45 protein-coding genes and 1 pseudogene (2 of these 46 cut by a window edge) are annotated in these 57,671 nt (G+C 53.0%); 19 read left to right on the top strand and 27 right to left on the bottom strand.

Annotated features, from left to right (window positions below):
- On the bottom strand, positions 1-24 hold the 5' end (the start) of the coding sequence (locus EC840_RS03005; RefSeq protein ID WP_112289251.1) for a phenolic acid decarboxylase. 483 nt of this gene lie to the left of the window's left edge; only the first 24 of its 507 coding nucleotides appear in the window; it begins with the start codon at positions 22-24; its stop codon lies beyond the left edge, outside the window.
- 146 nt (positions 25-170) lie between these two features.
- Between EC840_RS03005 and EC840_RS03010 the strand changes: the two genes are divergently transcribed.
- The gene (locus EC840_RS03010) at positions 171-1,067 is read left to right on the top strand and encodes a LysR family transcriptional regulator (protein WP_132963952.1); all 897 of its coding nucleotides are present in this window, start codon (positions 171-173) and stop codon (positions 1,065-1,067) included.
- Positions 1,068-1,103: 36 nt separating this feature from the next.
- Here EC840_RS03010 and EC840_RS03015 read toward each other — a convergent pair whose 3' ends face one another.
- Positions 1,104-2,735 carry a phosphoethanolamine--lipid A transferase gene (locus EC840_RS03015; RefSeq protein WP_132963953.1) on the bottom strand — a complete coding sequence of 544 codons (1,632 nt, stop codon included), beginning with the start codon at positions 2,733-2,735 and terminating at the stop codon, positions 1,104-1,106.
- A 356-nt stretch (positions 2,736-3,091) separates the two neighbouring features.
- Here EC840_RS03015 and lpxA point away from each other — a divergent pair, with 356 nt between their 5' ends.
- The gene (lpxA, locus tag EC840_RS03020; protein WP_240783345.1) at positions 3,092-3,880 is read left to right on the top strand and encodes an acyl-ACP--UDP-N-acetylglucosamine O-acyltransferase; all 789 of its coding nucleotides are present in this window, start codon (positions 3,092-3,094) and stop codon (positions 3,878-3,880) included.
- A 16-nt stretch (positions 3,881-3,896) separates the two neighbouring features.
- Here the strand turns inward: lpxA and EC840_RS03025 are convergent, their stop codons facing one another.
- The 4 genes from EC840_RS03025 to EC840_RS03040 all read right to left on the bottom strand — a co-directional run bounded on the left by EC840_RS03025 (position 3,897) and on the right by EC840_RS03040 (position 7,566).
- On the bottom strand, positions 3,897-4,919 hold the full coding sequence (locus EC840_RS03025) for a DUF2891 domain-containing protein (RefSeq protein WP_132963954.1): 1,023 nt from the start codon (positions 4,917-4,919) through the stop codon (positions 3,897-3,899).
- A gap of 11 nt (positions 4,920-4,930) precedes the next feature.
- On the bottom strand, positions 4,931-5,881 hold the full coding sequence (locus EC840_RS03030; RefSeq protein ID WP_129638746.1) for a DUF979 domain-containing protein: 951 nt from the start codon (positions 5,879-5,881) through the stop codon (positions 4,931-4,933).
- Complete coding sequence (locus EC840_RS03035; protein ID WP_132963955.1) at positions 5,878-6,567, bottom strand: DUF969 domain-containing protein; 690 nt, start codon at positions 6,565-6,567, stop codon at positions 5,878-5,880. Before EC840_RS03035 ends, EC840_RS03030 begins: the two co-directional genes overlap by 4 nt.
- 339 nt (positions 6,568-6,906) lie before the next feature.
- Entirely contained in the window at positions 6,907-7,566 is a 660-nt protein-coding gene (locus tag EC840_RS03040) for an epoxyqueuosine reductase QueH (protein ID WP_120163425.1), read from the bottom strand.
- Between the two features lie 187 nt (positions 7,567-7,753).
- Between EC840_RS03040 and EC840_RS03045 the strand changes: the two genes are divergently transcribed.
- The 6 genes from EC840_RS03045 to dsrB all read left to right on the top strand — a co-directional run bounded on the left by EC840_RS03045 (position 7,754) and on the right by dsrB (position 12,783).
- The gene (locus tag EC840_RS03045) at positions 7,754-8,764 is read left to right on the top strand and encodes an AI-2E family transporter (protein WP_112289259.1); all 1,011 of its coding nucleotides are present in this window, start codon (positions 7,754-7,756) and stop codon (positions 8,762-8,764) included.
- Positions 8,765-8,970: 206 nt separating this feature from the next.
- Positions 8,971-10,032: an NAD(P)-dependent alcohol dehydrogenase gene (locus tag EC840_RS03050; protein WP_129638747.1), complete on the top strand. Its 1,062-nt coding sequence runs from the start codon at positions 8,971-8,973 to the stop codon at positions 10,030-10,032.
- Positions 10,033-10,279: 247 nt separating this feature from the next.
- The gene (locus tag EC840_RS03055; RefSeq protein ID WP_112289261.1) at positions 10,280-10,618 is read left to right on the top strand and encodes a hypothetical protein; all 339 of its coding nucleotides are present in this window, start codon (positions 10,280-10,282) and stop codon (positions 10,616-10,618) included.
- A gap of 149 nt (positions 10,619-10,767) precedes the next feature.
- Positions 10,768-11,643, top strand: coding sequence for an ion transporter (locus tag EC840_RS03060; RefSeq protein WP_132963956.1), 876 nt, complete (start codon positions 10,768-10,770; stop codon positions 11,641-11,643).
- A 298-nt stretch (positions 11,644-11,941) separates the two neighbouring features.
- Positions 11,942-12,151 carry a transcription antiterminator/RNA stability regulator CspE gene (gene cspE, locus EC840_RS03065; RefSeq protein WP_013575246.1) on the top strand — a complete coding sequence of 70 codons (210 nt, stop codon included), beginning with the start codon at positions 11,942-11,944 and terminating at the stop codon, positions 12,149-12,151.
- A gap of 434 nt (positions 12,152-12,585) precedes the next feature.
- Entirely contained in the window at positions 12,586-12,783 is a 198-nt protein-coding gene (dsrB, locus tag EC840_RS03070) for a protein DsrB (protein WP_112289263.1), read from the top strand.
- 100 nt (positions 12,784-12,883) lie between these two features.
- Here the strand turns inward: dsrB and EC840_RS03075 are convergent, their stop codons facing one another.
- From EC840_RS03075 to EC840_RS03095, 5 genes are all read right to left on the bottom strand, one after another.
- On the bottom strand, positions 12,884-14,584 hold the full coding sequence (locus EC840_RS03075; protein WP_132963957.1) for a methyl-accepting chemotaxis protein: 1,701 nt from the start codon (positions 14,582-14,584) through the stop codon (positions 12,884-12,886).
- A gap of 241 nt (positions 14,585-14,825) precedes the next feature.
- Entirely contained in the window at positions 14,826-15,440 is a 615-nt protein-coding gene (rcsA, locus tag EC840_RS03080) for a transcriptional regulator RcsA (RefSeq protein WP_112289265.1), read from the bottom strand.
- 390 nt (positions 15,441-15,830) lie between these two features.
- Positions 15,831-17,021 (bottom strand): glycoside hydrolase family 88 protein, encoded by a 1,191-nt coding sequence (locus EC840_RS03085; RefSeq protein WP_132963958.1) that lies wholly within the window; start codon positions 17,019-17,021, stop codon positions 15,831-15,833.
- 59 nt (positions 17,022-17,080) lie between these two features.
- A complete protein-coding gene (locus tag EC840_RS03090) occupies positions 17,081-18,364 on the bottom strand; it encodes an oligosaccharide MFS transporter (protein WP_132963959.1) in 1,284 nt (427 codons plus the stop codon).
- Between the two features lie 27 nt (positions 18,365-18,391).
- Positions 18,392-20,230, bottom strand: coding sequence for a DUF2264 domain-containing protein (locus tag EC840_RS03095; RefSeq protein WP_132963960.1), 1,839 nt, complete (start codon positions 20,228-20,230; stop codon positions 18,392-18,394).
- A gap of 265 nt (positions 20,231-20,495) precedes the next feature.
- Between EC840_RS03095 and EC840_RS03100 the strand changes: the two genes are divergently transcribed.
- Positions 20,496-21,347: an AraC family transcriptional regulator gene (locus EC840_RS03100; RefSeq protein WP_132963961.1), complete on the top strand. Its 852-nt coding sequence runs from the start codon at positions 20,496-20,498 to the stop codon at positions 21,345-21,347.
- Positions 21,348-21,352: 5 nt separating this feature from the next.
- On the opposite strand, the gene EC840_RS03105 is transcribed toward EC840_RS03100, so the two are convergent.
- Positions 21,353-22,741 carry a CoA transferase gene (locus tag EC840_RS03105; protein WP_132963962.1) on the bottom strand — a complete coding sequence of 463 codons (1,389 nt, stop codon included), beginning with the start codon at positions 22,739-22,741 and terminating at the stop codon, positions 21,353-21,355.
- A 396-nt stretch (positions 22,742-23,137) separates the two neighbouring features.
- On the opposite strand from EC840_RS03105, the gene EC840_RS03110 reads away from it, so the two are divergent.
- The gene (locus EC840_RS03110; protein ID WP_132963963.1) at positions 23,138-24,796 is read left to right on the top strand and encodes a glucan biosynthesis protein; all 1,659 of its coding nucleotides are present in this window, start codon (positions 23,138-23,140) and stop codon (positions 24,794-24,796) included.
- 286 nt (positions 24,797-25,082) lie between these two features.
- Here the strand turns inward: EC840_RS03110 and EC840_RS03115 are convergent, their stop codons facing one another.
- Positions 25,083-25,265, bottom strand: a complete 183-nt coding sequence (locus EC840_RS03115; RefSeq protein ID WP_112289272.1) for a hypothetical protein — start codon at positions 25,263-25,265, stop codon at positions 25,083-25,085.
- A 392-nt stretch (positions 25,266-25,657) separates the two neighbouring features.
- Between EC840_RS03115 and EC840_RS03120 the strand changes: the two genes are divergently transcribed.
- Positions 25,658-26,755, top strand: a complete 1,098-nt coding sequence (locus EC840_RS03120) for a glycerol dehydrogenase (RefSeq protein ID WP_132963964.1) — start codon at positions 25,658-25,660, stop codon at positions 26,753-26,755.
- Between the two features lie 38 nt (positions 26,756-26,793).
- On the opposite strand, the gene EC840_RS03125 is transcribed toward EC840_RS03120, so the two are convergent.
- From EC840_RS03125 to EC840_RS03135, 3 genes are all read right to left on the bottom strand, one after another.
- A complete protein-coding gene (locus tag EC840_RS03125; RefSeq protein WP_129638756.1) occupies positions 26,794-27,588 on the bottom strand; it encodes a YaeF family permuted papain-like enzyme in 795 nt (264 codons plus the stop codon).
- Positions 27,589-27,824: 236 nt separating this feature from the next.
- A complete protein-coding gene (locus tag EC840_RS03130; protein WP_132963965.1) occupies positions 27,825-29,111 on the bottom strand; it encodes a DUF445 family protein in 1,287 nt (428 codons plus the stop codon).
- Positions 29,111-30,055: a LysR substrate-binding domain-containing protein gene (locus EC840_RS03135; RefSeq protein ID WP_129638758.1), complete on the bottom strand. Its 945-nt coding sequence runs from the start codon at positions 30,053-30,055 to the stop codon at positions 29,111-29,113. Before EC840_RS03135 ends, EC840_RS03130 begins: the two co-directional genes overlap by 1 nt.
- Positions 30,056-30,226: 171 nt before the next feature.
- Here EC840_RS03135 and EC840_RS03140 point away from each other — a divergent pair, with 171 nt between their 5' ends.
- From EC840_RS03140 to EC840_RS03155, 4 genes are all read left to right on the top strand, one after another.
- Positions 30,227-31,627, top strand: coding sequence for an MFS transporter (locus EC840_RS03140; RefSeq protein ID WP_129638759.1), 1,401 nt, complete (start codon positions 30,227-30,229; stop codon positions 31,625-31,627).
- A 66-nt stretch (positions 31,628-31,693) separates the two neighbouring features.
- A complete protein-coding gene (locus tag EC840_RS03145; RefSeq protein WP_120164033.1) occupies positions 31,694-33,355 on the top strand; it encodes a multidrug ABC transporter permease/ATP-binding protein in 1,662 nt (553 codons plus the stop codon).
- A 22-nt stretch (positions 33,356-33,377) separates the two neighbouring features.
- Positions 33,378-34,196 carry a hypothetical protein gene (locus tag EC840_RS03150; RefSeq protein WP_132963966.1) on the top strand — a complete coding sequence of 273 codons (819 nt, stop codon included), beginning with the start codon at positions 33,378-33,380 and terminating at the stop codon, positions 34,194-34,196.
- Between the two features lie 149 nt (positions 34,197-34,345).
- On the top strand, positions 34,346-36,772 hold the full coding sequence (locus tag EC840_RS03155; RefSeq protein WP_112290232.1) for a DUF3772 domain-containing protein: 2,427 nt from the start codon (positions 34,346-34,348) through the stop codon (positions 36,770-36,772).
- A gap of 580 nt (positions 36,773-37,352) precedes the next feature.
- Here EC840_RS03155 and corA read toward each other — a convergent pair.
- The 4 genes from corA to EC840_RS03175 form a co-directional block, all read right to left on the bottom strand.
- Positions 37,353-38,360 (bottom strand): magnesium/cobalt transporter CorA, encoded by a 1,008-nt coding sequence (corA, locus tag EC840_RS03160; RefSeq protein WP_129638761.1) that lies wholly within the window; start codon positions 38,358-38,360, stop codon positions 37,353-37,355.
- A gap of 217 nt (positions 38,361-38,577) precedes the next feature.
- Positions 38,578-40,260 (bottom strand): efflux transporter outer membrane subunit, encoded by a 1,683-nt coding sequence (locus EC840_RS03165; protein ID WP_132963967.1) that lies wholly within the window; start codon positions 40,258-40,260, stop codon positions 38,578-38,580.
- Positions 40,244-41,812, bottom strand: a complete 1,569-nt coding sequence (locus EC840_RS03170; protein ID WP_129638763.1) for a DHA2 family efflux MFS transporter permease subunit — start codon at positions 41,810-41,812, stop codon at positions 40,244-40,246. Before EC840_RS03170 ends, EC840_RS03165 begins: the two co-directional genes overlap by 17 nt.
- Positions 41,809-43,011, bottom strand: coding sequence for an HlyD family secretion protein (locus EC840_RS03175; RefSeq protein WP_129638764.1), 1,203 nt, complete (start codon positions 43,009-43,011; stop codon positions 41,809-41,811). The genes EC840_RS03170 and EC840_RS03175 overlap by 4 nt, the downstream gene beginning before the upstream one ends.
- 264 nt (positions 43,012-43,275) lie before the next feature.
- Between EC840_RS03175 and EC840_RS03180 the strand changes: the two genes are divergently transcribed.
- The gene (locus tag EC840_RS03180) at positions 43,276-44,187 is read left to right on the top strand and encodes a cation diffusion facilitator family transporter (RefSeq protein ID WP_120164026.1); all 912 of its coding nucleotides are present in this window, start codon (positions 43,276-43,278) and stop codon (positions 44,185-44,187) included.
- 801 nt (positions 44,188-44,988) lie between these two features.
- On the opposite strand, the gene phoA is transcribed toward EC840_RS03180, so the two are convergent.
- The 3 genes from phoA to EC840_RS03195 form a co-directional block, all read right to left on the bottom strand.
- Positions 44,989-46,413 carry an alkaline phosphatase gene (phoA, locus tag EC840_RS03185; RefSeq protein ID WP_129638765.1) on the bottom strand — a complete coding sequence of 475 codons (1,425 nt, stop codon included), beginning with the start codon at positions 46,411-46,413 and terminating at the stop codon, positions 44,989-44,991.
- An 848-nt stretch (positions 46,414-47,261) separates the two neighbouring features.
- A complete protein-coding gene (locus tag EC840_RS03190) occupies positions 47,262-48,182 on the bottom strand; it encodes a L,D-transpeptidase family protein (RefSeq protein ID WP_112289982.1) in 921 nt (306 codons plus the stop codon).
- A gap of 263 nt (positions 48,183-48,445) precedes the next feature.
- Positions 48,446-49,999, bottom strand: coding sequence for a DHA2 family efflux MFS transporter permease subunit (locus tag EC840_RS03195; protein ID WP_132963968.1), 1,554 nt, complete (start codon positions 49,997-49,999; stop codon positions 48,446-48,448).
- A gap of 80 nt (positions 50,000-50,079) precedes the next feature.
- Here EC840_RS03195 and EC840_RS03200 point away from each other — a divergent pair, with 80 nt between their 5' ends.
- Both EC840_RS03200 and EC840_RS03205 read left to right on the top strand, forming a co-directional pair.
- On the top strand, positions 50,080-51,204 hold the full coding sequence (locus EC840_RS03200; RefSeq protein ID WP_132963969.1) for an HlyD family secretion protein: 1,125 nt from the start codon (positions 50,080-50,082) through the stop codon (positions 51,202-51,204).
- A gap of 37 nt (positions 51,205-51,241) precedes the next feature.
- Positions 51,242-51,832: a TetR/AcrR family transcriptional regulator gene (locus EC840_RS03205; RefSeq protein ID WP_132963970.1), complete on the top strand. Its 591-nt coding sequence runs from the start codon at positions 51,242-51,244 to the stop codon at positions 51,830-51,832.
- Between the two features lie 153 nt (positions 51,833-51,985).
- Here EC840_RS03205 and EC840_RS03210 read toward each other — a convergent pair whose 3' ends face one another.
- A complete protein-coding gene (locus EC840_RS03210; RefSeq protein WP_112289984.1) occupies positions 51,986-54,103 on the bottom strand; it encodes a TonB-dependent siderophore receptor in 2,118 nt (705 codons plus the stop codon).
- 394 nt (positions 54,104-54,497) lie between these two features.
- Here EC840_RS03210 and EC840_RS03215 point away from each other — a divergent pair.
- Positions 54,498-54,692, top strand: a pseudogene (locus EC840_RS03215) (methyltransferase); the annotation flags it as partial.
- Between the two features lie 9 nt (positions 54,693-54,701).
- Here EC840_RS03215 and EC840_RS03220 read toward each other — a convergent pair.
- From EC840_RS03220 to EC840_RS03230, 3 genes are all read right to left on the bottom strand, one after another.
- Positions 54,702-56,663: a glycoside hydrolase family 3 N-terminal domain-containing protein gene (locus EC840_RS03220; protein WP_132963971.1), complete on the bottom strand. Its 1,962-nt coding sequence runs from the start codon at positions 56,661-56,663 to the stop codon at positions 54,702-54,704.
- Between the two features lie 111 nt (positions 56,664-56,774).
- Complete coding sequence (locus EC840_RS03225) at positions 56,775-57,296, bottom strand: chromate transporter (protein ID WP_181955552.1); 522 nt, start codon at positions 57,294-57,296, stop codon at positions 56,775-56,777.
- Positions 57,293-57,671, bottom strand: the 3' portion of a protein-coding gene (locus EC840_RS03230; RefSeq protein WP_198659732.1) for a chromate transporter. 179 nt of this gene lie beyond the right edge of the window; only the last 379 of its 558 coding nucleotides appear in the window; its start codon lies beyond the right edge, outside the window; it ends in the stop codon at positions 57,293-57,295. Before EC840_RS03230 ends, EC840_RS03225 begins: the two co-directional genes overlap by 4 nt.

Consider the following 57,671-nt stretch of genomic DNA (forward strand, 5'->3'; position numbering starts at 1 on the left):
GTCATGTTTATCAAATGTGCTCATGGTAATTCTCCTTAACTCAGTATTGGAATGAAACATTTCGTTTCGTTGAGAAGAATATTACATCTTAAAAAACTGATAAAAAAACGCTGATTTCAGATGTAAATCATCTAAAATATAGATGTGTTTTATTCTGACAGGATGACGATATGGCGTTGCCAAGAACCACTCTGGAGCAATGGGTGGTGTTACAAACGGTGATTGAACAGGGCAGTTACGCGCAGGCGGCAACGGTGCTCAACCGCAGTCAGTCCTCGGTCAGTTATGCCCTGAGCGGGTTACAGGAACGCATCGGTTTACCCTTGCTGGAAATTAACGGCAGAAAGGCGACGCTGACCGAACAGGGGGGCGCTTTACTGGCGCAGGCAACACCGCTGATATCGGCATTTTTACAGCTTGAACATCGGGCTGCCGGGCTGAAAGACGGTGTGCGCACCGAACTGAGTCTGGTGGTCGACAGCGTGTTTCCCAAAAACAGACTGTTCCGCGCACTTAAACACTTTCAGTCGCAATTCCCGGATACACGGGTGCATCTGACTGAGATTTTACGCGGGGAAAGCCTTGCACAACTCAGTGAACAATCGGCCGATTTGTACATCACCACGCTCGCGCCTGAAAACGCAATCCATGGACGTTTTCTGCTGGATGTGGACTTTGTTCCGGTGGCGAAAAGCGATCATCCGCTGTTGTCTTTGCCTGCTCCGCTGACCGCTCAGGATCTGGCGCGTTTCCCGCTGATCAGCGTCGCTGACCGTCACGCGCCGCCGAAAGATAAACATCCGGCAGGCACGGTGGCACAGTGGACATTCACCACGGTCGGTGCGGCGCTTGAAGCAATTACGGTGGGCGTTGGTTACGGCTGGCTGCCGCTGGAAAGCGTGGATAACGCGCTGAAAAACGGATTGCTCAGCCGCCTGATGTTGTCAGCCAGAACCGTCAGGCAAACGTCGCTGTATATGGTGCTGGATGATGAAACGCAGCGCTATGATCAAACGGTCAGTGCGCTGGCGAAAAGTATTCTGCAGGAGTGCAGTTTGCTGCCGTGAAATCCGGCAGCAAACCGTTTCATAACGCTGTCCCGGTCAGCGGGAGGCTTTACAGGCGGCAAGAATATCGAGCTGAGGGTCACGTTCTGACGTCTGTACATTCATCGCGCTGAGCACGGTGTGGAACAGATTGTCCTGTGAGACCTCTTTGTCCGCCGCATTGTCTTTCAGGCATTGCATGTCGATTCCCTGCGCTTTCGCATAATTATCGGAAAGCCAGAACAGCATCGGAACATGTGTCTGCTGCGCAGGTGCCACGCTGTATGGCGTGCCGTGCAGATACAGACCGTTTTCGCCCAGCGATTCACCGTGATCAGAAAGATAAATCACCGCCACATTGTATTTGTCCTGATACTGCTTCGCTTTTTCAATGACCTGTGACACCAGATAATCGGTGTAGAGCAGGGTGTTATCGTAGGTATTCACCAGCTGTTCCTGCGTACAGTTTTCAATGTCGCTGCGCGGACAGTCAGGTGTGAACTTGCGGAATTCCGGGGGATAACGTCTGGAATACGTCGGCCCGTGACTGCCAATCAGGTGCAGGGCAATCAGGGTGTTTTTTCCGTCGTTTTTAATATCCTCATCGATATTTTGCATCAGCGCCATGTCGTAGCAGGTGTCGCCGTCGCAATATTTGCCGTCATTTTTAGTCGGGATAATGACGTTTGGCACGCGGTCACAGACACCTTTACAGCCTTCGTCGTTATCTTTCCAGAAAACGGAAACGCCAGCTTTATGCAAGATATCCAGCAAGCCTTCGCTGTTTCGGGCGCGGTTAGCGTCGTAGCTGGTGCGTTTCATATTCGAGAACATACACGGCACGGAAATCGCCGTCGCCGTGCCGCATGACGTCATTTTGCTGAAACTCACCACATCCGCAATGGCCTGCGTGTACTGGTTAGTCGGTTTGCCATAACCATTCCACGACTGATTTTGCGCCCGCGCGGTTTCACCCACGACCAGGAAGACCAGATTCGGTTTCTGGCCTGTTTGCTGCACCAGTTTTGCATCGTTGCCAATCGTCTGGAACGGCATTTTCGGCGTGAAATAACGGTGATTCATGTACTGGAAAGCGCTGTACAGATAGTTAGTCGGGACGATTTCCAGATTGAGCGTGCGGTTGTTACGCCCCACAGACGCATAATCTTTATAGAAAACACCGGCGATCGACGCCACTACCAGCAGTGAAATCACCATCGACAGCAGACGCACACCGAGGCGGCGCAGGCGGGTTTTTTCATAGCTTACCGGCGTTAGGAATAACAAAATCGCAGGCAGTATGCCGGTAAACACAAACCACAGCACCACCTTCAGGTTGAGGTACGACGTCGCCTCAGCCGATTGCGTCTCGATAATGTTTTCAATCATGCTTCGGTCAAATACGACCTGAAAGGTCATCATCGCAAAACTGGCGAGGGCGCTGACCGGCAGCACAATGATGAAGAAGGGCTTAAGCAACGGCCGGACGCTAAAAGGGGTGAACACAAAGTTCAGCGCAGCAAACAGTGCGACAGGAATGCTCAGGGCAAAAGCCAGGTTATAAGCGGGCAACGCATGGAGAATGCGATAAAAATGCAGCAGAATCGGCAAGTTAACCACAAAAGTGAAGTACAGCGTTAAGAGCAAGGTCAGCTTGAAATAGCTGATTTTTGGCAATAAGTAGCGCAATGCAAACTCCCAAAAGGGGTGAAAAAGCCAACGTAATGCGAGGCAAACATAACGTGCAGGAATGGATGGCAGGAATCATATTAATTCAAGCTTAAGAAAGCCTTAACGGGAGTGTCATAAATGTTTTACGTGATGGGTTTTTAGAAAAGGTTCAGAAAATAAATAAAATATAGTTCACCTGTTTTCCCCTCCGAAACCCTTATCCTGTGCGGTATAGCGGAGCGTTGTTTAATCTAAACCGTTTCGTTTAAGCCTTTCTGAGTGCGTTCCTTCCGCTCATTTTGACCTTCCCTGATTACTCCTGACACGTTTAATTCACCACTGGCGGCTTACCGGCTGTCAGAAGGACGTTTGTGTTGATTTCATCTTCGGCCACCATCGCGGCCAGCAGTATCATTGAATCTGGTGTCATTATCGGCCCGCGGGTGGTTATCGGGCCTTTTTGTATTATTTCCGCCGGTGTGCAAATTGGTGAAGGAACAATTATTTCTTCGCATACGGTCATCAACGGCAATACGAAAATCGGGTCAGATAACCAGATCGGCATGGGCTCTTCGATTGGCGAAATCAGTCAGGATCTGAAATATGCCGGAGAAGCTGCCGGGCTTGAAATCGGCAACCGCAACAGGATCGGCCGCCACGCAACATTGCATCGGGGAACCGCACAGGGCGGGGGATTGACCCGTATCGGTGATGACAATACTTTCGAGCGCGGTGTGCATATCGGCCATGACTGTCTGGTAGGGAATGCCACGTTTATGGGCGAGAACAGCGGACTGGCCGGACACGTTGTGCTGGGAGATGACACCTGCATTGAAGCTATGTGCGCGGTGCATCAGTTTTGCATTATTGGTACGGGAGTCCGCTTGCTGGCCGGATCCTGCGTTGTGCAGGATGTGCCGCCTTATGTTCAGGCGGGCGGAAACCGCGCGTCGCCGCAGGGGATTAATGAACAGGCCGGAGCATTCAGGCAGGCAGAACCCGCTGTGCGCGAGGTGATCCATTATCTGTATGACCTGCTTTATCACCAGCAGGCGGCGGTCGAAAAAGTGAGACTGGAGATCGGGCGTCTGAGTGTTGAATATCCGTTGCTGTGCCACTTCAATGAATTTTTCCTCCGTTCAGCTCGCGGTATTGTGCGCTGAACGGAGGAAAGGACAGTCAGGCTTCGAGGGCTAACAGCGCGAAAGTCGCCAGCCAGTGTTCGCCCATATAGGTGCTGTCGAGGTGATCCAGCGCGCTGTGCAAATGGGCTTCGGCGGTCTGGCGCAACAGTGCAGCACGCGGATCACCGGCAGGTAATGCCGACGCCAGCGAACGCTGACACCAGGCGCGGCTGAGATTGAGTCCGTCGAGATGGCCGATTTTGCCATCATTGCGGTCAGTCACAGTCGCCGGTGTGAACAGCGTCGCCGGCTGGCTGTGTGCCAGTTCCGGCAGGAAACGCCCGAACCAGGTGACAAAGGCGTCGCGAGGTAACACGCGGCGCATCAGTTCGGCTTCCATCAGGGAAGGGGAAAGGAATTCATCACCACCCGGTTCCCACGCCTGACAATGTACATCTTCCAGATGCCAGCGCAGTGCCGTTTCTTCGATGGTTGATGCCAGCGAAGTATGTTTAACGCTGCGCGCATAATCGAGCGTCAATGCCAGAGCAAAGGCGGTATTAAAGTGACTGCCGACGCGCAGCGGATACGTGGCTTTAGGCAGGAAGTCAGTGAAGCTTTTCTCAAAGAAGCGACTCATCGGTGCCAGCGTTTTGGCCCATCCTGCAGCCTGCGGCAATGTCATTTCATGCAACTGCTGAGTCAGCGCCAGAAACCACGCCCAGCCATAAGGCCGCTCAAATCCGTTATGTTGCGGCTGTTGCAGATACGCCATCTCACCCGAGACGTTTTCGGCGGTAAAATGCTCCGTCACCACGCTGATGATTTTTCCGGCTTCCGGCAGGTCAGGAAAGCGATCCAGCAAACGTAATAACAGCCAGTAACCATGAACGCAGGAATGCCAGTCGTAGCTGCCGTAAAAAATCGGATGCAGCTGGCGCGGGGTCTGCGCATCCGCGGCGCTGCTCATGGCGTGCATGATTTTATTAGGATACTCGCGCGTTAAATGATTCAGCGCCAGCGAGGCAAAACGGGACGCCATTTCTGGCGTCAGAGTAGTTGTCGGTTGCGTTGTCATCTTTTCCCTTATCAGAAACGGAACACAAAGAGATACATAAAGGCGGTGTTGACCAGCAACAGCAATACGCCGGTTTTCCACTGTGCTTTGATCACGCCATTTTTATCCTGCAATTCAAGTAACGCCGCCGGAACGATGTTGAAATTCGCAGCCATTGGCGTCATCAGTGTTCCGCAAAAACCGGACAACATCCCGATAGCGCCCATAATCGCGGGGTTTCCGCCCAGCTGATTCACGATGAGCGGCAAGCCGATACCCGCTGTCATCACCGGGAAAGCGGCGAAACCGTTGCCCATAATCATGGTGAACAGCGCCATGCCGAAGGTATAAGCGATAACAATCGCCAGCGGAGATCCCAGTGGAATAATGTTTTTCACCAGTTCAGACACCACGCCGCCGACGCCCGCCAGCGCAAACAGCGCGCCGAGTGCGGCCAGCATTTGCGGCAAAATGGCCGCCCAGCCCACGGTATCCATCGTCTGACCGCCCGCTTTTATCGCCTTAACCGGCGAATCGCGCAGCATCACCAGCGCGGCAATAAATGCCACCAGCGTGCCGATCACCAGTGAAATCAGCGTAACGTTTTTGGCTTCCACCAGCGGGGTGTATTTCAGTGTCAGGGTGCCAATCAGGGTCACAATCGGGATCAGCAGGGCAGGAATGAACAGTTTATTGCCAAAACGCTTCGCACCCGCTTCACGTTTTTCCACCATTTCCGGCTGATCATTGTCTGTTTTGCCTTTCCCGAGTTTTCCGGTACCGGCAATAATGGCCAGTAATATCGCCATGCAACCGGTGACGAAATGCGGTAACTCGCCGCCAAACAGGAAGGTAATGCCGTAAATGCCCCAGAACAGCGCGTTTACATAACGGCGCGCGTTGCTTTTATCGCGCAGGTTAAAGAAGGCGTAAGCGCAAAACATCAGTCCTGCGAGGATATAAACGGTTTGTAAGCTGATCATTTCGCTGAACTCCCGTGATGAACGTCAAAACGTTTTGCCAGCGAGCGGTCAAGCAGCCACAAACGAATAAAGTGGATAATCAGCGCAGCGATAGCCGTCGGGATTGCCCAGACCGAAAGATGCAGCGGCTCGACGTTAATGCCGTATTGCTCGAGAAAACCTTTGATCAGCAGGATGGATTGCACGGCGATAAAGATATCCTCACCGAAAAATACCGCAACGTTATCCGCCGCCGCGGCGTGAGCACGGATTTTCTGGCGCACATCATTGGGTAAATCACCGTATTTGGTGGTTGCCGCCGCTTCTGCCATCGGTGCAATCAGCGGGCGAACCATCTGCGCGTGGCCGCCCAGAGAATTGAGCCCCAGCGCAGCGGTCATCTGGCGCAGGAAGAAATACAACATCAGCACACGGCCGGTGGTGGCAGCGTGGAATTTCGAAATCAGATGCCGCGCCTGTTCCTTGAGGCCGCTGCGCTCAAGAATGGCAATCACCGGAAGCGTCAGCCAGATCAGACCCATATAACGGTTATCGGTAAAGGCTTTGCCGAAAGCGCTGATGATCTCAACGGTGTGCATACCGCCCGCCAGCCCGGTTGAAATACCGGCGACGGTGACCACTAATAATGGATTAAACCGCAGTGCGAATCCCAGCACGACGATCGGAATACCAATTAAAACCCACATGGTGTGTCCCTCAATGTTGTTGTGTTTGTTTTATATTTTTGATGGTTCTCTGCCTGGTGAATACACCGGTAATAACCCTGTGTAATTACATAGATCTAATTCGCATAAAAAATGCGTGAAGCGGAAAGTAACAAGCGTGATGACTGAACGCAAGATGGAAAAAATAGCGAAAAATCTCACAGGGGAATGGTTAAATAATGCAGTGAATTAATCCTGCAATATAAATAACTGACCGCAGATTTTTATCTGGTGTATCTGACAGGTGAGGGGGGAAATAGCAGAATAATAAACCCGGCGCTCAGGCCGGGTTTGCAGGGCAGAGAGGAAAGAGAAAAGCGGTTATTCGTCGTCCTCGTCGCCGTAATATTTCACGCCGAGTTTGATCAGTCCGCGCCCCTGCGATTTGCGATGTAAGTTGCTGTCACGTAAGGAATAAACGCATCCGCAGTATTCCTGCTGATAAAAACGCTCGCGCTTGCTGATTTCAATCATTCGCGCTGAACCGCCTTTTTTACGCCAGTTATAATCCCAGTACACCATGCCCGGATAAGGGGCGGCTGCACGTTCGCCGCAGCCGGTAATTTGTTTCATATCTTTCCAGCGCGAAATACCCAGACAACTGGTAATGGCACTGAAACCATTTTCCCAGGCATAAAGTGCCGTGCGTTCAAAGCGCATATCAAAACACATGGTGCAGCGCTCGCCGCGCTCAGGCGCATTTTCCATTCCTTTAGCGCGCTCAAACCAATTATCGGTGTCGTAATCTGCATCAATAAAGGGAATGCCATGCTGCTCAGCGAAACGCATATTTTCTTCTTTGCGCAGCATATATTCTTTCTGCGGGTGAATATTCGGGTTGTAGAAATAGATTGTATAATCGATCCCCGACGCCTGAATGGCCTCCATCACTTCACCTGAACAGGGCGCACAGCAGGAGTGCAGCAGCAATTTATCGTGACCTTCAGGGAGTGTGAGCTTTTCGCGGATGAGTTCAGACATTGTTATTCACCAGAATGTAGGATTTTCTTTATCTATTAATACCCTCCGATCATAGAGAACCCAGCGTGACTGTCAAAATTTTCTTGCGGGTTTACGCTTGCGTAGAAGGGCGGTGTATTGTTCAGTGCTATGATAAGGATGATTGCAGGGCGCAGCCCGCTACACAGAGATTTTAAGGAAACAGGTAATGCAGATTATGAGATCGAATCAAATTCGCTGGCTCAGTGTGTTGATTGTGATGGGCGGGCTGTTACTGATTCTTCCTCTTCATTTACTGGCATGTTTTATTGCCGGTTTTTTAGTGTTTGAACTCATCAACGCCCTGACGCCGTACTTTCAGAAAATCATCAGCGGAGAACGTGCCCGCTGGGTTGTGGTCGCGGTTATCGGTACGCTGGTCGTCAGTTTCCTGACGGTGGCGATTGCCGGTATTGCCGATTTTCTGATGGAAGATATGAAAAATCCGGTGGCCTTTAATGCCATGGTGTCGCGTTTGCTTTCCGACGCACAGAGCCGTCTTTCGCCGGTATTGCTGCATTATCTGCCCGCCAATATTGAAGAGTTACAGCGCAGTTTCCTGCAATGGTTACGCGAGCATATTGTGATGATTCAGGCTTTCGGCAAGAACGCGGCACATGTGTTTCTGACGATGATTATCGGCATGATCCTCGGCGCGATTATTTCGCTTCAGCAACCGAATCACGGTGAACATCACGCGCCGCTGAAAAAGGAACTGTTGCAGCGGATGCGTTTGCTGGGTGAAGCCTTCCGCAATATTGTGTTTGCTCAGTTCCAGATTTCGCTGATCAACACCGTTTTGTCCGGTATTTTCCTGTTCGGGATTTTACCATTGTTCGGCATTCACCTGCCGCTGGCAAAAACGCTGGTGGTGGTAACGTTCGTGTGCGGATTGCTACCGGTGATCGGTAATCTTATTTCTAACACGCTGATTTTCATCGTCGGTCTTTCCCTTTCATTGTGGGTCGGCGCGCTGGTACTGGCGTATCTGATCATCATTCACAAGGTGGAATACTTCCTGAATGCGCGTATTGTCGGCAGCCGTATTAAGGCGAAGTCCTGGGAAGTTCTGCTGGCGATGCTGGTCTTTGAAGCCGCGTTTGGTATCCCCGGCGTCGTGGCCGCACCTATCTATTACGCGTATATGAAAAGCGAACTGAAAGAAGCGGGTCTGATTTAATCCTTTCTTAAAACATGGCGCCTTGCCCGCAGGGCGCCACTGTTTAGTCACTGTACAATCCTTTCAAAAAATCCTGAAAAAAACAGATTCAGGCAAGCAATAGCGAGAATCGTTATATCTGTTTGTCATCTAAAACCCGCATAATTTCCTGGTGCCTGCAGTTCGTGCGGGCATGAAGTATTCCGTTTGCCTACCAGGAGAAAAAAATGACGCTTAACGTTCGTGGTTTCGCTGCACATTCAGCGGATGCGCCTCTCGCGCCTCATAACTTTGTTCGCCGTGACCCGCGTGATACCGACGTTGTGATCGACATTCTTTACTGTGGCGTGTGTCACTCAGACATCCACCAGGCTCGTAACGAATGGCATCAGAGCATTTATCCGATGGTTCCGGGCCATGAAATTATCGGTCGCGTTAAACACGTTGGCGCGAAAGTAACAGGCTTCAACGTCGGCGATACCGTCGGTGTCGGTTGTATGGTCGATTCTTGTCAGCACTGTGAGTCCTGCGCAGAAAGCCTGGAACAGTACTGTGAAGAAGGCGCTACCATGACCTATAACAGCCTTGATCGTCATGACAACATGATGACTTATGGCGGTTATTCTGAAGAAATCGTTGTTTCAGAAAAATTCGTACTGCGCGTTTCTGAAAAGCTGGATATCAAATCTGCCGCCCCGCTGCTGTGTGCCGGTATCACCACTTACTCTCCGCTTAAGCACTGGAAAGTGGGTAAAGGCCATAAAGTCGCGGTGGTTGGTTTAGGGGGTTTAGGTCACATGGGCCTGAAATTCGCTAAAGCGCTGGGTGCGGATGTGACGTTATTCACCCGTTCTAAAGGCAAAGAGCAGGAAGCTTACCGTCTGGGCGCTGACCACGTAGTGTTGTCTACCGACGCAGAACAAATGGCCGCAGTGAAAAATCACTTCGACTTTATTCTGGACACGGTACCGAACCCGCACGACCTGAATCCGTACCTGGAAACCCTCAAGCGTGATGGTACGCATATTCTGGTTGGCCTGATCGAGCCAATCGAACCTGCGCTGCACAGCGGTAAACTGGTCATGGGCCGCAAAACCGTTGCCGGCTCCCTGATCGGCGGTATCGCGGAAACCCAGGAAATGCTGGATTTCTGCGCTGAGCATGACATTTCCTGTGATGTGGAAATGATCGACATGCAGGATATCAACGGCGCTTACGAACGTATGCTGAAAAGCGACGTGAAATACCGCTTTGTTGTTGATATGGCTTCACTGAAAAACGCCGGTTAACTTTTATTGCGCATTGAAACGCGTGTATTGCGCATTGGATAGCGTGTGTTGCACGCTGAAGAGCATTTATTACGCGTTGATTAGCAATATTGGCTAAATAGCGACCTAATGCGTCTGTCCTGAATATTGAGTTAAATCAGCAGGGCAGGCGCATTGTGGCGAAATTTACTCTTTACACGTTTCTGTGACTTCTCGGCTTGAAAGCGCGGTGGTATCCTGCTGCCTTTCGCCGGGCGAAGGAAAACCAGTGGCTAAGAGTTTTGATGAACTCATCAGAGACATGGATCTGATGATTGAACATGTGGACAGGCTGAAAGACCTGCCGCCACGTGCAGCGCAACCAACCGCTGCGGACAAACCTGCGTACGATTCTTTCGGTGAGATTTTCGCCCTGAAAGCCGTGATGCGGGCTTTTATTTCTTCTGTCGACACGATTGTTAAAGTGCAGATTGCGAAGAAAGTCGAACAGGATATTGGCCATCTGGAGAACACCGTGCGGTCAATTGGCGGTGGCAGTGCTGACGCGGAAGACGTCGCGCAAATTACGGCTTATGTCCGTAATGCAGTTTCAGAGCTCATGGATTAATCCAGCACGCAACATTCGTGCTGTAAAATGCCGGTCACCGGGTCTTGTAAAGACAATATGTGACCGGCTTTTTTTTGGACTTTCTCACCCATAGGCGCGGCGTCTAAAAGCGTCTATTCTTGCCTTAACTCCTTTTGCCGGTGTCGTTTATGTCTCAGGATTACCGCTATTTCGCGTCAGCACGACGCAGATGTTATGCCCTTTTATTTGATCACCGCACACGCAGCGGTCGCCGGATGGAAACCTTCTGGATTGTTATCTCGCTGCTGAGTGTCATTTCTTTGTTCATTGAGTCGAGCGCAAGTGATCTCTTCCCCAATTCGCCGAAGATATTGCTACAGCTTGGCCTGATGGAAGTGGTGTTCACCACCGTGTTTACGGTGGAATACGTGCTGCGGTTGATTTCCTCACCACGAAAAACTCGCTACCCGTTTAGCTTTTTTGGGATTGTCGACCTTTGTACTGTGTTGCCGATGTATATCATCTGGTTGATACCGTCGCTCACGTTGTCAACGAATCTGATGGTGCTGGTACGTCTGCTGAGAGTCCTGCGGGTACTTCGGGTGCTCAAATTGCTGCGCTATATGAGTGATGCCGGGCTCTTGTGGCGCAGCCTGATGCGCGCGCGACGTAAACTGGGCATCTTCTTCGGCTTTGTGGCGATCATCTTGTGTTTATTTGGCGGACTGATGTTTGCGGTAGAAGGGGGGAATGACGGTTTTAGTTCACTGGGAACCTCAGTTTACTGGGCGGTGGTCACGCTCACCACGGTCGGTTACGGTGATATCACGCCACATACCGCGCTGGGGCGAATGCTGGCATCGGTGCTTATTCTGCTCGGGTATTCCATCATTGCCGTTCCTACCGGGATTTTGACCGCTTATATGTCACAAGAGTTGGAAAAAGGACGTGCGGCGCGTTCTTGTCAGATTTGTCTGCATTCAAGACATGAAATTGATGCAAAATTTTGTGCGCATTGCGGAGCGGTTCTTGAAGCCGATACTTCCCAACCTGTTGAAAAATAGCCTGATAACTGCTCAATGATTGTACTATCTGGTACGTATTTCGACTATTTTTGGGGTTTACCTCACCATTGCATTAAAAAGAGTTGCTATTAAAGGGCAGTCATGAGTAAATACATACCGGCCTGTGGTACAGACCTATTTATGCACGACATCCTGAGTAAAGTTGTTCCAATTTAAAGCGTTATCCATGATAACCCTGCTCTGACGAATTTCCTTCTTAGTGCCTCCATAAGTAACGACTGAAATCCGGCTATAACATGCCCATGGTGGCGAAATTTATTTTTAAAAGGTAATTCCTATGTCAATGATGAAAGGTCAGGTTAAGTGGTTTAACGAGTCTAAAGGCTTTGGCTTCATCACTCCTGCTGACGGCAGCAAAGATGTGTTCGTACACTTCTCCGCTATCCAGGATCAAGGTTTCAAGACCCTGGCTGAAGGCCAGAACGTACAGTTCACTATCGAGAACGGTGCTAAAGGTCCGTCTGCGGCTAACGTTACCGCTATCTAATCTTGCTTTACCGCTGTTTCAGCGATAAACGTAAAGATAACAAAAACCCGCATGCGCGGGTTTTTTTACGTCTGTAGTTTGTCGATCTGGCTTATGGATCCTGTGTCAGGATGTCATTTGCGGATGCAGAAGGCGGAGTTTGCTCTGCAATAACTGCTTTGCCGGAAGGTGCTGGCAAAAGAACAAAAAAAAGCCCGCATAGTGGCGGGCAAAAATATTTCTTATGACATTCATTGTTGTACTCCCTCGGGGGTGAGCACGCTGTCAGTATAGTGGATATCAAAGTCAGGATTCTGGCCGCAATATGTTAAGGAAATGCAAATTAGTGCCGCAGGGTTATTTTCTGCTTTTCAGGCTAACTTTCCCCTCGCCACCTGCTTTTGTGTGGCGGTCTGTACTACAATAAACATAATTGAAAACCATGGGATAACCTGATGAAAGTTAATGATCTTGTGACAGTGAAAACCGACGGTGGACCACGCCGTCCGGGTAAAGTATTAGCCGTTGAAGAGTTTTACGAAGGTATCATGTATCTGGTGTCGCTGGAAGATTATCCGGCAGGCATCTGGTTCTTCAATGAAGGTGACAGCAAAGACGGCACATTCGTCGAACCGCGCGAAGGCACCGAATAGTCTTCGCCTGCAAACAGGCTGTCGGCATAAAAAAAACACCAGGGCAAATGCCGCCGGTGTTTTTGTTTCAAAGGCTGTCTTTTAAAGCAATGTTGCGGGATCAGAACGTTTCCCAGTTAGGCTGTTCGCTGGCCTGTTTGGATGAACGCGAGTCCGGGGCGGAAAGGGGGCGAACCGGTGGCTGGCGCTTTGCCGGAGCTCGTTGAGTGGTGCCCTCAAGACGAAATACCGCGACGGCCTGAGTCAGACGCGCAGCCTGTTCTTCCAGCGATGCCGCCGCCGCAGAGGCTTCCTGCACCAGTGAGGCGTTTTGTTGAGTGACGCCGTCCATTTCCGACACGGCCAGACTGACCTGACTGATCCCGCGGCTTTGCTCGTCAGAGGCGGAAGCGATTTCACCCATGATATCCGTGACATGACCGACGGCGGTGACGATTTCAGACATTGTATCGCCTGCGTCGCCGACCAGAATGCAGCCTTCGCCCACGTAATCGACGGATTCTTCAATCAGCGTTTCAATTTCTTTCGCGGCCTGCGCACTTCTTTGCGCCAGATTGCGCACTTCGCTGGCGACAACGGCAAAGCCACGGCCCTGTTCGCCCGCCCGCGCGGCTTCCACCGCGGCATTCAGCGCCAGAATATTGGTCTGGAACGCAATACTGTTAATCACGTTGGTGATTTCAGCAATTTTGGATGAGCTGCGCGAAATTTTATCCATCGTCGTCACCACATCTTCCACAATGCTGCCGCCTTTTTGCGCTTTGCGCGAAGCATCAGCGGCCAGTTTGCTGGCGTGATGGGCATTTTCCGAGTTCTGTTTCACGGTCGCGGTCAGTTGTTCCATGCTGGCGGCGGTTTCTTCCAGCGCAGCGGCCTGTTGCTCGGTGCGGGAGGAAAGATCGGTGTTACCGGAAGCGATTTCCGTTGAACCCTGATAAATCGACACGGCACCTTCACGCACGGTCAGCACCGTGGACGCCAGAGAGTGCTGCATCTGTTCAACATTGCTGCTCAGCACACCGATTTCATTGCGACCATTGCTCTGACCTGGTTGAGTCAGGTCGCCTTCGGAAATTTTCTGAATACGCGTCACCAGACGGTTAAGCGGATTAATGATCACTTTGCGCATCACCAGATAGGTGATGAAGGTCAGTACCAGCGCCAGCAGGAAGCCGCCCGCCATCAGCGTATAACCGAGAACGGCGTTACGCTGGGCTTTGTCATTAATGGCGTTGGCGGTTTCGGTGCGATAGGCGATGGCAGCCAGTAACGGTATGTTGTTGGCCAGATCGAGGTTGCGCACGGTCTCCGCTTCCTGAGAAATGACTTCTTCAAAATGCGCCTGTTTGGCTGATTCCAGCATCGGTGCCATGCCTTTGGTCAGATAATCGTTGTAAGCTTTTTTCAGCGGCTCATCGAGCGCCAGATCCTTTTCTGTTTTATTCGGGCGATTGATATAGCTCTCAAAAGAAGACTGCGATTGTTTAATCCGGCTGGCGGCGTCAGTCAGGTTCTGATTGAACACATCCTGATCGCCGACACGGGCAGCAGCAGCGGCCTGGATCAGCAACAAACGCGCCGTGCGCAGATGGTTAGAACTGTTAGAAAGCGCCAGACGAATTTGCAGTTCCTGCGTGGCATTCGCGAGTGCGGCATTGCTTTGCTTAAGAAAGAAGCTGGACGTACCGATGGAAATGGCGAAAAGAAACAGGATCCCGGTGAGGATCAGGCTAATCAGGGTAATCAGTCGAATATTGCTGATGAAAGACGTTCTGGAATCTGAAAGGGTAGGAGTATCCATATTATTTTATTCCGCTCTGTTGATCCTGCATACCGTCGGTTCCGGACGGTAAGTAACAGCGATGTAGACATTGCCAGCGGGCAAGTCCTGCCGTGACGAAAAGAAAGCGCCAATAAGATTCATCGGCATTTGAGCGGAGGTATTCAGTTTATATTTGTGGCGCAGATCGCATTTTTACAGATTTATCGCGTTCGCTACAGGCTACGTCAAGACACAGCCTGTTGCGGGGACCGGAGAGAGGCTAATTAACGTATATTCCGTTGGTGAGTTGGTCACACAAACGAACAACGTGATAAATAATATGTTTATTCGGTGACTTTATTTTCCGCTTAATATTTCCTTTATATGAAGACACCGTTTTTGTTTTGATTTGCAACTTATCGGATATTTCAATCGTTCCGTTACCTGACATCCACATTCTTAACGTGGCGGATTCTGAACGGCTGAGCATCACCGGTCTGATATCCAGCGCCGCACAACTGGCCGGATCCTGTGCCTGCGGCAGTGAGGGATGATTCAGTAACTGACGGAGCGTTGCTGCCTTAATTGATTTCGAGGTGATAATCACGTTCTTTCGAACAAAAATATATTCTTCAAAATGAATACGCGTACGCGACATGAAGATAAAAAATAACGTTTCAGGGCAGTCAGTAATCAGTTCACCCAGCCGCTCTTTGTTATGCGACTGAGACAACATGCAATCCTCATTAATAAACACCACAGAGGGTTTGAGTCTGACGCATCCGGCCTGAAGCTGGTCAAAACTGCTGGCGTAACTGATTTCCTGTTCGCTGGTGAGTAATTGTTGCAAGCCCAGACGGGTATACCGGCATGGATCCAAGATTATCGTTTGCATAGTAAGTCCTCGTAGGACGTCCTTGTTCTGCATAATGATTGGATTCTTTGGTGTCAGCACAAAGCGCAAAGAATGCGCGCTGACTCTACTTTTTGCATGAAAGTTGACCGGTTGGAAGTGTTATTTTCAACCGCTCACAGACAGGGAGGTTTTTGATTAATTTGGTTTATGTCAGGATTAACTTTGTAACTGAACAAAAAAAGGAAACTAATTCGGATTATTCTTAATGGATGTAAGGACATAGAAGAAAGGCTTAATAACAGGCGTGTTACAGTAACACTCTGTAACACTTCGCAGGGAGATGATGATGCTGCTTATGCTTAAAAACAATTCACGAATGAAAAATGGCAACAAAAGCGGACGCAGCGTGTCAGCGCTGCGTCACTGTGATTACCAGTAAGATTGCCAGCACTGGGTCAGGCGCGTCAGGGCTTCAACATAAAAATAATCGCCCCAGCTGCAACACTCATCCACGCCTTTACCGCTCGCCATGTGATACACAGAATGCTTAAGCAGACCATCACAATCTTCCTGCTCACCGGTCAGATAATTCTCAGTCAGTGAATCCATGATGCGAAGCGCCATTTCCTCATAACAGGCGCGCTTGTCGTCCGTGGCGGGCAGGGTCGTTGCCAGACTCAGCAGGCCGCACACCGCAATGGCAGCGGCTGAACTGTCGCGAACGGCATCGGTGCCCAGCAGCGCCAAATCCCAGTGACACACATCATCTTCCGGCAGACGGTTAAGGAAATAATGTGCCAGGCAGCGTGACAGCTCGACCTGTTCTTCATCACCGGTATAACGGTAGCTGAGCAGGAATCCGTAAATGCCCCAGGCCTGACCGCGAGACCAGCATGAATAATCCGCATAACCCTGATGCGTGTTGCCGAAACGCGGTTCACCGGTCACGGTATCCATGTAATACGTGTGATACGTCGACGCGTCCGGGCGCACAATATATTTCGCAGCCTGCTCCGCATGGGCGCTCGCCGCGTCTGCAAAGCGAGGTTCGCCGGTTTGTTCACTTGCCCAGTAGAGCAATGGCAGGTTCATATTGCAGTCAATAATCATGCGCCCGGCCTGTTCCGGATCCTTTAAATCCCCCCATGCCTGAATGATTTTTGCTTTGCTATTGAAGCGTTCCATCAGAGCTTCGGCCGCCAGCAGGGCAAATCCGCGTGCCTGACGGTTGCCGGTCAGTTTAAAGGCGCTGACGCAGGACAAACTGTAGAGAAAACCGAGATCGTGCGTGGCGGTATCAATGCGGTTAGCGATGCGGTTACCAAATGACGTCACCTGTTTTTCTGCCGCCAGCCGGTAACGGTCGTCGCCGGTCATCTCAAACGCCAGCCACAGTTGTCCGGTCCAGAAACTGGTGGTCCACTCCACATTCTCCGTCAGTTTGTAGTGGCCGTTTTCGCAGGTTTCTGCCGGAAACTTATCGCCAAATTTATCCAGATTGCGGGAAATTTTACTGAGCACCACCTGGCGTGCCCGTTGTAATTTTTGCGCGAAAGCAATTCTGTCCAGCTGGTTCAGTTCAACGGGCAGTAACTTTTCTTTCGTGATGTTGAGCGTCATAACGTCTCCCTTTTGCAGAGCAATAAGTGTCTTAGAGTCAATGGATGGATTTCAGTCGGTCATTTCAGCGGCGCGAGTTCGCCGTTGTTTTCGGCAGGTTCTGCGGGGGCTGGCGCGCCGGAACGCAGGCTGTGACAGGCAGATAGCGTGAAAGCAGAAATCAGCGTGAAGCACAGTGCAATGCCGCCCATCACCAGATACGTGTGTTCGAAACCAATGCGGTCATAGAAGTAACCGGCAGGCGGGGCGACCACGATTGAGCCAACATAAATCATTGCCTGATAACCCAGCAGATACATGGTGGCGTTGACGCGTTTGCTGAAATGCTCAGCGATATATTTGAATACCGATACCAGCAGCAGGGCGATTTCCAGCCCGTAGAACGGTTTGATAATCGAAATAAGCAGCGGATCGCTGGTCAGTCCGGAAGCGATCAGACGTATTCCCACTACTGCGCCCACCAGCAGCAGGCCTTTCTTGGCACCGAAATAGTTCACCAGGAAAGGGATCACCATCATCATCAGGAATTCCAGACCGGACTGCACGGTGCTCAGATATCCGTACCAGGCATTGCCTTGCTCTTTGGTGTCGAAGAAGGTGACGAAATAGCGTGAGAACTGCTGTTCAGCGACAAACATCATCCACGCCACGCCCGCGACATACATTGAGAACATCCAGAATTTGCGGTTTTTGAGCAGCAAAATAACGTCGCTGAACACGATTTTTTGCGCAGAAATCACGTCGTTATTTTTGAGTTCTTCATCACCAATTTTCAGCGACAGCAGAACCGCTAACATCACCAGCGACGTGGCGCTGCTCAGACCGAAGTTCCAGGCCGGAGACAGATTAAACAGTAAGCCGGAAAACGAGGCCGCCAGCGCCCAGCCGAGCGAGCCCCACATCCGTACCTGACCGAACTCCATGTGGTACAGGCGACTGAAGCGGTCGGCGTAAGATTCAGAAGCCGCCACACCGGCGTACCAGCCAAGGCTCAGATACAGCGCACCGGCGATAATCCCAAGCATCAGATGGCTTTCCAGCAGGGGCTGGTAAATGTAAATAAAGAACGGCGCCATCAGCGCGGAAACCAGCACGACAAAATAGAGCAGGGATTTGCTCATGCCGATTTTGTCCATGATGTAGCCATAAACCGGCTTCATGATCACCGCGAATACGCCGTTGATGGCAAATACCGTGCCGATACTGACGCTGTCCAGACCGGCCTTTTGGCCGAGCCACAGCGCATACAGCCCGAAGCTTGAAGACCAGGTGAAAAAATACAGGAATATAAAGCTGCTCATTTTATAGTAAGCCGTTTTACTGGCAGTTTTTATCGCTTTCATAGTGACTCCTGAAACGGACTCTGACGGTTAACCTAACGTTATCTGGCCGCTGTGGCCGGGAGACTGCCAGCGCAATTGCGCGCCCTCCAGACTGACTTCCGGCACGTCTTTGTTGCTGATATCACTGCTTGCCGACGCACATACGGCGGTGATCAGCCAGTGTGAACCTGCGGGAAGGCTGTTTTGCAGCACCGGAATGACTGCCGTTTCGGCAAACATAATGCTGCTGTTCGGCGGTGTGATCACCGTACCGGCTTCCCGCACAGCGTGACTTTCCAGGCTGACAATCCGGCTGATGCCGTTACGTGCTGTGACCGTTATCGCACGGCGATCGCCGGTGAATTCAGCTTGCGTGGAAGGTTCCTGAATGACCGCAAATCCGCCTTCGGCTGTATCAAGCGGACGCTGATTTTCGATGTGATGAACCCGCAGATGCCAGTCGCCGCAAGGAATAAGCCAGGTGCGGACGCAAACGTCATGCCACGGCAGCCAGCGGGAATAAATCATCGAGCCGGTGATGCGGGTTTCGGCACAGTCGCGACGTCCGCGAAAATATCCGTCGCCTTCAGAGAACATCAGCATCGAATCACAACCGGCGTGATTCAGCCCGTAGCGGCCACGATCCAGTGTGAAACCGAACTGGCTGGAATAGGCGAATTTGGTGTACTTGGCTTCGGTATTCACAAAGTTATTCAGCTCAAGCTGTCCGGAGGTGAGCATCACCACATGCTCACCTTCGGCATCGCGGGTCAGGATCTGACTGGCATGAGGAATGCAGTGAGCGCGGGATAGTTCCGGCAGTGGTGCTTCGTCGGCCTGCCAGAACGCATCGTCCTGAGGCAGGGCCAGCACCAGAAACAGCTTGCACGCCCAGTAAGGGGAACCCGGTGCATTATAGTCTTCGGCCATCACCAGATTTGGCGTGTGATAACCAATACTGAGCACGCCGTCACGGTCAAAAATAGGCTCTTTCAGCCAGTGCCGCAGATGACGCAAGATCACACCTTTGATGATGCCCGGCGTGAAAACGTCCAGTTTGCTGTACGCGGCGGCGCTCCAGAAAGCCGCTTCGGCGAAGCGATAGGTCAGGCTGCGGCCGAAAGGCACGGCCGCACCCTCTGCGGAGAACATGGTGATGAAATCCTGAGCGAAACGCTGCGCACGTTCACGAAGCATGGCGGCACGCGGCGCATCCACATCCGCCATATTTTGTGCGTAAAGCAGTCCGTAATAATGAAACGCCATTGAAATGTAGTAATCACGCGGACGGCCCGGACCATCGGAATACCAGCCATCGCCAAGATAATAACTTTCCATCAATTCAAAACGGGCGCCTGCGGCAACCTGATCCCAGGGCAGACCGCTTTGCTTAAAGCCCATCTGCACCATGATCGGGAAGAAATTCCAGTTGTTATTGGGAATGGTCGCATCACGCCCCTGATCCAGCCACGCCGCCAGGTTCTGCTGTTCCTGCGGGGTGAAATGCTGCAAGAGTTGCTTATTAAGGAGCGTCAGCCCGACACCGAAGGCGGCCATTTCTACGCATCGCTGATCGAAATCGCGGATATTCCCCCAGTATTGAGGATGCTGCGGGTCGGTACCCAGGCGAATGGCATTCAGGTAAAAGGGCAGATCTGCGCATTCGCCGCCACCGGCCAGCAGCGGAAAAATCCCCCACAGCATGCGCGACAGCGCCTCCATTTTGGCAACCTCTTTACCGTAATGCGTGGTGGAGTTTCCCAAATCAATGCCGCTTTTACCTTCTTCTGTATACGGCGACACCGCCGAGAGAAGTTCATTAAGCAGTTGCTGCACATCGTCGCGGGTACGCAACGGATTATCGATATTCACAATATTCAGGGTCATCAAAGTTCTCCCGGTGACTGAATGGGAACCAGAAAATAAGGGTTTATTAATTTGAAATATTATTTCAATTCTCTGCGTCGAGACTGCAATATAGAGAAGTGAGAAGTGCTGATTGTTAACTGCTTCACAGAATGACGTGATTTTTAAAATTGTGGTTATTAAATGGCGGGTAAAAGGGCTTAAATTATAAAAAACAGACTGAAAATTGTGTTTTGTTGTCCTGAAGAAAAAAGACGCAAAAATACACTGCGAGGAAACGACCCGAATGCCGGCATCTGATTATCTCGAACGTATTGCCCTTAACGAACGTCAGGTTTCTTTTAACCGGATGAGCCGCGGCAGCGCCAATTATTTTCACTGGCATCAGTGCCTGGAATTACTTTTTGTCAGTCAGGGCTACGGCATTGTGATTGTCGATAATCAGCAATACACGCTACGACCGGGTCGGATGTTTGTCTTCCCGCCATTCAAACTGCATAAAGTTTTTGTGGAAGCGGACGAGAAGAACGCGTATCTGCGCACCACAATTCATCTCGATCATCAGTTGCTGGATGGCTGTCTGCAATCATTCCCGCAGCGCCGCAGGCGATTCGCCAGTTTTTGGGATGCCGACCGTGCCGCGCCTATTTTTGACCTGAGCGATCATGCCAGTCATATCGAAGTGATCCTCGAACAGTTTAATCAGTTACCCGAACCGCAGGCGGATCAATGGGAAGAAATCACCATGCTTATCCTGCAACTGATGGTGTTTATGCCTGCGGAAGACGGGCAGCCGAAAACCATCAGCCGCACGACGGCTTCGAAAGTGATGCAATGGATCGAAGAAAATTACGTGCGTAAGTTTTCACTGGCAGACCTTGCGGCTGCGCTGGGTCTTTCAGAAAGCTATATATCACGGGTATTCGGGCAGGAAACGGGCGGCTCGATTCAGGATTATCTCGCCACGCGGCGGGTAAAACGCGCCTGTGAACTGCTGCGCTCAACCGACCGTTCGGTTGAGGAAATCGGGCTGGAATGTGGCTTTTCTGACGCGCCGTATTTTATCACCCGTTTTAAGAAAATGATCGGCAAAACGCCGCTGCAATATCGCAAGGCGGCGTTTTCATTATTACCGTGAAATCCTCACATTGACCGCCAGCCAGCGGGGGAAGAACCGAGCGGTGAAGCCGGTAAATCCCACTGCAGCGACGTGTTTTCCAGCCAGACCGGCGCAAGCAAACGCCGGGCATTGCCCCAGACGGTGATTTCCGCCTCCGTTGAGAAGTCGGCTTGTTCTGCGGATCCAATCAGCGATTCATCGCTGGCGGCGGATGCGCCATTTTCCATCAGTTCCCGGGCGGTACGTGCTAGCGACAGGCGGAATTCGCTGCCCTGACCGGTCTCCACCCGTTGGGCTAAACCTTGCAAAACGGCTGCGGCCATCAGATAACCTGTGGTGTGATCAAGCGCCTGAACCGGCAAAGGCACCGGTTTATTGCTCCCCGACAGCTTCATTCCCTGTTCCGCAATGCCACAACTCATCTGCACAAGACTGTCGAAGCCTCGCCGCTCGCGCCACGGCCCGCTCCAGCCATAGGCGTTCAGACAGACATCCACCAGACCCGGCGCAATAGCACGACGCTGCTCGCTGCCATAGCCGAGTTTGTGCAGCGCACCGGCACGGTAGCCATGAACAATCACATCTGCGTCACGTAATAATTCTTCGAACCGGTGCCGGTCCTGCGGGTTATGCAAATTGAGCCGCGCACAATGTTTACCCAAAGTGACATCGGCTTCCTGACTGGTTTCATCCCAGCCGAAGGGATCGATACGCAACACATCGGCACCCAGTCCGGCCAGAAAACGTGTGGCGACCGGCCCGGCGATGATCCGCGTCAGATCCAGAACCTTAATGCCTGCCAGCGGTTTTTCACGCGATAATGCCCACTGCGGCAGCATGGCTGCCGGTGTTAAAGAGCGCTGAAACAACGGCTCATTGTGCAGGGATTTTCCCTGAATATGCTGCTGCCATTGGTCCGGGCTGAGCATCTGTGCGGCGCATCCTCCCGCCTGCACCACGGCCTGTTCCAGTTCAGCCTTTTTCCACATAATGACCCGCTGTGCCAGTGCTTCGCGGCTTTGTGCTTTTCCGAGCAGCGTTTCCACCACTTTGCGGTGCGCAGGCGCATTGGTATGCAAACGGATCCAGCCATCTGCTGTCGCGTAGTCACCCGCCAGACTGTCCCAGGCGGGTGGAATTTCCCAGCCTTCTGGCCTGATGCTGGTTTTACACCAAAGCGACGCCAGCCGCCGGTCGACGGTCACGGTTTCATGTCCGCCATGCCTGAGCGCCAGTAACCGCGACAGCGCCATTCCGGCTAATGCCACGGACGCGGTGATAAGCGGGGTGACCGGATAATAAGACGGCAGATTTCCGGCGCCATTAATATGAAGTGAACAGGGAAGTGAAATCTCACCGGTGAGCTGAGCGTACAGCGCCCGGACCTTCTTCTGGATAAGTTCATCTGACATGCGTTAACTCCGCTGTGAGGAATTTTGCTTTACAAATTTATAACATCTATAAGAGGGTGTGGGAAATTAATGAGTGACACTGTCACAGGATGAGTTGCAACTTTGCGGTAACAGAATGCTCCTAAAGTCTTCTGCGGTTATCTCCCTTAAACAGGGTATTCTTTACGGCTCAATCCCTTGTTTCCAAAAACCCTCTCAACCCGTGCCATACGGGGGATGAGTGCAGTCATAAGCGCTAACTTTTTCAAGCGAAATATTAGCTGAATGCATTCAATTTCTTGTACTCGGCTTGTGAATTTTACGTTAGCCTTAGGGTCGAAAATTCTGAATACGCGGGGACTGCGTTTTTGTGACGAAGCCCCAGATTTTTTGCCCAGTACAGGAAACGATTCTGGCATGGAACGAAGAGCATTTATTAAAGCATCTATGGCACTCGCCGCCTGGTGTGGTGTGCCGGCAATGTCCACACTGTTCACCCGTTCCGCAGAAGCGGCAGAGGCGAATGTGGCAGACGGCGGCGAATTGCCGTTTGATTTCAATGCGCTGAAAAAAATGGCGAAAGATTTGGCGGACAAGCCCTACGGTGGCGCGCCTCAACCCTTGCCTAAAACGCTGGCTGAACTGACGCCGCAGGCTTACAACGCCATTCAGTACGACCATGCGCATTCACTGTGGAATGGTCTGCCGGACCGCCAGCTGGATGTGGAATTATTCCACGTCGGTATGGGCTTTAAGCGCCGTGTGCGCATGTATTCCGTGGATCCGGTAAAACATATGGCGCGTGAGATTCATTTCCGCCCTGAACTGTTCAACTATCACGATGCAGGTGTGGATACAAAGCAGCTTGAAGGCTTCTCAAACCTCGGATTCGCCGGTTTTAAAGTCAACAAAGCGCCGGAACTGACGCGTCGCGACGTGGTGTCTTTCCTCGGCGCCAGTTATTTCCGTGCGGTGGATGATACCTACCAGTACGGCCTGTCAGCGCGCGGTGTGGCGGTGGATACCTTCACGGATCTGCCGGAGGAATTCCCGGATTTTACTGCATTCTGGTTTGATACCCCGAAACCCGGCGATACGACGTTCACCGTTTATGCGCTGCTGGACGGCATGAGCATCACGGGGGCCTATAAATTCGTGATCCACTGCGAACCGACCCGCGTGGTGATGGAAATCGAAAACCACCTGCATGCCCGCGAGGACATCAAACAGCTGGGTATTTCTCCGATGACCAGTATGTTCAGCTGTGGCACCAGTGAACGCGGGCGTTGCGATACGATCCATCCGCAAATTCACGACTCAGATCGACTGGAAATGTGGACTGGCAACGGCGAATGGATTTGTCGTCCGCTGAATAACCCGCAGAGTTTGCAGTTCAACGCATTCAGCGATAACAGCCCGAAAGGGTTTGGTTTGTTACAGCTAGACCATGATTTCGACAATTATCAGGACGTCATTGGCTGGTATAACAAACGCCCGAGTTTGTGGGTCGAACCGGTCGGAGACTGGGGGAAGGGCGCGGTTAACCTGATGGAAATCCCGACGACCGGCGAAACGCTGGATAACGTGGTGTGCTTCTGGCAGCCGGAAAAACCGGTGAAATCTGGCGCTGAGTTCAGCTTCAGCTACAAACTGTACTGGAGTTCTGAGCCGCCGCACCGCAGCCCGCTGGCCAATGTGCTGGCGACCCGTACCGGTATGGGCGGTTTCCCGGAAGGCTGGGCTCCTGGCGAAAACTATCCGCAGGTCTGGGCGCGCCGTTTTGCCATCGATTTCGTTGGCGGCGAGCTGAAAGCGTTTGCCGATAAAGGCATCGAGCCTGTCATCAACGTCTCTCACGGGAAAATCAAAAATATCGAGATTCTGTATGTGCAGCCGTTCGATGGTTATCGCATTCTGTTCGACTGGTATCCGGACAGCGATTCTGTCGCACCGGTTGAGCTGCGTATGTTCCTGCGCAACGGACAGACTGCCTTGTCAGAAACCTGGCTGTATCAGTATTTCCCGCCCGCGCCGGAAAAACGCAAGTACATTGACGATCGTAAAATGACGAAATAGTCCCCGTCATCCTTCAGGCCGCAGGTGCGTTGACTGCATTCGCTCACCCGAATCACTGACTTTAGTCAGCTCATCGGGATTCGTTCGTTTGCCGCCTTCCTGCAGCTTGAATGATTTGGGGGAGCTGTGACTGATAAAAATACAAAAAGCCCCGATCATTCGGGGCTTTTGCTTTTCTACATTATTATTTTTTGCAGGTGAACCAGACACAGGATCTTGCAAAATGCTTTAACGGGTAAAGCAAGGGTAACGCACGGTACTCAACTGATGAAAGCCAGGATGGCAATCAAAACGCCTTCACCAGCATTCCGTTCTGCGGCTGTTGCTGAGGATTTCTCAGCGCAGCATCGAAAGATTTTTCGACTTCTTTCAACTGCTGTAAAAATTCATTTGGCGAAAAATCGTGTGGTTTGCTGCTCATATAGGCAAGCGCCAGTTCTTTGGCATTGTAGCGCTGAAAGTTATACATGCTGTTCCCTTATTAATGTTCAAAATATTAATGGAATGGCTAACAGCGAGCTGGCTAATGACCACTGCTTACGACGTGCTGCCAATGAAGTGAATAATACGTGACTGGCTGATAAGCGGAAGTCGCTTTTATTGATGTATTCAATAGATGAAAGCTAACGATCGACGGAATGAGTTATGTGAGGAAATCATGCCGGTTTATATAATCATTTTGGGGTATTACTTGATCGGAAAATTATTTGCCGCAATATCTTAAACATCCTCATTATTTGAAAATTTTCTTTGCGAGTCATGCTGTTAATGTGAATTAAAAGGGTTGGGCTTCCTGCCGCGCTGCGTTACCCTCGGGGTAGTTATTCACGTAAGCATTATCAACGAAAAGAGGTTTTTATCATGAGTAAATTTATCTTCTCTTCGCCAAGGAAATACGTTCAGGGCAGCGGTGTTCTGGATGAATTAGGGGATTATCTGCCTGCTCTGGGCGGAAAATCATTCCTGATAGCTGATGATGTCGTTTGGGGAATTATCGGTGATCGCGTTAACGCGTCACTGAAAAAAGCCGACGTTGAATTCCATTATGAACGCTTTAACGGAGAAGCCTCGGCCAACGAAATTACCCGTCTTGCCGCCATCGCCCGCGATGCGGGAACTAAGGTAGTGGTCGGCCTCGGCGGCGGTAAAACGCTCGATACCGTAAAAGCTATTGCCGATGAACTGAAGCAAAATGTGGTGATTGTGCCGACCGTGGCTTCCACTGATGCGCCGTGCAGCGCACTTTCCGTTATCTATTCGGATGAAGGCGTTTTCGAATCTTATCGCTTCTACAACAAAAACCCGGATCTGGTACTGGTTGATACCCATGTCTGCGCACAGGCTCCGGTACGCCTGTTTGCTTCCGGTATTGCTGACGGTCTGGCGACGTTTGTTGAGGCGCAGGCTGTGCTGCGTTCACATTCTCATTCCATGGTGGGCGGCGACCCGACAATTGCCGGTATGGCGATAGCAGAAGCGTGCGAGAAAACGCTGCTGACTTACGGCTACAGCGCCTATACCGCGGTTGAGCAGAAACTGGTGACACCGGCGGTAGAAGCGGTCGTGGAAGCCAACACACTGCTTTCCGGTCTGGGCTTTGAAAATGCCGGTCTGGCGGGCGCACATGCCATCCACAACGGTTTTACCGCGATTTCAGGTGATATTCACCATCTGACCCATGGCGAAAAAGTGGCGTACGGTACGCTGACGCAAATGGTACTGGAACAGCGTCCTGACGAAGACATCGCGAAATACGTTCGCTTCTACCGCGCCATCAAAATGCCAACCACGTTGAAAGAAATGCATCTGGAAAACGAATCGTTCGCCAATCTGGTGAAAGTCGGTGCGCTGGCAGGCGGCGAGGGCGATACGCTGGGTAACCTGAACCACACTCTTTCTGCCGAAGACGTAGCGAATGCTATTCTGGCGGTAGATGCATTCAGCAAATCTGTGAAGTAATGTGTTTTGCTCCCTCTGCAAAGGGGGAGCATTAACAGTCAACCAAACACCGCGTTATATAAATTCCACTTTTTCAGATGACCGACATATTGCAGTGGCTGAACGGGTGTGAAAGAAGAGACATCTCCCTCACGCATGTGCAGAAGATCAGCAGGAGATATCCAGAGCGCGTTTGAAGCTGTAACAGGACTGCCTGCAAAATTAAAGGCTTCGATAACAAACTGGGAACAGAAAAAAGTCGTCTGCGTTTCTGGAGCATCACCCATCTGGACGGTAGCCAGAGTGTTTATACAGGTGCTTCTTCCCTTTCCGAAAAACAGCGGTAAATCACAAACTCTTCGCGTCAATGTATAAGGCGCAATAATAATGATGCCCTTATAATTGTATTTCTTACCCTGATTATTCTGAGAGAAAATTCTTAATTTCGCGGCCTGTAAGTCTGTTAATTTTTGCTTGCGTAAGCTCACCATGGAGTTGCTGTGAGTTAATGCGTCTTCTAAAGAAATTATTTGTACGCCATCTCCGACCGCTTCAGCCACTTCTCCGTTGCCCAGATACACCGAGGCATGGCTGACGCCAGTCATGCTGAATAATCTGATGCCCAGTGATGTCACGCCTGTAGAGGAAGAAAGCAGAATATCTCCTGGTTGTAATTGCCCTGCAGTAATCGTAACCGCGTCTTTATCTTCCAGCGTAGAAATTCTTTGCAAATGTAAGGTTGTTTTACTGACAGAGGGCTGAAGTTCTGCCTGCTGAGATATATTGGGCTGAGAACTGCATCCTGATAACAAAATAATAGCGGGCAAAAGAGTTACCCTGATCAAATAAATCATGTTTCCGCATCCTTGCTGGTAATAAAAATCCGAATAAAAGCGTTTTTGTTATATTTAAGCCGGGTGATTCTATTCTTTTGGGATTAATCAGGCAATAAAGTAGTTCGATAAAATAATGGCGGGCGCATATTTTAGCTTTTTGATTTGTCTTTAATACTCCCTCCCAGCCTCCACGGTCTAAACCGGAGGGGTGGGCTGGAGTATTAAGAGCTAACACACGACTTAAGCAGGCTCGGTTAAATACGCGCCATCACCCACGGGATTGCCACTGGCAGTTGCGAAAGCAGATACAGCGCCAGGCCGATAAAGGCGCCGACCAGCGTGCCGTTGATGCGGATAAACTGCAAATCCTTGCCGATGTTCAGCTCAATTTGCCGTGACATATCACGCGGATCCCAGCCTTTTACCGTGTCACTGATATGACGCGTCAGGAATTCGGCAAACTCCGGTGCGACTTTCTCCGCAATAGTTTCCATCTGCTGATTCAGCGAGAGGCGCAGCTTTTCATCTTGTGCCAGCGCATTGCCCAGCCATTGCCCGGATTCGGTGACTTTGGCGAACACCCGCGAATCCTCACTTTCTAAATCGTCTTTCAGCCAGTTACGCATATCGCCCCACAGCTGCAACACGTACGCGTTAAGCTTCTCGTCATCTTTCAGGTATTGCTTGATGTCTTCGGCTTTCTGCGCGGTCGCGGGGTCATTTTGCAGCTTCCAGATAAAGTTCTGCACCGAGCGGTCAAACCCTTTACGGAAGGCGTGGGTTTTATCATTGCCCATATCGTCGAGCACTGAATTCACTGCATTGGACACTAAGTCCGCGCCGTTGCGTCCCAGCCAGCCGGTCGGCAGCAGTTTGGCGGTCAGCGGATGTTCCCGTTTCATCCAGCCGACAATCTGCGCGGAAATAAACTGCCGCGTGCTGTCTTTTGCCAGCAAGATTTCCAGCTGATCCATCGCCTGATCAAGCAGCTCCTGATGGCGTCCGTTTTTAGTCAGGCTTTCCAGCAGGGTGGCAATTGAGGCTGACAGGTCGATTTTGTCGATCACCCGATACAGCGCGCGGCGCATAAGCTGGGCGATACGCTGATCGTCGGTGACATCCAGAAATCCGCGGATCATCTTCACGGCATATTTCGCAAACCGCTGCGCGTTATCCGGCGCATTCAGCCAGTCGGTCAGCATCCGTGCGGGGTCATGCTGACGGATAAGCGTGATAAGGGTCGCGGGCGCGAGGAATTTCTCCTGCACGAAGACCGCCAGATTATCGGCAATTTTGTCTTTGTTTTTAGGGATGATCGCCGTATGTGAGGCGACGAACGGCACCGGTACACGGCGAAACAGTGCCACGACCGCAAACCAGTCAGCCATTGCGCCGACCATCGCGGCCTCGGAAATGGCTTTCAGCCCGGAAACCCAGAAGTTGGGTGGCAGGAAAAGGGTGATGACAAACAGGGCGGCGGCAATCAGCAGCAGCCCCAGCGCGTTACGTTTACTTCGGCGAAGTTCTTGTTCTTTATCCATTACCTCAGTTTAGGAAGCGTGCGGCGGCCTGTCAGCTTTTTTCTTGCGATAGCGCCATTTGCGGTGCTGTGCGCCGTCACCAGTTGCCGGAAAGCAGCCAGCGCCGGGGTTTCGCCGTCCTGCCGCCAGGCCATGTAAATTTCAGCAAAGGCATCGGGGTGGCTGAGCGGGCGGAACTCAATATCTGGAAAGCCCAGCTGGCGGGCGCTTTCCGGCACAATCGCCAGCCCGAGACCGGCGCGTACCAGCCCGAGAATGGTGTGTGTCTGGCTGCAATGTTGCACGTAATGTGGCACGACGTTGGCCTGGGCAAACAGCCCGGCTACACAGTCGTAAAAGTATTTGCCTTCAGTGGCGGAATACATAATGAACGGCTGACCGGCAAAGTCGCGCAGACGGATACGCGGTTTCGCCGCCAGAACGGAGGCAGCGGGAAGCGCCACGCATAACGGCTCGCGCAGCACACACTGATAGGCGAGGGGAAATAGCGCCACCGGCTGGCGCACAAAGCCGATATCCAGCGTACGCGCCGCCAGCGCCTGAAGCTGCGCGGAAGACACCATCTCTTTGAGCACCAGCGTAATTTCCGGCAGTTCCTGCGCCGCCAGCGCAATAATCTGCGGAATTTGCCAGTAGCCGCTGACGGCAGTGAACCCCAGCATCAGCCTCCCGATTTCCCCTTTCTCGACGCGTTTTACAGTTTCCTGCGCCTGTCCGGTGAACTCGAGGATCAGTTTTGCATCGCGCAAAAACGTCTTTCCCGAGGCCGTCAGGCTGACGTGCCGGTTGGTTCTTTCCAGCAAACACGCGCCAAGCGCATGTTCAAGTAACTGGATCTGACGGCTCAGCGGCGGCTGCGTCATAAACAATCTTTTCGCCGCGCGTCCGAAATGTAATTCCTCCGCGACCGCCACAAAACAGCGCAACTGGTTTAATTCAATCATTCAATTTTTGACTTGTTCCATTGTCTTTTTAACTTAGACCGTATCGTTAAATGTTTCTACTCTGTTAATTAATTTGGATTTTTTAGATCTGAATGGCGTGACCGAAACGGCAAAAACTGTGTCTCCGGTCACAAAAAGCAAGGAATGCACTCATAAGTCTGGAGAGAAAACATGACGTCCCCTACAGATGTGTCAGATAACGCCAAACCGCTGGTCCGCGAATCGGCAGCAGAGGCGGTGAAACCGGGTCATTTCCGTTACGTGGTCCTCGGAATGATTTTTGCCATCACGGTGATTAACTACGCCGACCGCGCCACGCTGTCGATTGCCGGTACGGAAGTGTCGCGGGTGCTGAACCTCGATCCGGTGATGCTCGGCATGGTTTTTTCGGCGTTTGCCTGGGCATATATGATCGGGCAAATCCCCGGTGGCTGGCTGCTGGATAAATTCGGCGCACGGCGGGTTTATGGTTGCAGCCTGATACTGTGGTCAGTGTTTACGATGTTACAGGGTACTGTCGGCTGGTTCGGCGTCAGCGGGATTTCGGCGGCTATCATGCTGTTCTTCCTGCGCTTTATGCTCGGTCTGGTGGAGTCTCCGGCATTTCCCGCCAATGCACGCATTGTCGCCTGCTGGTTCCCGACCAATGAACGCGGCACGGCGACGTCGCTGTTTAACTCCGCGCAGTACATGGCAATTGGCGTATTCACGCCGATCATGGCGTGGCTGACTCACGCGCTCGGCTGGGAACATGTGTTCTTGTGGATGGGCGCGGTCGGGCTGTTCGCCGGTATTTTATGGTTCGCCTTTTATAAAGAACCGCACAGCAGTCCGCACATAAAACCTGCCGAACTCGAACACATCCGCGCCAACGGTGCGCTGGTCGATCTCGAACTTAACCGCCGTGCTTCGCGCCAGAAATTCACCTTCCGCGAAGTGATGCAACTGTTCCAGAGTCGCACGCTGTGGGGCATTTATATTGGTCAGTACTGCATTACCTCGATGAGTTACTTCTTTATGACCTGGTTCCCGATTTACCTGATCAAAGGGCGCGGGATGACGGTCATGCAGGCTGGCTGGGTGGTCGCGTTACCAGCGATTTGCGGCTTTACCGGTGGGGTGCTCGGCGGTGTGATGTCGGATTACATGATCCGCCGCGGCGTCAGTCCGTCAAAAGCGCGTAAAACACCGTTTGTGCTGGGTATGTTTTTTGCCGCCATGCTGGCGATGGCGAACTTTGTTTCCACTGATGCGGCGGTGATTGCGCTGATGACGCTGGCGTTCTTTGGCAAAGGTTTATCAGCGATTGGCTGGGCGGTGATGTCCGATACGGCACCGGAGAAAATGATCGGCCTGAGTGGCGGGGTGTTTAACTGTCTGGGCAATGTGGCCGGGATTATTACGCCGGTAGTGATCGGCTATATCGTGGCGGCGACCGGCTCCTTTAACCTCGCGTTGTGGTTTGTTGGCGCACACGGTTTACTCGGCATGTTTGGCTATCTGGTAGTGGCTGGCAAGTTTGAGCGCATGGTGATCCGACCGGATGACCGGGAAAATGAGAATTGTTCTTGATATGACAAGATGTGTCATTAAACTGCGTGCAGCATCATTTTCCTGCATTCAGAACGAGAAAAATTCATGGAGTTGTTACGCGTTGTTTTTAAGCAATACCGTTGGCCGTTTTTAGGGGTGATGGCGCTGAGTTTGCTCAGCGCCGTTCTGGGCATTGGCCTGATCGCGTTTATCAATCTGAAACTGATTCAAACCACACAGGCTTCTTTAATTGTCCTGCCGGAATTTCTCGGGCTGTTACTGCTGCTGATGGCCGTGACGCTGGGCTCCCAGCTGGCCCTGACCGTGCTGGGGCACCACTTCATTTACCGCCTGCGCGGACAATTCATCAAACGTATTTTAGACACCGATATTGAGCGTATCGAGCAGATCGGTAATGCACAACTGCTTGCGAGCCTTGGCAGTGACATCCGCAATATCACACTGGCGTTCGTGCGTCTGCCGGAACTGGTGCAGGGGATTATCCTGACCATTGGTTGCGCCGGATATCTGGCGTGGTTGTCGCCGGAAATGCTGCTGGTGACGGTTATCTGGCTGGTGATCACTATCTTTGGCGGCTTTAAGCTGGTGTCTCACGTTTACCGCCATCTGGCGAAAGTGCGCGAGGCGGAAGACAAACTGCAAACCGATTACCAGAAAGTGATCGAAGGGCGCAAAGAGCTGGCGCTGAACCGCGAGCGGGCGCGTCATCTGTTCGATGAGGTTTACCGCAAAGATGCTGAAGAGTATCGCCACCACATTATCCGCGCGGATACTTTCCACCTGAGCGCCGTGAACTGGTCGAATATCATGATGCTGGGCGCAATCGGCCTGGTGTTCTTCATGGCCAACGGCATGGGCTGGTCCAATACCGAAGTGGCGGCGACCTATTCCCTGACGTTGTTATTCCTGCGTACACCGATGTTGCAGGCGGTCGGCGCACTGCCGACGCTGCTCAGCGCGCAGGTGGCGTTTGGCAAACTGAAATCGCTGAAACTGGCGGAATATAATGAGGCGTTTACGCCAGCCATTGCTGCAAAACAGTGGCAGACGCTGGAATTACGCGACCTGGTGTTCAGTTATGAAGGCAAATCAGAGGGCGCCGGTTTTGGCGTTGGTCCGTTGAATCTGACCATTACCCGCGGCGAACTGGTCTTTCTGATTGGCGGCAACGGCAGCGGAAAATCCACCATGGCGATGTTGCTGACCGGCCTGTATCAGCCGCGTTCCGGGCAGATCCTGCTCGATGGTGTACCAGTTACGGCAGAAAATGCTGAACAGTATCGGCAGATCTTCTCGGCGGTCTTTACTGATTTCCATCTGTTTGGTCAGCTGATTGGCCCGCAAGGCGGACAGCCGGATCCGCTGGTCGTGGAAGACTGGCTGCAACGACTGAAAATGAAAGAAAAACTCCAGTTCAGCGGCAACGAAGTCACTAACCTGCAACTGTCTCAGGGGCAACGTAAGCGCGTGGCGTTGCTGCTGGCGGCGGCAGAAGGGCGAGACTTCCTGCTGCTCGACGAATGGGCAGCCGATCAGGATCCGCAGTTCCGCCGGACTTTCTACCGTGAGCTGTTGCCACAATTGCGTGATATGGGGAAAACCGTGCTGGCAATCAGTCACGATGATCACTATTTTGAACACGCTGACCGCCTGCTGGAAATGCGGACGGGCAAACTGACAGAACTGCACGGGCAGGCGCGTATTGACGCCAGCCGTGATGCGGTCGCACAAATTGGAAGTCACTAAATTTTTCTGAAGGCAACGGATTATGAACTGGACAGAAGTGATGGTGTGGGGCATCAGCGGCGTGGTGGTTGGCTCGCTGCTCGGAGCGTTACATAAAAGAGGCAAAATCGGGCGCATCCCGGCGGTCGTTTTATTTCTGGTGCTGATTGTCGGCGGCAATATTTTATGGGGCGGACTGGTCAAACCGCGTCTGGCAGGCAACAGCGAAGAGCAGAAGATCGACCAGGCGCTGGAAGCCCTGCCGCTGTATAACACCATCAAAATGCAGGAACCGGCGCTTTACGCGCAAATCCGCAGCAATATTCTGAACATGAAGAAAGAGGGCAAAACGCAGCAGGACGCGATCGACACCGTGAAACCGATGGTATCCGTTCTGCTCTCGCAGCGTATCACCCATGCGCCGGACGCCAATGTGAACGAGGCGATGCAGGTCAATCTGGAAGAAATGCAGACGTTGCAGGCGCGCAAAGACGGCAGCTGCTTCAAATTCCTTTACCCGCAGGTCAGCGGCGGGATTAATACTGCGGAGGTTCTGCCTCCGGCATTGTTCCAGAAAGATCTCAACACTATGAATGATTTACTGCTGGCGACCGGCAACGGGCAGACGACGCAGCCTCAGGCCGTCAGCACTGAAAAAGTGGTCCAGATGATGGCGCCGGTGCGCGAGGCGCTGGCGAATATGTACGGCGAGCAATTGCAGATGTTCAGCGACCTGACCAAACCGGATGTCGATCGCGAAAAGGTCTGTGAAATTTCCATCAGTCTGTATTCAGGCATTCTGGCACTGCAACCGGCGGATTCCGCTGCGATCCTCCGCCAGATGCTGGGTAAAAACGACTAATCTGATCAAGGGCAGCCCTTTCTGCGGGCTGTCCGTTTTCAGACAGTGAAACAAACAGACAATCCCTACTATTCTTCTTAATAAGAAAGAGTATTCTTCTCCCGCTTTTCTAAAAAAATAATTTTTCGAGCTCCCGGAATCATCCTTCTATGCAAAAAATGTTAAGAGTGCCGCTGCTGCTGGCATTGTTGTCATGTTTATTCCTGACGCCTGTACTGAGTTACGCGGACGACAGTACCGGTCAGCCTGACACAGCAGAACAACCGGTAAAAGTGAATGTCACCACCGCCTTACCGGCATTACAAAAGCGTCTGGATCAGCTGAAACAGCAGGTTTCATCGGCGAAAACAGATAAGAAATACACCGGCCTGACCGATGCCGCACAGAAACTGGCAGAAGATGCCGACAAGCTGACTGCCGCGCTGACCCCTCAGCTGGCGCAGGTGCAGGCACAGCTGGACGTTCTTGGCCCGGCACCTGCGCCGGGCACGCTCACTGAAACTCCTCAGGTGATCAGCCAGCGTAATAAGCTTAACGCCAGCAAAACGCTGATGACCACACAACTCGAGCAGACCAAAGCGATTGCCGTTGGCGCACAAAATCTGTCTTCGCAAATCGCTGGCTTACGTCGTGACGCACTGAAAACCCAGATTGCGCTCAATACCGGCAGCATTCTTGGCAGCAATTTCTGGGCACCGCTGATTACGCCAAACGATGATGATGCGGCACGTTTTGATGATTTTGGTTCGCAGGTTAAAGATGCCTGGACGCAGGCGTGGAGTGATGACTGGCGCGTCGGCACCGGCATTTATCTGTTCCTGGCACTGGTGATTGGTGTGTTTGGCCGCCGCGTGCTGGACAAACCGATGAACTGGATCCTGCCGCGCTGGCTGCCGCAGGGGCGTTTCCGTCGCAGTTTCCTGGCCTGTTTCACCACGCTGAGCACCACGTTAACGCTGGGCATCAGCGTCCAGTTGCTGGGCTATATTTTCACCCGATTGCCGGATACTTCGCCGTGGGTGACAGAATTCGCCGAACAACTGGTTGAACTGACCTATTTCTCTGCGGTGATCGCCGGGCTGGGTATTGCGTTGCTTTCCAATAACCATCCGTCATGGCGTCTGCCGGGGATTGCGGATCCGCTGGCGAAAACGCTGGCGTCATTCCCGGTTCTGCTGGCGGGCTTTATTTTCCTGTTCGGCATTATTGAACAACTGAATAACCTGGTCGGTGCCAGCGTCTCCGCCACCTTATTCGGCAACGGATTAGCGGCGTTACTGGTGGCGCTCAACTGCCTGATTGCACCGGTTCGCGTCAACCGTATGCGCCGCAGAATGAAGGCAGAAGGCGAGCAGACCGAAGCGCGATCCACGCTGGCGGGGCTTATCCACCTGGTGATCAGCCTGACCGCTTTTGTCATTCTGATGGCGTTGCTGATCGGTTACATCCCGCTGGCACGTTTCGTGACCTTCGAGCTGCTGTGGATTGGTCTGGTGGTCAGCTGCCTGTACCTGCTGATCCACTTCGTTGTTGATCTCTGCGAAAGCGTATTTTCGCCGACCACGCACAGCGGCAAAATCCTCAAAGGCACGCTGAGCGTCAATGACCGCCATCTGTCTCTGGCTGCCACATTATTCTCGGCAATCGGTAAAACCGCGCTGCTGCTGATGGCCGCGATTGCGCTGCTTAACGGTACGTTCGGCACCACGACGCCGCTGGAATTGCTGGCAAAAGTGGTCGATATCTGGGGCGGTAAAGGCCTCGAAAGCATGAACATCATTCCGGCGCACGCGGTTAACGCGGTGCTGTGTCTGGTGGTCGGCTGGTATATTCTGCGCTCCGCACGCCGCTGGCTGGATAACGATTTCCTGCCGAAAACCATGATGGATCGCGGAATGCGCGCCTCGCTGGTGACGCTGTTCACCAATGTGGGTTATGTGCTGATCATTCTGCTGACGCTGTCGTCGCTGGGTATTGAATGGAACAAACTGGCGTGGATCGTCAGTGCGTTGTCGGTCGGTATCGGTTTCGGTTTACAGGAGATTGTGAAGAACTTTATCTCCGGTCTGATCCTGCTGACCGAGCGTCCGGTGAAAGTAGGGGATTTGATCAGCATCAGCGGTGTAGAAGGGGACATCCGTCGTATTAATGTCCGCGCTACTGAAATTCAGCTGAGTGATAAATCCACCGTGATTGTACCGAACTCCCAGCTGATATCGCAGAACGTGCGTAACGCCACCATGGGCAACGCGCAGGGTGTGGCGACTATCGCACTGACATTCCCGCTGGATATCGATCCTGAACAGGTTAAGACCTTGCTGCTGGAAGCCTACAACCTGCACGAATCTATTCTGGAAAATCCACCGGCCTCGGTAAGTTTCAAAGAACTGGGCCCGACCGGGATTGTGCTGAGCGTGACCGGCTATGTGAACAGCCCGCGCATGGTCAGCGGCACGCGCAGTGATTTGCTGTACGAAATCCTCAAAATGCTGCGGGCAGCGGGGATCAGTCTGAGTCAGACGCAGACGATGATTTTGGAGAAACCGGCAGAGAGGGTTGCTCCGGTGGAAGAGTGAAAAGTGCGGGGTTGGCTACCCGCGCCCGTTTTTAACGTCAAGGTCAAGGTCAACACCGTGGGCGTCGGCCCACACCGACTTGGGGGGCGGCCTATCGCCGCCACCCCCCAAGACCCCCCGGGCTCTTTCACTGCGCGCTATCGCTGGGACGATGGACATGTTCCGGCACATTGGTGAGTGGCGCAAATCCAGGTGCTTCGCACTGCCTTCTCTCGGTCTTCAAGCCATAGGTCTTGAAGCCGCTCCGTTCAGCTAAATTTTAAGCACGCCAGTCAACTTTTCTAAAAGATGAAAACAATCTGTTTTTGAATTTAAGATCGTGCGGGCGATTCAAAAATCTTGCTGAACGGAGCGGCCTGGAGACCTTAGGCTCCAGGACCGAGTGAAGGGACCGCAAAGCGGCAAGATTTCCAGCCTGTCGCAGTGTTCCCTGAAACATAGCCAGCGAGCGGAGCGCGCAGTAAAAGAGCCCCGGATTCTCAAGGGGTGCGGCGACAGGCGCCCCTTGAGGCCAGTTTGGGTGGCAACCCAAGGTCTTGACCTTTGAGCCCGTGTCGGCGGCGAGCCCAAGGTCTTGATTTTAAAGCCAGCCGGATTTTTTGAGTTTCCAGTAAAGCCATCCGCAACCGACGACAGTCACACCCAGTGTTACCGGATATCCCCACCAGTCATCCAGCTCCGGCATATTTTTAAAGTTCATACCGTACAGACTGAAAATCACCGTCGGGATTGCCAGGATCGCGCCCCAGCCTGCCAGCCGCTGTACCACTTCGTTCTGATGCACCGAAACCAGCGCCAGATTGACATGCATGGCGTTGGACAGCATTTCGCGCACATCGTCAGTCGTGCGGATCACCTGATTGGCGTGGTCCTGTACGTCGCGGATATAGGCACGCAGGCTTTTGGGCATCAGTTCTTCATAATGATGGCTGAGCTGATTACAGATATCTTCCATCGGCACGGCGGCGTTGCGCAGTGACAGCAGATCGCGTCGCAGGCTGTACACCTGTTGTACCGCCTGCTGATTGAAGGTGTTCTGGAACATCATTTTTTCGATGGCATCAAACTGACCGGTGTACTGATGCAAAATTTCCAGATAGTTATCGACGATGGAATCGAGCACGCAATACAACGCATAAGCCGGCCCTTTACTCATCATTTCCGGGCGTTCTTCGGCATGTTTTCGGATGTCTTTGTAACTGGATGACGCGCCGTGACGCACGGTAATCAGGAAGTTTTTGCCAAGAAAAAGGTGTGTCTCGCCGTACTCGATGGTTTCATTTACTTTCTGAGCAGTGTGCGTGACGATAAAAAGGGATTCGCCGTATTGCTCGATCTTCGGGCGCTGATGGGCGGTCAGTGCATCTTCAATCGCCAGATCGTGCAGGCCGAATTCTTCCTGAATGCTGCGCATGTAGGCGTCTTCAGGTTGCCATAATCCCAGCCAGACAAACGTATCCGGTTCTTTCAGTACTTCGCTGATGTCTTCGACCGTCACATCCTGCAATCGCTTACCGTCGCGGTAGGCCACGCTGTTGATCACTGAATCACAGCTGGGTTTTTTATCTTCGCTGGAAATGGAGTTCATTGTTTTACCCGATTGTTATTCAGACAAAAATCCTGCCCGCAGGCAGGATGATTTCAGTGTCTGAACAGAATAGCGCAGTCTGATAGAAAAGCGCTGACCGGGAATCTTAAAAGAGGAATCACTTGTAACGGTTATCCTGACAGATTTTTCATTGCCTGCCCCGTCCACGCCGTCTGATTTTATCTCTTCGCATTAATCCTTTTGTATAACACCGGCGTTACGGTGTCACGCCGGACGTGGTTTGTACTTTCACATCTGGCGTCGCTGCCGGACCAAACACGGTATAGGTCGGCAAATCAACGTTCTGATACGGTTCCCAGCCGCCGCCCAGCGCTTTATACAATGACACCAGATCGGTGCTGGTTTTTACTTTCGCTTCAGCGGATTGCTGATGCGCCTGTGCCAGCTGGCGCTGGGCATCCAGCACGTTGATGAACGTCGAAAGCCCCTGGCGGTAACTGTCGCTGGCCAGATCAAAGGCGGTCTGCAACGCTTCGGTTGTCTGATCTAAACCGCTGACCTGATCCTGATCGGTGCGGTAATTCACCAGCGCATTATCGACATCCTGCAACGCCGTCAGCACGGTCTGACGGTAATTCAGCGCCGCATTGGCCTGTTGCGCACGGGAAAGATGCACGCTGGACACCAGACGTCCGCCCTGGAAAATAGGCAGGGAAATCTGAGGACCAAACGAGTAGAAATGGCTGCTCCAGTTATCGAGATAACTCACGTCGGTATTACGCATACCGAACTGACCGGTCAGCGAAATACTCGGGAATAACTGTGCGACGGAAACCCCGATATTGGCGGTTGCCGCGTGTAAATCCGCTTCGGCTTTACGCACGTCCGGGCGACGGCGCGCCAGCTGTGACGGCACACCGACCGGTACGGCTGCGGGCAGGGCAGGCATCGGTTTCGGCGCGGAAAGTTCGGCATCCAGCGAACCCGGTGTCTGACCGAGTAAAACCGCCAGTCCGTTCATCGCCTGACGTTCCTGCGCCTGATATTGCGGCAACTGAGCGCGCAGCGAACCTAACTGCGCACGGGCATTCTCCACATCTAATTGCGGCGACAGCCCGTTCTGCTGACGGTTTTGCGTCAGATCTAAAGTTTGCTGCGCCACGTCGATTTGGGTCTGAATGGCGGCTGTCACGCTTTGCGCGCCACGCAGTTGCAGATAAGCGCGGGCAACTTCGGCTTGCAGCGAGACCAGCGCATCGTTGCGCTGTTCGACAGAAGACTGAGTCTGCGCGTTTGCGGCTTCGACCTGACGACGCGTGCCGCCAAATAAATCCAGCTCCCAGCTGGCGTCGAAACTGCCCTGATACAAGTTCACCGGCCGGGTGGCGGTATCAATGGCACCGGAGGCCTGCGGACCGAGATCGTTGAGCTGCTGGGATGCGCCGCTGGAATCGAGAATACCTTTCAGCCCGAGCTGCTGACGCGTCATTTTTGCGCTGCCCTGAACGGACGGCAGCCATGTGCCTTCAGCCTGTTTCACCTGCTCACGGGCACCGGCGATACGCAATACTGCCTGTTGCAGGGAAATATTCCCGGCAATGGCGCGGGTGATCAGACTGTCGAGCTGCGGATCGTTAAACGCTTTCCACCACAATGGATTCGGTTCAGAAGGCAGCGCAATTGACGCGCCGTCTTTGTCTTTCGGCTGTGTCATATCGTTGTACGACGTCGGCGTCACCGGGTTTGGCTTCTGATAATCCGGGCCAACGGAGCACGCTGCTAATACCAGCGTCAATGTCGAAAGAGTCAGGAAGCGGGTGCCTGTCTGTAAAACCCCCTCCCGACCTCCCCCTTCGCAGGGGGAGGAGCAGGACGGCATCACGGATGGCTGAATTCTCAGAGTAGAGCTTTTCTTGTTCAACTTAATGTGCTCCGGCATTACCTTCGCTCTTAACTGGCGAAAGCAGGAAACAAAACGGGATCAAAATAACGGCGACGATGGCGCAATAACCGAACACATCGATGTAAGCCAGAATGCGCGATTGCGAAATCATCTCCTGATACATGCGCACGGTGGCAAGCTGCATCGGGTCGCCGACGATGTGGGCGAAATCACGAATAGCCTCAGCGCTTTTACTGACCGCCTGATTAAACTGTTCGTTGAGCGGCGACATGTTGTGCGCCATATGGGCACTGTGCGCCTGCGTTCGCTCAGTCACACCGGCGGTCGCCAGTGAAATACCAATCGACCCCGCGACGTTACGGAACATAGTAAACAGCGCGGCGGCATCGGCATTCATCCTTTGCGGAATGGTGATGAACGCAATAGTGGTCAGCGGTACAAACAGGAAACCCAGGCCGAGGGACTGCGCACTGCGATACATCACCAGCGTGGTGAAATCGACATCTGGCGTCAGCGTCGCCGAATAGATAAACGAGGCGGCCAGCAGGAAGAAACCAAACGCAATGATGTAGCGCGTCTGCACGATGGGCATCAGTTTAAGCACCAGCGGGATCGACAGCACAATAAGTATCGCGCCCGGCGACATCACCAGCCCGGAAAGCGTGGCGGTGTACCCCAGCTGTTGCTGCGCCAGTTGCGGAATAACCACCGAACTGCCGTACAGAATCATCGCCATTCCGGCCATCAGCAAACCGGCCACTGCGAAGTTTTTATCCTTCATACAGCGCAAATCGACCACCGGCTTTTTGGCGTAAAGCAGCCAGTAAATCGCCCCGACAATCCCGGTAGCGGCCAGCACGGCGAACGTCACGATAAAGCCAGACTTAAACCAGTCGTCATCCTCACCGCGGTCCATCATGACCTGCAGGCACCCTAAGCCCAGCGCAATCAGCCCGATACCGATGTAATCGATGCTGAGCTTGCCTTTGGCCTTACGTTCCCACGGTGGGTCTTCCAGCAGCTGATAAATCGCCAGCAGGGCGATAATGCCCACCGGAATGTTGATCAGAAACACCCAGCGCCAGCTGAAGTTATCGGTGATGTAACCGCCCAGCGTCGGGCCGACAACCGGTGCAACGATGATGGCAATGGAAGACAGACCAAACGCCTTACCGCGATCTTCCGGCTTAAAGTAATCAAGCAGAACCGATTGCTGAATCGGCTGCAAACCGCCGCCAAAAAAGCCCTGCAGGATGCGGAACAGAATCATCTGCCACAGTTCAGTGGCGATCCCGCACAGGAAGGAGCAGACGGTGAACATGCCGATACAAATCAGAAAGTAAGTTTTACGCCCCATGACGCGGCTGAGAAACGCCGATATTGGCAGCACGATGCCATTCGCCACCAGATAGGACGTCAGTACCCAGGTGGATTCGTCATAACTGGAAGACAGCGATCCGGCGACGTGCGGCAGCGCCACGTTAACGATGGTGGTGTCCAGGATTTCCATGAACACCGCAATGGTTACGACGGCGGCAACTGCCCACGGATTGGCCTTGGGTTTCCAGTAGCTGCGATCTTCATTCATTCGACGGTCACCGTCGGTTCGACTGACAGACCCAGCGGCAGGTGATGATTTTCATCCAGCCCGCTGTCGATGACGATTTTCACCGGCACGCGCTGAACGATTTTCACATAGTTACCGGTGGCATTTTCAGCCGGGAAGGCCGAGAAGCGCGAGCCGGTGCCTTGCTGAATACTGTCAACGTGACCGTGAAGTTTGATGTCAGGGAAGGCATCAACGGTGATTTCCACTTTGTTGCCGGGACGCATACGTTCGAGCTGCGATTCCTTATAGTTCGCCGCGATCCAGATATCTTTCGACACTACGGAGAACAGCGACGTACCGGCCTGAACCAGCGTGCCGACCTGCACATTACGTTTGGTGACATAGCCGTCGAACGGTGCCCGAACCTGCGCATAGGAAAGATTCAGCGTCGCAGTTTCCAGCTGAGCTTTCGCCTGCTCAACCTGTTGCTGACGTGCCTCAACATTAGTTTCAGCCTGACGAATGTTCAGCTGTACCTGCGCGGCAACCTGAACCTGCGCTTTGGCATTTTCAAGATCGGCCGTTGCAGAACGCACCTGCGCATTGGACGTATCAATATTTTGTTGGGTGGTGGCACGTGGATCCACACCGCGCTGGCGGCGGAAATCAGCGGTAGCATTCAGCAAATTGGCTTCTGCACGGGTTTGCTGAGCTTTAGCCTGCGCCAGCTGCGCCGGATATTGCACTTTCGCCAGGTCGTACTGCGCCTGAGCCTGATGCAACTGGGCGACGGCCAGACCGAGCTGCGCCTGTGCCTGATCGCGCTGTGCGGTGGCATCACGCGGGTCGATTTCTACCAGCAGATCGCCTTTTTTGACTAACTGGTTATCTTTCACCGCCAGATTCGTGACATAACCGGCGATTTTCGGCGCGATGGTCACGGCATCGCCTTCGGTGAAGGCGTCATCGGTGCTGATCTGATCTTTGGTCATCAGCCACCAGACCAGTGACACGACCACCATCACCACCACGACAATTCCGAGGATGATCAGCGGCTTCTTGCCCGGACCTTTGCGCTTTTCATCGTTGTCCTGATTGTCGTTACCGGACTCTTTATCGGACCCTTTTTGGTCTTTGGTGTCTTGCTTGTAACCTTCTCCTGATTTGACCTGGCTGGAATCGAGTTCTGAGTGTGCGTCTTCAGACGCGGAAGGCTGGTTATTTTTTTCGTTTGTCATAATGCTCATCTGATTATCGGTGCGCGCGCGCCGGAACAAAGAAATCTTGTTTTAAGCTAGATTGTATTGATGTAAATGCAAGTAAATATAGGTCAATAAACCTCAGTGAGAGCACGAAGATCCAAACCATAGGGAAGGTCTTAAAATGACGAAATGGGTTATACTGCGAACCTGGTATTTGTATTTATCAAATAAATTTGATTCTTTGCTTCAGGAAATTCTTGTGATCACTTCCCCAAAATATCTGCTCCGCAGGAGCAAACCATGAGCCGTCCAGCACCGTCCTATAAAGGGCTGACACGTATTGCCTCGCTGGTCTCCCTGTGTGTGGCGCTGGTTCTGGTCTGCGTAAAAGTATGGGCGTGGGCTGCCACCGGTTCGATTGCGTTGCTGACGTCAGCAGCCGACGGTCTGGTCGATGTGCTTGCGTCGATGGTGACGTTAATCGGTGTGCGTTACGCCATACGGCCAGCTGATAAAGGCCATCGCTACGGGCACGGCAAAGCCGAAGCCGTTGCCGCCTTTGTTCAGGCCTTGCTGCTGGGTGCTGCGGGGCTGGTGCTGGGCGGTGAATCCATCGGACGCATCATTAATCCGGAACCTCTGGCGCAGCTTGGTCTCGGGATTTGGGTCATCATCGGCAGCTCTCTGGCGGCCACCGGTTTAGTGCTGATGCAAACGTACGTGGTGAAACGCACCGGCTCGACCGCGATTGCTGCTGACCGCGCGCACTACGTCACGGATGTCGCGGTGAATATCGCTGTTCTTCTGGCGCTGATTTTCGAACGCTATTTCGGCTGGACGCGTTCCGACTCCATCGGCGCACTGCTGATTTCCTTCTACATGCTCTGGAACGCCCGCGGTATGGCGGCAGATGCGCTGAAACAATTGCTGGACAGGGAACTGAGTGCCGATGACCGTAAGCGCGTGAAAGCGGCAGTATTAAGTGTCGAAGGTGTACGCGGCGTGCATGACATTCGCACCCGCAACGGCGGCGACCGCGTATTTGTCGAGTTTCACGTTGAGGTCGATGGCGCCCTGACGGTGGATATCGGCCACGATATTGGTGATGCCGCTGAAATGGCGGTAAGTAAACTGTTCAAGTCCGCGGATGTGACCGCGCATCTGGAGCCGGACGGGATTGATGACGACAGACTGGATAATTTATTGCACTAAGGCTTAGGCATTGGGTTGCCATCCAAACTGGCCAAGACTTTGGGTTGCCACCCAAACTGGCCAAGACTTTGGGTTGCCATCCAAACTGGCCAAGACTTTGGGTTGCCACCCAAACTGGCCAAGACTTTGGGTTGCCAACCAAACTGGCCTTAAGGTCAAGACCGTGGGCGTCGGCCCACACCGACCAGAGACCCGGTAACGCGCGGGCCTCTGGACTCCGCGCTTTTTTCACTGCGCGCTGTCGCGGGTATGACGGACATGTTCTGGTGTATTGGTGAGTGGCGTAAAATGTCATCGCTGCGCGATTCCCGAGTTTCAGGTTTCGAGCCTCGGGTCTCGAACCATTCACTCGGTGCCATTTTTGATCACGCCAATCAACTTTTCTAAAAGATGAAAAACAGTCTGCCGTTGATTTTCAGATCGTGCGGGCGATTCAGAAATCTTGCTGAATGAGAGGTTGCAGACCATAGGCTGCAATCCCGAAATGAAGGCACCGCGTAGCGGCAAGATTTCCAGCCTGTCGCAGTGGTAGCTGAAACATAGTGTCTAGCGATAGCGCGCAGTAAAAGAGCCGGAGATCCTTAAGAGGCGCGGCGATAGGCGCCTCTTGAGGCCAGTTTGGGTGGCAACCCAAGGTGTTGACCTTTGGGCCAGTGTGGGCGGCGAGCCCACGACCTTGACCTTAAGGCCAGTTTGGGTGGCAACCCAAGGTCTTGACCATAAGGTCAGTTTGGATAGCAACCCAAGGTTATAAAATTTTAGGCTTTTGAAAAGCCGCCCAAATGCAGCGGCTATCCTGCATTACTTGATCGCCATGGCATCCCGCATCGTATAGAACAAATCTGTCTGATCTGTCAGACCGACCACATTCCCCGCATGTGGCCCGAACGCGGCTATGCGCAGTTGAGTCCCGGTATGTCCCTGCGAATCATCTTCGGAGTTGCCGTAGCTGATGGTCATCGGCGCGCCGTCTTTGGTGGTCAGCGTCTGCGTCAGGCCCGGTGCTTTGGCGTCGGCTTCGATTATTTGGCTGGAATGCGCGTGGTCGGCGGTGACGATAACCAGCGTGTTGCCGTCCTGACGGGCGAATTCCAGCGCTTTCTGTACGGCCTCATCCAGGTCGACCGTTTCACCAAACTGTCCGCATGGATTGGCGGCGTGATCCTGCTTATCAATTGATGCGCCTTCAACTTGCAGGAAGAAACCGTTCTGATTGGTTTTCAGCAGGTCGATAGCTTTTTCTGTCATCGCCGCCAGCGTCGGGATATCTGCGGTGCGTTGCGGATTGGCTTCACAGGTCACGGCAGGTTTGTCGATATTACCGTGATAAGTGGCTTTCGGCCCCTGCCAGCGAACCGGCATGTTGCCTTCGGAAAACAGGCCCAGTACCGGTTTCTTCTGGTCTGCCTGCGTGATTGCGCTCAGCTGTTCAGCGTTCTCCACCCAGACATAACCCTGCGCCAGCGCCTGGTCTTTCAGTGATTTCCCCTGGAACTCACCGGCTTTCGCCAGCTGACTGAATGATTTTCTGCCGCCGCCCAGCGTGACATCCGCACGAGCCTGCAACAATTGTTCAGTGATCGAACCGCGTCCGCCGTTTTCCAGTGCGTTGCTGGCACATTTCTCTGCCGTTTCTTCCGGGCCATAGCATTTGCGCGAGGTGACATGGGCGATTTGCGCTGCCGGTGTGGCATCCTGCAATTCAGCGGTGGAAACGTTGCCGGTGGCTTTACCCGCCGCTTTAGCAATTTCGAGAATGGTCTGGTGATCTTTACCGTTTACATCCACGCCAATCGCACCGTTATAGCTTTTGACGCCGGTTGTCCAGGCAGTGGCGGAAGCAGCAGAGTCAGTTACATAACTTGGTTTCTGCGTTTTCTTGTCCAGAGAATAATGTGTGTACTGACCAGTCAGCGGCAGGGCATCGATACCTTTGAAATAGCCGCCTGCACCTTCGGCATAGTTACGCGCAGAGGTAATTTCAGAATCACCCATGCCGTCGCCAATCAGCAAAATGACGTTTTTCACCGTTTTGTCGGACAGCGATGCTTTCAGCGCGGCGGTCTGATCACCGCTCAGGCGGCGTGCGCCACCCGGTTCTGTCAGCACGCCTTTCGCGGCGCGGTCAGTCAGCGTGTCAGTTTCAGCGGCGAGGGAGGCGGCAGAGGCGGAAAGCAGCACGGCGGCAGTCACTGCACGGGCGATCAGAGATACAGATTGTTGCATTGTCAAAACTCCTTTTTCTAAACCATCGGAAATAAAAAAACACATATAGATATTTTTTGTTACCGGAAGGTTAAGGGAGAGTTGTGACGGTTTAATGACAGGCACCGGGTTGGTGATGAGACTGGGGGTTAACTTCAACTTCAACTTCAAGGTCAATACCTTGGGTTGCCACCCAAACTGGCCTTAAGGTCAAGGTCGTGGGCGTCGGCCCACACCGACCAGAGACCCGGTAACGCGCGGGCCTCTGGACTCCGCGCTTTTTTCACTACGCGCTGTCGCGGGTATGACGGACATGTTCTGGTGCATTGGTGAGTGGCGTAAAATGTCATCGCTGCGCGATTCCCGAGTTTCAGGTTTCGAGCCTCGGGTCTCGAACCATTCACTCGGTGCCATTTTTGATCACGCCAATCAACTTTTCTAAAAGATGAAAAACAGTCTGCCGTTGATTTTCAGATCGTGCGGGCGATTCAGAAAACTTGCTGAATGAGAGGTTGCAGACCCAAGGCTGCAATCCCGAAATGAAGGTACCGCGCAGCGGCAAGATTTCCAGCCTGTCGCAGTGTTTTCTGAAACATAGCCCGCGAGCGGAAGCGCGTGTTGAAAAAAGCGAGGGGAGTTCAGAGGGGAAAAGCCTTTCCCCTCTGGTCGGTTTCGGCGCTGCCCGATAAGTGATCACCGCAACTGAGAAACCGAAACTTTCTCGGCACAGCTTTCAGTGCAACTGAGAAACCGAAACTTTCTCGGCACAGCTTTTCAGTGCAACTGAGACGCCGCCCTTTGCATCGGCACTATGCAAATAAAAAAGCCCCGGAGATCGGGGCTTTTTCATAAAGACATCAAAGCCGCTATCAGTTGACCTGAACCGGCATACCGGAACGCATCTCGATCGCGCGCTGAACCACAGTCTGGTTAACCGCAGGATCCATCGCAACACTGCTTGCGCTGCCGGTCAGAGTGATTGGCAGCGGTTGCTGGGAATCAAACTCTTCCTGGTTAGAGGACAGCGGGTTGTGGATCTCAATGTAACGTTTGCCGTCTGGCTCAATGGTGGCTTTCACCGGTTCGTTGATGAACTGAACACGTGTACCTTGCGGCACGTTGTCGTACAACCATTTGATGTCAGCATCACGCAGGCGCACACAACCGTGGCTCACGCGCAGACCAATACCGAAGTTGGCGTTGGTGCCGTGAACGGCATACAGACGACCCACGTACAGCGCGTACAGACCCATCGGGTTGTCCGGACCAGCAGGGAAGACGGCTGGCAGGAATTCGCCACGTGCAGCATATTCTTCATGCATTTTTGCGGTTGGCGTCCAGGTCGGGCCGGCTTTTTTACGCTGAACGGTCGTCACCCAGTTCATCGGGGTGTCTTTGCCAAGCTCACCGATACCGATTGGCAGAACCACTACAGTGTTGGTGCCTTTCGGGTAGTAATACAGACGCATTTCAGCACTGTTGATCACGATGCCATCGTGCGGAGTATCCGGCAGGATCAGTTGCTGAGGAATGGTCAGCACGGTGCCAGGAGTTGGCAGGAACGGGTCAACGCCAGGGTTGGCTTCAAGCATGTTGCTCAAACCCATCTGGTATTGCGCTGCGAAATGTTCCAGTGGCAGGCTGCTGCCCTGAGGAACAGTAACTGTGATGTTTTCACCGACCAGACGACCGTTATTGGCCGGCAGAGGGTAGACCACAGCAAAAGACGCCTGGCTATATGCAGCAACTGCCAAAACCAGGGTAAGGATTGCGCGAATGCTCATTTTCATATTTTCGTTGGTCGTTAATGCCACACTGGCAGTTGTTGTCAGGATGTTAATTCCCCCCGACGCAGTCGAAACCGGCCGGAGAGATAGTGTACTTGCACATAGCACTTGAAAGGGACTCAGTATGTGTAACGAATCGCATTTCAGGGCCGCTAATTATAAGGATTTATTTCAAACAGGCCAAAGCTTTCTCACCATGTTAGAAAAGTTCCCTCAGCTAAAGGCATTTTTTGATGCAGGCTCCACATTTATTTACATTCGTCTGCTTATTTACGGCAAAACGGCACCATGATCAGCGCCGCCAGGAACATCCAGGCCATCACCTGAAAAATATCATTGAAGGCCAGGGTCAGAGACTGCGCGGCTACTTTGGCGCCGAACAAACTTTTTGCCATCAGTAAGGCCTGCGCAGTGTCTGGCGTGAGATGACCGATCCTTTGCGCCAGCGAGCCAATCACTTCCTGCGCGCTGTCGCTATATTGCCCTAGACTTTCGCCGAAACGCGCCGCATGTACCCGTGTCCAGTCCTGCAACCAGGTATTCACGGTAGCAATACCAATCGCGCCACCCAGATTGCGCATCAGGTTAAACAACCCGGACGCATAACGCAGTTCCGGCCCCTGAAACGCGGTCAGTGCCATGTTCACGCTCGGTACGATACACAACATGATAAACAGACCCCGCACGACCTGCGGCCAGAAAAACTGTTCCGATCCCCAGAATGTGGTGACAGCCGTGGTAAGCCACAGACTCAGTGCGAAACCGGATAATCCCACGGCGATCAGCAACCGGCGGTCAACGCGGTTGATTAATCTGGCGGCAATAATCGTGCTGAAAAACTGCCCGACGCCGACCACAAACACCGTCGTCCCGATTTCCAGGCTGTTGAAATCGCGGATGCGGCCAAGGAACACCGGCGTCAGATAGGTAGAGGCATACAGCCCGAATCCGACCACCAGATTGAACAGGCAGGCGAAGGTGAACGTTGGATCGCGAAAAGGCGTCAGGCGCACGATCGGGTTTTTGGAATAAAAGGAGCGTTCGAGGAACAGGATAAAAGCCACCAGCGAGAACCAGGCTGATATCTGGATCTGCGGATCGCTGAACCAGTTCTTGCGCGGACCTTCTTCCAGCACGTATTCCAGGCAACCAAGGGCTATCGCCATCGACAATAAATGCACCCAGTCGATGCGTCTAAGCATCGAAAAATCAGCCTTATCAACATGAATGAACAGTACCGCACCGGTCGCCACCAGAATGCCGGGCAGGATGTTGATGAAGAAAATCCACCGCCAGTCGAGTAACTGCGTGACCACGCCGCCGACCGTCGGTCCGAGCGTGGGCGCCAGCACGCTGACCATGCCGAGGATCGCCGGGATCAGCGCCTGCTGTTTACCCTGAAACATGGCAAAACCGGTGGCGAAAACAGTCGGTACCATCGCGCCGCCGGTAAAGCCCTGCAAAGCGCGGAAGAAGATCATCGATTCAATATTCCACGACAATCCACAACCCATACTGCTGAGCGTGAACAATGCGGCAGAGGCACTGAACAGCCAGCGGGTGGAAAGCGCCTGCGTCAGAAACGCCGAGAAAGGGATCATCACCAGCTCGGCGATCAGGTAGGACGTTTGTACCCAGCTGATTTCATCGGGTCCGGCAGACAGCCCGGCCTGCACATCGTTTAACGAGGCGGCGACGATCTGAATGTCGATCAGCGCCAGGAACATGCCGAACGCCATAATGCTGAAAATCAGAAACTTGCGTGAGGTCGGGTAATCCGCAGGCGAGAGCGTTGCGGATGGCGTCAGGGTGGCAGGCATTTTTGTGAGATCCCGGGGCTTGTTTATATGATAAGCATCATATTAATATGATGACCATCATGCAATGAGTGAGAATAAAAATGAGTGAAACCACAGCAGGTGAAGGGATCGCGGTTCCGGTGGAGAAATCCGGTAAACGTTCAAAGCGGATCTTTGTGGTCAGCGGCATTGCGCTGGCTGTTGCTCTTGGCGGTGCTGCCTGGTTGCTGGCTGCGCCTGCATCGGAATCAACCGACGATGCCTACCTGACCGCAGATGCGACTACCGTCGCGCCAAAAGTGAAGGGGTTTGTGGCAAAGGTACTGGTGCGGCACAACCAGCAGGTTCATGCAGGGGATAAACTGGTCCTTATCGACAGCGAGGAATTTACAGCACGTCTGAATGCGGCACGCGGCGATCTTCAAGATGCGCGGGCGCAGGTCGCGCAACAGCAGGCGGCATTGCTCAGCCAGCAGGCGCAGGAACAGCTGGCACTGACTCAGATTGACGCGGCACGCACGGCAATCCGTTCCTCCCTTGCCGAGCAGCAACACGCCGAAGCCGAACAGCAGCGTTATCAGTCGCTGGCGGTCAGCGGCGCGACGTCACGTAATGATGCCGACCGCTATAAAACCACCGCCGTGACCGCTGAACAGACCTCGGCACACGCCGCTGCCATGCTGGATGTGGCGCAAAATCAGGCGGCAGTCACACATGCAAAACGCGCTGAAATTGAAGCCGCGCTGGCGCTGGCGAATGCGGCAGTCGTGAAAGCGCAGGCGGCGGAAGATCTGGCGCAACAGGATCTCAATCACACTACGATTTTTGCAGCCGTGGATGGCGTGGCGGGAAACCGTCAGGTTCAGGTGGGCGATTATGTCACGCCCGGTCAGCGGCTGATGACGCTGGTGCCGGAGCAGGGGATTTATGTGACAGCCAACTTCAAAGAGACGCAGACCGGCAGAATGCAACCGGGACAACGGGCGGATGTCCATGTCGATGCGTTGCCGGGTGTGACGTTTCGCGGTGAAGTCGACAGCCTCGCGCCAGGTTCCGGTTCCACATTTGCACTGCTGCCGTTTGAGCCGGGCACCGGTAACTTCACCAAAATTGTTCAACGGGTGCCTGTGCGTATTCGTCTCGATGCCGGTCAGCCGGATTTAGCGGCGCTGCGTCCGGGATTATCGGTGGATGCCCGCGTTTCGTTAACCGATGCGGTCAGGTAAACTATGACGGCAATTTTCTGATGATCAGGGCCTGACTATGCGCTATGAAAGTGAACATAAACCTAAAATCCGCGAGCGGATCGTGAAAGAAGCGGCGAAAGCTATCCGCGCCAAGGGGCCGTTGCAGGTCAGCGTGGCTGGCGTGATGAGTAAAGCCGGTCTGACGCACGGCGGGTTCTATGCGCACTTTGCCTCAAAAGATGCCCTGATCGAAGCAGCTATCGCACAGATGTTTAATCAGGTGATGGCGCGCTGGGATAAAGATAATCAGGGGCTGACCGCACAGCAGCAACTGGCGGGGTATATCGATTTCTATCTTTCGACATGGCACCGTGATAACCGTGCGCAGGGCTGTCCGGTTTCCGCGCTGGCTTCGGAAACACCCCGTATGCCGGCAGCTTGTCAGGCGGAGTTTGCACGGGGGATCGAACGGATCCGAGGGATGATTTTTCGTCAGCTGACGGAGATGGGCGTTGAGGATTTAAAAACCACGGCGATATCAGTCAGTGCAGAGCTGATGGGCAGCTTGTCGCTGGCACGTTGCGAACCTGATCGTAAAGCTTCGGATGCGTTGCTGGAAAGTGCGCGAAAGACGGTGAAAGCGCGGCTGAATTTGCCGGAAGAATAAACTCTCAGAATCGCTCCCTCCCCTGCGAAGGGGAGGGTTGGGGTGGGGTATTAAGTTCTAAATCAAAAGTTAAGGTTTTCTTAAACAAGGTGTTAGCCCTTAAAACCCCCTCCCAGCCTCCCCCTTCGCAGGGGGAGGAGCTGAAAAAATCTATCAGAAGTCATAACCTACTGTAGCAACCACAGTACGTTCCTGACCCCAGTAGCAGTAGCTGGTGCCGTAACAGGCCGCGACATATTTCTTGTCGAACAGGTTGTTGGCATTCAGCTGCACATACGCGCCTTTCAGCTGCGGATTAAACTGCACCAGATTCATACGCAGTGATGCGTCAACCAGCGTGGCAGAAGGCATGTGACGGGTGTTTTCGTTATCCGCCCATTGTGTGCCGATGTAGCGCACGCCCGCACCCATATCCACACCAATCGGCGTGTTGTACTGACCCCAGATGGACGCCATTTGTTTTGGCGTCACATACGGCGTGTTGCCGTTGTTTTCGGCGGCATCACGGATACGCACTTTGTTGTAGGTATAACCGGCCATCACGTTGAAGCGTTCGGTAACCTGTTTCTTGGCTTCCAGCTCCAGACCCTGTGAACGGATTTTCCCTGCCGGCTCGTAATAGCTGCCCACCACCACGCGGTTACCCACGTCTTTTTGCGTCAGATCATACAACGCCGCGCTGTACATATCGGACGTGCCGACCGGCTGGTATTTGATCCCGGCTTCGTATTGCTCGCTCTGCATCGGTTTCAGCAGGGTGCCATCAGCGCCCGGCAGGGCAGATGGGGTCATCGCCTGGCTGTAGCTGACGTACGGAGAAATCCCGCTGTCGAAGGCGTACAGCAGGGAAGCGCGGCTGCTGAAGTGTTCGTCTTTACGTTCGCTGTTGCTCTGCGTGCCGTAAATGCTTTCGTAGCTGCGGCTGGAGGTTTTCAGCGTGTCGTAACGGCCTGACAGGGTCAGATACCATTTGTTCCAGCTCATTTCATCTTGCAGATAAGTGCCCATCTGCTCATAACGGTTTTTACCGCGTGAATGGCTGTAATAATCCAGGGCATCGCCGCCCACACCGGTGTACGGGTTAAGTGGCTCAGCGGTGGCGCCATCAGATTTCACGTCGTTGATAAAGTGGGAATAATCAAAGCCCAGTACCACTTTATGTGCCAGTTCGCCGGTGGCGAAATCCGCTTCCAGCTGGTTGTCGATAGCAAACGTATCCAGAGATGACTTCTCACCGGAATAGTAGCGATTCATCAGCGTACGGTCTGCGTTCCAGCCAGCCTGATACACCTGATCCAGTTCGGTATTGGAATGGGTGTAGTTGGCGTTCTGGCGGAATGACCATACGTCGTTAAACGCGTGCTGGAATTCGTAGCTGTAGATCTGCTCCCAGCGTTTGAACTGGTTGCGGGTGGTTTCGCCATCGAAGAAACCACGGCTCAGTTTCTGACCGTACAGGCTGCCGTCGGCAGGCACTGCGGCGTGATAACCGCCGGACGGATCTTTTTGCAGATAAGCCCGCAGTAACAGGGAGGTGTTTTCATCCGGCGTCCACAGTAACTGCGGAGAAATCGCGTAACGCTCTTCACGCTGATGATCGTACTGCGTATCGCTGCTGCGGGTCATACCGGTCAGGCGGAATGCCAGCTGATCGTTGATCGCGTTAGTGTAATCGAACGCGCCGCCTTTGGTGTTTTGTGTACCACCGGAAAGCTGGAAGTGACCTTCTTCAGCAAACTGCGGGCGCTTGGTGGTTTCCATCACCACACCGCCGGGAATGCTCTGGCCGTAAAGTGCAGAAGACGGGCCTTTCACCACATCAATACGTTCGAGGAACCACGGATCAACCTGAATGGAGTTGTAAGTTGCGCCATCGCTGAGAATACGCAGGCCATCAAGGAAGGTGTTGTTGACGTCACCGCCGTGGAAACCGCGCAGGGAAATTGTGTCATAACGCGTTGCGCCACCGGCAAAGTTGGTGAAGACGCCGGGCGTATAGTTAAGTGCAGCGTTAACCGTGGTGGCGTTCTGGTCAGTCATTTGCTGACGGGTCACGACAGACACGGCCTGACCGGTAGTGATCAGCGGCTGATCCGTTTTGGTCGCGCTTTTACTGGTTTTTGCACTGTAACCCTGCGTCGGGGCATCTGCGGTATCAGCAGGTGCGGCTTTGACAACCACGGTATCTTCGGCAGCCATTGATGCAGCCGGAACGGCCAGCGCCATGGCGCACATCAGCACCGAGCGTTTGAGGGGGAAAGCCAACAACATATTCATAGTCCCTATAAATAACCTGATAAATCATCAGGTGATTAATTGATGCGTGTGAAATAGACCCAAAAAGCCAGCAGGGTTACGCGCGGAAACCGCGGCGCAATAACGCGGTATGGCTTAACGAAAACGAGACGAATGTTAAACTTAATGATAATTGTTATCATTATTATTTTACAAATTCAAGGGGGTTTTCTTCTAAAAATGTGAACTGACGCATGTTTATCATGATGAAATACAGGGTCTTTTTGATTGTTTTACGAACAACCTTACTCAGGCAATGGATATCGAATATGATTACCGCATCGTGAAATTAGAAGAATCCCTTGAAAACGCAGACAAAACCGCAGTTACGGATAAGCTTTAAGAGTGAGTTTTTTTAAATCGAAAAAGTTCACGACCGAGATCGGGAAATAATGCAGTGAGGGACGGCGCGGTGATCGATCCGCATAGCGACGACGCCCGTGTACAAGGCGTTCGCCGCTTTATTGAGATGATTGAGCAGGAACCCCGCTTATCTGCCACCGCGCTGCAAACCGTCGGCAGCAAAGGCTGGGACGGTTTTGTGCTGGCGAGGGTAGTCAGCTAAACGCAGGCGTTAACGCGCCAGACCAAAGCCAATGTCAAACAGCGGGTTTTCGCTGTCATGCGGCATATCCGACTGTTGTTTAAGCACGGCTTCCATCGATGACGGCAGTTCGAACGGCAGTTTGCCGGTATACGCTTCGCTGCTGGTCAGACGGCTAAACAGCACCGCATCGCTGACCCCGAAATTGCCAATAACCGCTTTTGCTTTGTCATTCACGTTGGTCAGAATAGCAGGGCGGTCGAGGTACACCGTCACCACCGTGGGTACCGCTTTGCTGGCTTTTACGATGGCCTGATAATCGGCATTGTCATCGGTAAAGGCCAGTGAACCTTCATGGTGGCGCTTGCCGAAGAACCACTGTTTATGCGGTTGTTCATAAGGTGCATGGGCGCGGATCAACGCGACATCAGCTTTTTCAGGCGCATCAACCACGGTGAAACCTGCGGCCTGTGCGGCTTTCGGTTCGAGACCATACAGCCACACTTTTTTGCCTTTTTTCAGCGGCAAAAGATCATCGGTATTTTGCAGTAAAACAAGGGAGTGACGTTGCGCCGCATCGGCTTCTTTCTGCCAGTCTGCGCGTCCGACGGTTTTCACTGCTTTCTGAGGATCCACAAACGGATTTTCAAACAGTCCAATGCGGAATTTCTGCTCAAGGATGCGCACCACGGATTCATCCAGCCGCTGCTGCGTCAGCTGTTTTTCGTTGACCGCATTCACCAGGAGCTGTGAGTCAGTCACGCCGCCAAACTGATCCACACCAGCCTTCACCGCTTTGACGAAACGCTGCTGCGGCGTCAGCTTTTCAACGCCCCAGGACATGCCGCCGGGTACCGGTTCTTTGCCTTCCGGCGAACCGTTCAGGCATTCGTCTTCGCAGTTGCTGGTGATCAGCCAGTCGCTGAGGATCACCCCTTTGAAACCATACTGACCGCGCAGGATATCCATCAGTAACTGATGGCTGAATCCGGCACCGACCTGTTCCAGCGGTTTGCCTTCAAAGGACGCGTTTTTCAAAATAGAGTAGGTGGGCATGACGCTGGCGACGTTGGCTTCGAACGCGCCGGTAAACGGATAGATGTGCTCTTTGAGATTATTGCCCGGGAACACCGCGTTTTTGCCGTAAACGTTGTGACTGTCGTAGCCGTTTTCCGCCGCACCGTAGCCGACCCAGTGCTTCACTACCGAAATCACGCTGCCCTGATTCAGGCCATCGCCGCCATTTTGCATCCCTTCGATGTAGCCGCGCACCATGTTATGCACCCGCGTCGGGTCTTCACCGAAAGTACCACTGATACGCGCCCAGCGCGGTTCGGTCGCCAGATCGGCCTGCGGAGAAAGTGCCTCGCGAATGCCGACAGCCAGATATTCCTGACGGACGATATCGGCGTAGCGGCGGGTGAGTTTTTCATTGCCAATTGCCGCCAGCCCTAACGTTTCCGGCCACTGTGTGAATTTGCCGGAAGCCGTGCTCGCGCCAGTCAGATATTCAAACGAGTTGCGTGGATCACTGCTGATGGTGACCGGAATACCGAGTCGTGATTTTTCAGCAATCTGCTGCAGTTTATTGTTCTCTTCTGCCATCACCGCAGGGTCTTCCGCTGACAACCGGGTGATCAGACTGTTGACCTTCGCGCCGGAAATCATCTTTTCCGCCGCCGCCATATCATAGTGAGTCCCGGCGCCGATCGGACTGTTGGCCGTCGGTGCGGAGCCGTGCATCATCACCCCGGCTTTTTCTTCCAGCGTCATACGTTTTACCAGATCCGCCGCGCGTTCTTCCGGCGTCAGTCGCCAGTCCTCATAAGGTTCGAGTTTGCCGGAGTGATTGAGATCTTTAAATTGCAGGCCATCAATGGTCAGCAATGTCACTTCCCGCTGACTCAGTTCGGGTTGATCGGTATCAGCAAAAGCAGCCGGTGTGGAAAACAGAAGGGCAGAAACAGCCAGGTTCAGAGGTTTGATTTTCATCATCATCCTTAATTATTTTGTGTCTATAAAGAATTGATAAATATAGAAACTTAATGCTTAAGGAATAACCTATTTACCTGACTGATATTGCGATCAGGTTCTCAAATGTTATCAGCCAAGCACCATTCCCAGTACCGCGCCGACCGCCAGTACCCATAACGGGTGGATCCGCTTATTAAGCGCCAGCAGGGTACACAGGGCGATCACGCCGGCAAGTGACAGCGTGGTGGCTGAAGCTTTGGCGATCAACAGTCCGCTCGACACCACCAGCCCGACGGTGACCGGCACCAGTCCGCGCTGAATAACCTGACGCCACGGTCGGTCTTTATAACGCTTCCAGCCCCCCATCACGATCAGCGTCACCACGGAAGACGGACCAAATTTTGCCAGCGAAGACACCAGCAGACCGGACCATCCCGCAACCTGCCAGCCAATCAGCGGCACGATCATCATATTCGGTCCGGGAGCGGCTTGCGCCAGCGCGAACAATGCACTGAATTCCTGCGCGCTCATCCAGTGATGTACCTGCACCACGGCACGTTGCATCTCTGGCAGAATGGTATTACCGCCGCCAAAGGCCAGCAGTGAAAGTTCGGTAAACAGCAGGGCGAGTGAGAGTAAAACGGCCATCAGAATTTACTCCTTGCGCAGATGAAAATACTGACCGGAGCCAGCACCAGCATCACCGGCAGCATCGGGATGCGAAATCCTGCGATGGCAATGACGCCTGCGGCGACCAGCGCCAGTTGCAGCCATTTTCCCCGCAAAGGTGCCAGCATCTTGAGGCCGGTCGAGAGCAGTAAACCCGCTGCCGCTGCCGCCATCCCCGCAAACAAATGTTCCACCAGCGGTTCATTCTGATAGCGTGCATACACCAGTCCGAGCAGCACCACGCAAATCGTCGGTGCCAGGATCAGGCCGAGAATGGCTGAAAGCGCACCGCGCAGCCCGCGAAACTCCATCCCCAGCGCGACGGATAAATTAATGATATTGCCGCCCGGTAAAAAC

It is taken from the genome of Rahnella sp. JUb53 (assembly GCF_004346065.1).
GTDB lineage: Bacteria > Pseudomonadota > Gammaproteobacteria > Enterobacterales > Enterobacteriaceae > Rahnella > Rahnella variigena.

Bases quoted from the DNA above. Each gene is read 5' to 3' on its own strand.
- EC840_RS03035 (WP_132963955.1), bottom strand. From the start codon at position 6,567: ATGTGGGTTTTAATTGGTATTCCGATCGTCGTGCTGGGATTCGCACTG.
- EC840_RS03050 (WP_129638747.1), top strand. From the start codon at position 8,971: ATGACGCTTAACGTTCGTGGTTTCGCTGCACATTCAGCGGATGCGCCT.
- EC840_RS03210 (WP_112289984.1), bottom strand. From the start codon at position 54,103: ATGTTGTTGGCTTTCCCCCTCAAACGCTCGGTGCTGATGTGCGCCATG.
- EC840_RS03200 (WP_132963969.1), top strand. From the start codon at position 50,080: ATGAGTGAAACCACAGCAGGTGAAGGGATCGCGGTTCCGGTGGAGAAA.
- EC840_RS03220 (WP_132963971.1), bottom strand. From the start codon at position 56,663: ATGAAAATCAAACCTCTGAACCTGGCTGTTTCTGCCCTTCTGTTTTCC.
- EC840_RS03165 (WP_132963967.1), bottom strand. From the start codon at position 40,260: ATGCCGGAGCACATTAAGTTGAACAAGAAAAGCTCTACTCTGAGAATT.
- EC840_RS03025 (WP_132963954.1), bottom strand. From the start codon at position 4,919: ATGACAACGCAACCGACAACTACTCTGACGCCAGAAATGGCGTCCCGT.
- EC840_RS03115 (WP_112289272.1), bottom strand. From the start codon at position 25,265: ATGTATAACTTTCAGCGCTACAATGCCAAAGAACTGGCGCTTGCCTAT.
- EC840_RS03095 (WP_132963960.1), bottom strand. From the start codon at position 20,230: ATGACCCTGAATATTGTGAATATCGATAATCCGTTGCGTACCCGCGAC.
- EC840_RS03045 (WP_112289259.1), top strand. From the start codon at position 7,754: ATGCAGATTATGAGATCGAATCAAATTCGCTGGCTCAGTGTGTTGATT.
- EC840_RS03105 (WP_132963962.1), bottom strand. From the start codon at position 22,741: ATGTCAGATGAACTTATCCAGAAGAAGGTCCGGGCGCTGTACGCTCAG.
- EC840_RS03125 (WP_129638756.1), bottom strand. From the start codon at position 27,588: ATGATTTATTTGATCAGGGTAACTCTTTTGCCCGCTATTATTTTGTTA.
- EC840_RS03075 (WP_132963957.1), bottom strand. From the start codon at position 14,584: ATGGATACTCCTACCCTTTCAGATTCCAGAACGTCTTTCATCAGCAAT.
- EC840_RS03195 (WP_132963968.1), bottom strand. From the start codon at position 49,999: ATGCCTGCCACCCTGACGCCATCCGCAACGCTCTCGCCTGCGGATTAC.
- dsrB (WP_112289263.1), top strand. From the start codon at position 12,586: ATGAAAGTTAATGATCTTGTGACAGTGAAAACCGACGGTGGACCACGC.
- cspE (WP_013575246.1), top strand. From the start codon at position 11,942: ATGTCAATGATGAAAGGTCAGGTTAAGTGGTTTAACGAGTCTAAAGGC.
- EC840_RS03030 (WP_129638746.1), bottom strand. From the start codon at position 5,881: ATGATCAGCTTACAAACCGTTTATATCCTCGCAGGACTGATGTTTTGC.
- EC840_RS03130 (WP_132963965.1), bottom strand. From the start codon at position 29,111: ATGGATAAAGAACAAGAACTTCGCCGAAGTAAACGTAACGCGCTGGGG.
- EC840_RS03150 (WP_132963966.1), top strand. From the start codon at position 33,378: ATGAACTGGACAGAAGTGATGGTGTGGGGCATCAGCGGCGTGGTGGTT.
- EC840_RS03110 (WP_132963963.1), top strand. From the start codon at position 23,138: ATGGAACGAAGAGCATTTATTAAAGCATCTATGGCACTCGCCGCCTGG.
- rcsA (WP_112289265.1), bottom strand. From the start codon at position 15,440: ATGCAAACGATAATCTTGGATCCATGCCGGTATACCCGTCTGGGCTTG.
- EC840_RS03205 (WP_132963970.1), top strand. From the start codon at position 51,242: ATGCGCTATGAAAGTGAACATAAACCTAAAATCCGCGAGCGGATCGTG.
- corA (WP_129638761.1), bottom strand. From the start codon at position 38,360: ATGAACTCCATTTCCAGCGAAGATAAAAAACCCAGCTGTGATTCAGTG.
- EC840_RS03120 (WP_132963964.1), top strand. From the start codon at position 25,658: ATGAGTAAATTTATCTTCTCTTCGCCAAGGAAATACGTTCAGGGCAGC.
- EC840_RS03085 (WP_132963958.1), bottom strand. From the start codon at position 17,021: ATGACGCTCAACATCACGAAAGAAAAGTTACTGCCCGTTGAACTGAAC.
- EC840_RS03190 (WP_112289982.1), bottom strand. From the start codon at position 48,182: ATGAAAATGAGCATTCGCGCAATCCTTACCCTGGTTTTGGCAGTTGCT.
- EC840_RS03145 (WP_120164033.1), top strand. From the start codon at position 31,694: ATGGAGTTGTTACGCGTTGTTTTTAAGCAATACCGTTGGCCGTTTTTA.
- EC840_RS03155 (WP_112290232.1), top strand. From the start codon at position 34,346: ATGCAAAAAATGTTAAGAGTGCCGCTGCTGCTGGCATTGTTGTCATGT.
- EC840_RS03170 (WP_129638763.1), bottom strand. From the start codon at position 41,812: ATGAATGAAGATCGCAGCTACTGGAAACCCAAGGCCAATCCGTGGGCA.
- phoA (WP_129638765.1), bottom strand. From the start codon at position 46,413: ATGCAACAATCTGTATCTCTGATCGCCCGTGCAGTGACTGCCGCCGTG.
- EC840_RS03040 (WP_120163425.1), bottom strand. From the start codon at position 7,566: ATGTCTGAACTCATCCGCGAAAAGCTCACACTCCCTGAAGGTCACGAT.
- EC840_RS03090 (WP_132963959.1), bottom strand. From the start codon at position 18,364: ATGAAAGCGATAAAAACTGCCAGTAAAACGGCTTACTATAAAATGAGC.
- EC840_RS03100 (WP_132963961.1), top strand. From the start codon at position 20,496: ATGCCGGCATCTGATTATCTCGAACGTATTGCCCTTAACGAACGTCAG.
- EC840_RS03010 (WP_132963952.1), top strand. From the start codon at position 171: ATGGCGTTGCCAAGAACCACTCTGGAGCAATGGGTGGTGTTACAAACG.
- EC840_RS03140 (WP_129638759.1), top strand. From the start codon at position 30,227: ATGACGTCCCCTACAGATGTGTCAGATAACGCCAAACCGCTGGTCCGC.
- EC840_RS03180 (WP_120164026.1), top strand. From the start codon at position 43,276: ATGAGCCGTCCAGCACCGTCCTATAAAGGGCTGACACGTATTGCCTCG.
- EC840_RS03135 (WP_129638758.1), bottom strand. From the start codon at position 30,055: ATGATTGAATTAAACCAGTTGCGCTGTTTTGTGGCGGTCGCGGAGGAA.
- EC840_RS03175 (WP_129638764.1), bottom strand. From the start codon at position 43,011: ATGACAAACGAAAAAAATAACCAGCCTTCCGCGTCTGAAGACGCACAC.
- EC840_RS03060 (WP_132963956.1), top strand. From the start codon at position 10,768: ATGTCTCAGGATTACCGCTATTTCGCGTCAGCACGACGCAGATGTTAT.